The organism is Candidatus Neomarinimicrobiota bacterium (assembly GCA_022573815.1).
GTDB lineage: Bacteria > Fidelibacterota > SORT01 > SORT01 > SORT01 > JACZTG01.
Genome location: JACZTG010000013.1, coordinates 1 through 56972, shown reverse-complemented (window position 1 = coordinate 56972; position 56972 = coordinate 1). Strand labels below are relative to the sequence as shown.

General features: G+C 45.6%; 67 protein-coding genes, 5 tRNA genes and 1 pseudogene (1 of these 73 running past the window's edge). 63 read left to right on the top strand and 10 right to left on the bottom strand.

Features of this window, described 5'->3' with window-relative positions; genetic code table 11:
- Positions 1–2851, bottom strand: the 5' portion of a protein-coding gene (locus IIB39_06970; GenBank protein ID MCH8928439.1) for a PAS domain S-box protein. 26 nt of this gene lie to the left of the window's left edge; the window shows 2851 of its 2877 coding nt (coding positions 1–2851); its start codon is at positions 2849–2851; its stop codon lies beyond the left edge, outside the window.
- Between the two features lie 349 nt (positions 2852–3200).
- On the opposite strand from IIB39_06970, the gene IIB39_06965 reads away from it, so the two are divergent.
- Positions 3201–3572: a TerB family tellurite resistance protein gene (locus IIB39_06965; protein ID MCH8928438.1), complete on the top strand. Its 372-nt coding sequence runs from the start codon at positions 3201–3203 to the stop codon at positions 3570–3572.
- Between the two features lie 164 nt (positions 3573–3736).
- Here the strand turns inward: IIB39_06965 and IIB39_06960 are convergent.
- The 4 genes and pseudogenes from IIB39_06960 to IIB39_06945 all read right to left on the bottom strand — a co-directional run bounded on the left by IIB39_06960 (position 3737) and on the right by IIB39_06945 (position 7389).
- Positions 3737–5290, bottom strand: a pseudogene (locus IIB39_06960) (GMC family oxidoreductase).
- 467 nt (positions 5291–5757) lie between these two features.
- Positions 5758–6033, bottom strand: coding sequence for an HU family DNA-binding protein (locus IIB39_06955; GenBank protein MCH8928437.1), 276 nt, complete (start codon positions 6031–6033; stop codon positions 5758–5760).
- A gap of 377 nt (positions 6034–6410) precedes the next feature.
- Positions 6411–6905: a hypothetical protein gene (locus IIB39_06950; GenBank protein MCH8928436.1), complete on the bottom strand. Its 495-nt coding sequence runs from the start codon at positions 6903–6905 to the stop codon at positions 6411–6413.
- A 97-nt stretch (positions 6906–7002) separates the two neighbouring features.
- Positions 7003–7389: a hypothetical protein gene (locus IIB39_06945; GenBank protein MCH8928435.1), complete on the bottom strand. Its 387-nt coding sequence runs from the start codon at positions 7387–7389 to the stop codon at positions 7003–7005.
- 472 nt (positions 7390–7861) lie between these two features.
- On the opposite strand from IIB39_06945, the gene IIB39_06940 reads away from it, so the two are divergent.
- The 50 genes from IIB39_06940 (at position 7862) to IIB39_06695 (ending at position 41633) form a co-directional block, all read left to right on the top strand.
- Positions 7862–7937 (top strand) — tRNA-Thr (locus IIB39_06940).
- 3 nt (positions 7938–7940) lie between these two features.
- Positions 7941–8023: transfer RNA gene (locus IIB39_06935), tRNA-Tyr, on the top strand.
- 22 nt (positions 8024–8045) lie between these two features.
- Positions 8046–8119 (top strand) — tRNA-Gly (locus tag IIB39_06930).
- A gap of 496 nt (positions 8120–8615) precedes the next feature.
- Positions 8616–8688: transfer RNA gene (locus tag IIB39_06925), tRNA-Thr, on the top strand.
- A 64-nt stretch (positions 8689–8752) separates the two neighbouring features.
- Positions 8753–9943, top strand: coding sequence for an elongation factor Tu (gene tuf / locus IIB39_06920; protein ID MCH8928434.1), 1191 nt, complete (start codon positions 8753–8755; stop codon positions 9941–9943).
- A 3-nt stretch (positions 9944–9946) separates the two neighbouring features.
- The gene (gene rpmG / locus IIB39_06915) at positions 9947–10096 is read left to right on the top strand and encodes a 50S ribosomal protein L33 (GenBank protein ID MCH8928433.1); all 150 of its coding nucleotides are present in this window, start codon (positions 9947–9949) and stop codon (positions 10094–10096) included.
- Positions 10097–10112: 16 nt separating this feature from the next.
- A tRNA-Trp gene (locus IIB39_06910) sits at positions 10113–10186 on the top strand.
- Positions 10187–10211: 25 nt separating this feature from the next.
- Positions 10212–10397 (top strand): preprotein translocase subunit SecE, encoded by a 186-nt coding sequence (secE, locus tag IIB39_06905; GenBank protein ID MCH8928432.1) that lies wholly within the window; start codon positions 10212–10214, stop codon positions 10395–10397.
- A 15-nt stretch (positions 10398–10412) separates the two neighbouring features.
- Positions 10413–11324, top strand: coding sequence for a transcription termination/antitermination factor NusG (nusG, locus tag IIB39_06900; protein MCH8928431.1), 912 nt, complete (start codon positions 10413–10415; stop codon positions 11322–11324).
- A gap of 6 nt (positions 11325–11330) precedes the next feature.
- Positions 11331–11759, top strand: coding sequence for a 50S ribosomal protein L11 (gene rplK, locus IIB39_06895; protein MCH8928430.1), 429 nt, complete (start codon positions 11331–11333; stop codon positions 11757–11759).
- Position 11760: 1 nt separating this feature from the next.
- Entirely contained in the window at positions 11761–12456 is a 696-nt protein-coding gene (locus tag IIB39_06890) for a 50S ribosomal protein L1 (GenBank protein MCH8928429.1), read from the top strand.
- Positions 12457–12487: 31 nt separating this feature from the next.
- Positions 12488–13006: a 50S ribosomal protein L10 gene (gene rplJ / locus IIB39_06885; GenBank protein ID MCH8928428.1), complete on the top strand. Its 519-nt coding sequence runs from the start codon at positions 12488–12490 to the stop codon at positions 13004–13006.
- A gap of 53 nt (positions 13007–13059) precedes the next feature.
- Complete coding sequence (gene rplL, locus IIB39_06880) at positions 13060–13428, top strand: 50S ribosomal protein L7/L12 (protein MCH8928427.1); 369 nt, start codon at positions 13060–13062, stop codon at positions 13426–13428.
- A gap of 127 nt (positions 13429–13555) precedes the next feature.
- The gene (gene rpoB, locus IIB39_06875) at positions 13556–17266 is read left to right on the top strand and encodes a DNA-directed RNA polymerase subunit beta (GenBank protein ID MCH8928426.1); all 3711 of its coding nucleotides are present in this window, start codon (positions 13556–13558) and stop codon (positions 17264–17266) included.
- A gap of 48 nt (positions 17267–17314) precedes the next feature.
- Positions 17315–21547 carry a DNA-directed RNA polymerase subunit beta' gene (gene rpoC / locus IIB39_06870; GenBank protein ID MCH8928425.1) on the top strand — a complete coding sequence of 1411 codons (4233 nt, stop codon included), beginning with the start codon at positions 17315–17317 and terminating at the stop codon, positions 21545–21547.
- Positions 21548–21639: 92 nt separating this feature from the next.
- On the top strand, positions 21640–22014 hold the full coding sequence (locus IIB39_06865) for a 30S ribosomal protein S12 (GenBank protein ID MCH8928424.1): 375 nt from the start codon (positions 21640–21642) through the stop codon (positions 22012–22014).
- A gap of 3 nt (positions 22015–22017) precedes the next feature.
- On the top strand, positions 22018–22491 hold the full coding sequence (gene rpsG, locus IIB39_06860; protein ID MCH8928423.1) for a 30S ribosomal protein S7: 474 nt from the start codon (positions 22018–22020) through the stop codon (positions 22489–22491).
- Positions 22492–22509: 18 nt separating this feature from the next.
- Positions 22510–24597, top strand: a complete 2088-nt coding sequence (fusA, locus tag IIB39_06855; protein ID MCH8928422.1) for an elongation factor G — start codon at positions 22510–22512, stop codon at positions 24595–24597.
- Between the two features lie 49 nt (positions 24598–24646).
- Entirely contained in the window at positions 24647–25837 is a 1191-nt protein-coding gene (gene tuf, locus IIB39_06850; GenBank protein MCH8928421.1) for an elongation factor Tu, read from the top strand.
- Positions 25838–25846: 9 nt separating this feature from the next.
- Entirely contained in the window at positions 25847–26155 is a 309-nt protein-coding gene (rpsJ, locus tag IIB39_06845; protein MCH8928420.1) for a 30S ribosomal protein S10, read from the top strand.
- A gap of 1 nt (position 26156) precedes the next feature.
- Positions 26157–26795 (top strand): 50S ribosomal protein L3, encoded by a 639-nt coding sequence (rplC, locus tag IIB39_06840; protein MCH8928419.1) that lies wholly within the window; start codon positions 26157–26159, stop codon positions 26793–26795.
- A 1-nt stretch (position 26796) separates the two neighbouring features.
- Positions 26797–27465, top strand: coding sequence for a 50S ribosomal protein L4 (gene rplD, locus IIB39_06835; protein ID MCH8928418.1), 669 nt, complete (start codon positions 26797–26799; stop codon positions 27463–27465).
- Positions 27462–27776, top strand: a complete 315-nt coding sequence (rplW, locus tag IIB39_06830; GenBank protein ID MCH8928417.1) for a 50S ribosomal protein L23 — start codon at positions 27462–27464, stop codon at positions 27774–27776. Before rplD ends, rplW begins: the two co-directional genes overlap by 4 nt.
- 14 nt (positions 27777–27790) lie before the next feature.
- Positions 27791–28615 (top strand): 50S ribosomal protein L2, encoded by an 825-nt coding sequence (rplB, locus tag IIB39_06825; protein MCH8928416.1) that lies wholly within the window; start codon positions 27791–27793, stop codon positions 28613–28615.
- A gap of 3 nt (positions 28616–28618) precedes the next feature.
- Positions 28619–28906 carry a 30S ribosomal protein S19 gene (rpsS, locus tag IIB39_06820; GenBank protein MCH8928415.1) on the top strand — a complete coding sequence of 96 codons (288 nt, stop codon included), beginning with the start codon at positions 28619–28621 and terminating at the stop codon, positions 28904–28906.
- 2 nt (positions 28907–28908) lie between these two features.
- Positions 28909–29274 (top strand): 50S ribosomal protein L22, encoded by a 366-nt coding sequence (rplV, locus tag IIB39_06815; protein ID MCH8928414.1) that lies wholly within the window; start codon positions 28909–28911, stop codon positions 29272–29274.
- A gap of 2 nt (positions 29275–29276) precedes the next feature.
- Entirely contained in the window at positions 29277–29921 is a 645-nt protein-coding gene (gene rpsC / locus IIB39_06810) for a 30S ribosomal protein S3 (protein MCH8928413.1), read from the top strand.
- A 6-nt stretch (positions 29922–29927) separates the two neighbouring features.
- On the top strand, positions 29928–30341 hold the full coding sequence (gene rplP / locus IIB39_06805) for a 50S ribosomal protein L16 (protein MCH8928412.1): 414 nt from the start codon (positions 29928–29930) through the stop codon (positions 30339–30341).
- Between the two features lie 2 nt (positions 30342–30343).
- Positions 30344–30586, top strand: a complete 243-nt coding sequence (gene rpmC / locus IIB39_06800; protein MCH8928411.1) for a 50S ribosomal protein L29 — start codon at positions 30344–30346, stop codon at positions 30584–30586.
- Positions 30583–30840 carry a 30S ribosomal protein S17 gene (rpsQ, locus tag IIB39_06795; GenBank protein MCH8928410.1) on the top strand — a complete coding sequence of 86 codons (258 nt, stop codon included), beginning with the start codon at positions 30583–30585 and terminating at the stop codon, positions 30838–30840. Before rpmC ends, rpsQ begins: the two co-directional genes overlap by 4 nt.
- A gap of 2 nt (positions 30841–30842) precedes the next feature.
- Entirely contained in the window at positions 30843–31211 is a 369-nt protein-coding gene (gene rplN / locus IIB39_06790; protein MCH8928409.1) for a 50S ribosomal protein L14, read from the top strand.
- Between the two features lie 2 nt (positions 31212–31213).
- Positions 31214–31519: a 50S ribosomal protein L24 gene (locus tag IIB39_06785; GenBank protein MCH8928408.1), complete on the top strand. Its 306-nt coding sequence runs from the start codon at positions 31214–31216 to the stop codon at positions 31517–31519.
- A 230-nt stretch (positions 31520–31749) separates the two neighbouring features.
- Positions 31750–32313, top strand: coding sequence for a 50S ribosomal protein L5 (gene rplE / locus IIB39_06780; GenBank protein ID MCH8928407.1), 564 nt, complete (start codon positions 31750–31752; stop codon positions 32311–32313).
- A gap of 3 nt (positions 32314–32316) precedes the next feature.
- Positions 32317–32502, top strand: coding sequence for a type Z 30S ribosomal protein S14 (locus IIB39_06775; protein MCH8928406.1), 186 nt, complete (start codon positions 32317–32319; stop codon positions 32500–32502).
- Positions 32503–32511: 9 nt separating this feature from the next.
- Positions 32512–32910: a 30S ribosomal protein S8 gene (rpsH, locus tag IIB39_06770; GenBank protein ID MCH8928405.1), complete on the top strand. Its 399-nt coding sequence runs from the start codon at positions 32512–32514 to the stop codon at positions 32908–32910.
- Positions 32911–32920: 10 nt separating this feature from the next.
- Positions 32921–33505: a 50S ribosomal protein L6 gene (gene rplF / locus IIB39_06765; GenBank protein ID MCH8928404.1), complete on the top strand. Its 585-nt coding sequence runs from the start codon at positions 32921–32923 to the stop codon at positions 33503–33505.
- Between the two features lie 29 nt (positions 33506–33534).
- Entirely contained in the window at positions 33535–33894 is a 360-nt protein-coding gene (locus IIB39_06760; GenBank protein MCH8928403.1) for a 50S ribosomal protein L18, read from the top strand.
- Positions 33891–34418: a 30S ribosomal protein S5 gene (rpsE, locus tag IIB39_06755; protein MCH8928402.1), complete on the top strand. Its 528-nt coding sequence runs from the start codon at positions 33891–33893 to the stop codon at positions 34416–34418. Before IIB39_06760 ends, rpsE begins: the two co-directional genes overlap by 4 nt.
- Positions 34418–34612, top strand: coding sequence for a 50S ribosomal protein L30 (rpmD, locus tag IIB39_06750; protein MCH8928401.1), 195 nt, complete (start codon positions 34418–34420; stop codon positions 34610–34612). The genes rpsE and rpmD overlap by 1 nt, the downstream gene beginning before the upstream one ends.
- On the top strand, positions 34613–35050 hold the full coding sequence (gene rplO / locus IIB39_06745; protein ID MCH8928400.1) for a 50S ribosomal protein L15: 438 nt from the start codon (positions 34613–34615) through the stop codon (positions 35048–35050).
- Positions 35047–36387 carry a preprotein translocase subunit SecY gene (gene secY / locus IIB39_06740; protein MCH8928399.1) on the top strand — a complete coding sequence of 447 codons (1341 nt, stop codon included), beginning with the start codon at positions 35047–35049 and terminating at the stop codon, positions 36385–36387. Before rplO ends, secY begins: the two co-directional genes overlap by 4 nt.
- Before the next feature lie 2 nt (positions 36388–36389).
- Positions 36390–37160, top strand: coding sequence for a type I methionyl aminopeptidase (map, locus tag IIB39_06735; protein ID MCH8928398.1), 771 nt, complete (start codon positions 36390–36392; stop codon positions 37158–37160).
- Between the two features lie 5 nt (positions 37161–37165).
- Positions 37166–37384, top strand: coding sequence for a translation initiation factor IF-1 (gene infA / locus IIB39_06730; GenBank protein ID MCH8928397.1), 219 nt, complete (start codon positions 37166–37168; stop codon positions 37382–37384).
- Between the two features lie 12 nt (positions 37385–37396).
- On the top strand, positions 37397–37510 hold the full coding sequence (gene rpmJ / locus IIB39_06725) for a 50S ribosomal protein L36 (GenBank protein MCH8928396.1): 114 nt from the start codon (positions 37397–37399) through the stop codon (positions 37508–37510).
- Positions 37511–37576: 66 nt separating this feature from the next.
- Positions 37577–37957, top strand: coding sequence for a 30S ribosomal protein S13 (gene rpsM, locus IIB39_06720; GenBank protein ID MCH8928395.1), 381 nt, complete (start codon positions 37577–37579; stop codon positions 37955–37957).
- Between the two features lie 27 nt (positions 37958–37984).
- A complete protein-coding gene (gene rpsK, locus IIB39_06715; protein MCH8928394.1) occupies positions 37985–38374 on the top strand; it encodes a 30S ribosomal protein S11 in 390 nt (129 codons plus the stop codon).
- 8 nt (positions 38375–38382) lie between these two features.
- The gene (gene rpsD, locus IIB39_06710) at positions 38383–39015 is read left to right on the top strand and encodes a 30S ribosomal protein S4 (protein ID MCH8928393.1); all 633 of its coding nucleotides are present in this window, start codon (positions 38383–38385) and stop codon (positions 39013–39015) included.
- Between the two features lie 14 nt (positions 39016–39029).
- Positions 39030–40016 carry a DNA-directed RNA polymerase subunit alpha gene (locus IIB39_06705; protein ID MCH8928392.1) on the top strand — a complete coding sequence of 329 codons (987 nt, stop codon included), beginning with the start codon at positions 39030–39032 and terminating at the stop codon, positions 40014–40016.
- A 2-nt stretch (positions 40017–40018) separates the two neighbouring features.
- On the top strand, positions 40019–40456 hold the full coding sequence (gene rplQ, locus IIB39_06700; GenBank protein ID MCH8928391.1) for a 50S ribosomal protein L17: 438 nt from the start codon (positions 40019–40021) through the stop codon (positions 40454–40456).
- A gap of 37 nt (positions 40457–40493) precedes the next feature.
- Complete coding sequence (locus tag IIB39_06695; GenBank protein ID MCH8928390.1) at positions 40494–41633, top strand: family 10 glycosylhydrolase; 1140 nt, start codon at positions 40494–40496, stop codon at positions 41631–41633.
- 244 nt (positions 41634–41877) lie between these two features.
- Here the strand turns inward: IIB39_06695 and IIB39_06690 are convergent, their stop codons facing one another.
- The 4 genes from IIB39_06690 to IIB39_06675 form a co-directional block, all read right to left on the bottom strand.
- Positions 41878–42240 carry an endonuclease domain-containing protein gene (locus IIB39_06690; protein MCH8928389.1) on the bottom strand — a complete coding sequence of 121 codons (363 nt, stop codon included), beginning with the start codon at positions 42238–42240 and terminating at the stop codon, positions 41878–41880.
- A gap of 310 nt (positions 42241–42550) precedes the next feature.
- Entirely contained in the window at positions 42551–42910 is a 360-nt protein-coding gene (locus tag IIB39_06685) for an endonuclease domain-containing protein (protein ID MCH8928388.1), read from the bottom strand.
- Positions 42911–43136: 226 nt separating this feature from the next.
- Positions 43137–43760 (bottom strand): ImmA/IrrE family metallo-endopeptidase, encoded by a 624-nt coding sequence (locus IIB39_06680; GenBank protein MCH8928387.1) that lies wholly within the window; start codon positions 43758–43760, stop codon positions 43137–43139.
- Positions 43739–44236 (bottom strand): hypothetical protein, encoded by a 498-nt coding sequence (locus IIB39_06675; protein ID MCH8928386.1) that lies wholly within the window; start codon positions 44234–44236, stop codon positions 43739–43741. Before IIB39_06675 ends, IIB39_06680 begins: the two co-directional genes overlap by 22 nt.
- A 275-nt stretch (positions 44237–44511) precedes the next feature.
- Here IIB39_06675 and IIB39_06670 point away from each other — a divergent pair, with 275 nt between their 5' ends.
- The 12 genes from IIB39_06670 (at position 44512) to IIB39_06615 (ending at position 55484) form a co-directional block, all read left to right on the top strand.
- Positions 44512–44859 carry a hypothetical protein gene (locus IIB39_06670; GenBank protein MCH8928385.1) on the top strand — a complete coding sequence of 116 codons (348 nt, stop codon included), beginning with the start codon at positions 44512–44514 and terminating at the stop codon, positions 44857–44859.
- Positions 44860–44874: 15 nt separating this feature from the next.
- Positions 44875–45222 carry a hypothetical protein gene (locus IIB39_06665; protein ID MCH8928384.1) on the top strand — a complete coding sequence of 116 codons (348 nt, stop codon included), beginning with the start codon at positions 44875–44877 and terminating at the stop codon, positions 45220–45222.
- Positions 45223–45337: 115 nt separating this feature from the next.
- Complete coding sequence (locus IIB39_06660) at positions 45338–45673, top strand: hypothetical protein (protein MCH8928383.1); 336 nt, start codon at positions 45338–45340, stop codon at positions 45671–45673.
- Positions 45658–45864, top strand: coding sequence for a hypothetical protein (locus IIB39_06655; GenBank protein MCH8928382.1), 207 nt, complete (start codon positions 45658–45660; stop codon positions 45862–45864). The genes IIB39_06660 and IIB39_06655 overlap by 16 nt, the downstream gene beginning before the upstream one ends.
- Before the next feature lie 173 nt (positions 45865–46037).
- Positions 46038–46343 (top strand): hypothetical protein, encoded by a 306-nt coding sequence (locus tag IIB39_06650; GenBank protein MCH8928381.1) that lies wholly within the window; start codon positions 46038–46040, stop codon positions 46341–46343.
- Between the two features lie 32 nt (positions 46344–46375).
- Positions 46376–46615 (top strand): hypothetical protein, encoded by a 240-nt coding sequence (locus tag IIB39_06645; protein ID MCH8928380.1) that lies wholly within the window; start codon positions 46376–46378, stop codon positions 46613–46615.
- Positions 46616–46920: 305 nt separating this feature from the next.
- A complete protein-coding gene (locus IIB39_06640; protein ID MCH8928379.1) occupies positions 46921–48135 on the top strand; it encodes a hypothetical protein in 1215 nt (404 codons plus the stop codon).
- A gap of 760 nt (positions 48136–48895) precedes the next feature.
- Entirely contained in the window at positions 48896–50866 is a 1971-nt protein-coding gene (locus IIB39_06635; GenBank protein MCH8928378.1) for a chloride channel protein, read from the top strand.
- A gap of 802 nt (positions 50867–51668) precedes the next feature.
- Complete coding sequence (locus IIB39_06630) at positions 51669–53027, top strand: hypothetical protein (GenBank protein MCH8928377.1); 1359 nt, start codon at positions 51669–51671, stop codon at positions 53025–53027.
- A 179-nt stretch (positions 53028–53206) separates the two neighbouring features.
- Positions 53207–53998: a hypothetical protein gene (locus IIB39_06625; GenBank protein MCH8928376.1), complete on the top strand. Its 792-nt coding sequence runs from the start codon at positions 53207–53209 to the stop codon at positions 53996–53998.
- Between the two features lie 2 nt (positions 53999–54000).
- A complete protein-coding gene (locus IIB39_06620) occupies positions 54001–54936 on the top strand; it encodes a phage major capsid protein (GenBank protein ID MCH8928375.1) in 936 nt (311 codons plus the stop codon).
- 161 nt (positions 54937–55097) lie between these two features.
- Entirely contained in the window at positions 55098–55484 is a 387-nt protein-coding gene (locus tag IIB39_06615) for a hypothetical protein (protein ID MCH8928374.1), read from the top strand.
- A gap of 681 nt (positions 55485–56165) precedes the next feature.
- Here the strand turns inward: IIB39_06615 and IIB39_06610 are convergent.
- Positions 56166–56636: a DUF4149 domain-containing protein gene (locus tag IIB39_06610; GenBank protein MCH8928373.1), complete on the bottom strand. Its 471-nt coding sequence runs from the start codon at positions 56634–56636 to the stop codon at positions 56166–56168.
- Positions 56637–56972 lie beyond the last annotated feature (336 nt).

Genomic DNA, 56972 nt, shown 5'->3' with positions numbered 1-56972 from the left:
TTTTCCCGAGAGACGAGGCTGTAAACGGTTTCTGTAGGAAGGACAGACCCTTATCTATTACTCCATGCTTTGCTATCACATCGTCAGAATACCCGGAGATAAACAGTATTTTCATATCTTTTCGGGTTTTAACCAACACTTCTGAAAGTTCCCTGCCGTTTATGCCGGGTAGAATCAGATCTGTCAGAAGGAGATGAATTTGCCCCGTAAATTTCTTTGAGAGTTTTTGAGCTATGGTATCATCTGCCGCTTCGATTATAATATACCCCAAATCTTTCAGTATTTCGCCAAGCACTTCGCGGACTTCAGTGTCATCTTCAACCAGCATAATAACCTCGTCGCCGCGATAATCTTTGTAAATCGCTTCGTGTTTGATTTCTTCAACGGGTTCGTCAACGCGAGGGAGGTATATTTCAAAAGTGGTGCCGTTTCCATTGGAGCTATTGCATATTATCTCGCCTTGATGTTGTTTGACGATACCATAAACAACAGATAATCCAAGTCCCGTTCCCTGTCCTTTTGCTTTTGTGGTGAAAAACGGTTCGAAAATATGTTCCTTAATTTCTTTTTCGATTCCCGGACCGTTATCTGAAACTGTTGTGAGGACATAATCTCCGGGAGCTATCGCCGCCGGAACATTAGATTTCTTTTTATTGATAGTTATGTTCCTGGTTCGGATTATGACCTCACCTTTTTCGTTTAAGGCGTCTTTCGCATTAATCGCGAGATTTAGAAGAACCTGTTCAATTTGAATCGGGTCTGCTTTTACGTTCCAGAGATTAGAACTCGGTTTCATCTTGAGCATCACGCTATCTCCAACTGAGCGCTTCAGCAAATCTCCGATAGATATAAGGGTTGTGTTAATGTTTATTATGTGCGTTTCGAGAACCTGTTTCCTCCCGAAAGCCATCAGTCGCGCGGTAAGTTTTGTAGCCCTTTTGGCGCTTTTATTTATAGTGCTTAAAGCCCTCTTTACGGGATGGTCGTCTTCTATTTTTGCTAAGTGCATCTGGCTCAACGCCAATATAGGAGTCAGGGCGTTATTAAAATCGTGGGCGATTCCGCCGGCGAGCTTTCCTATAACCTCCATACGCTGCGCATGACGCAATTGTTCTTCGGCTTTGTATCTGTCTGTCATATCCGAACCGATACTCGCTGTTCCGAAAATATTACCTGATGTGTCGCGAAGAGCTGTGTTATTCCAGAATATGAGCCGTTCCTCACCGCTCCTGGTAATAATGTTGCTTTCGTCATGAGATGGTATTTTGCCCTCTTTAGCCGAATCGAAGAAGAGTTTTTTCATCTTATTTCGATTTTCCTCAGGCACGAAATTGTCGAACCAATCAGCGCCCAGTATCTCATCTCTCTTATAATCGGTAAGGTCAAGCAGGAAATCGTTGCAAAACAGGATTTTCCCGTCCAAATCGAGAAGTACGGCGATCATTTTCAAGTTTTCCAGTAACTCACGAAACCTTTTTTCGGTTTCGAGGAGAGCGCGTTGAGATTTTTTCTGTTGTGTGATGTCTCTGATAATTCCCTGAATATTCATCACTTTTCCATCGGCGGCCGGGCTGATAGTCGACGATATCAAACAGTCAAGGTGGTCACCATTTTTATTTTTCAGTTTCAATTCGTAATCACGGACAAATCCGTGCGTTTCAAGCTCTGCCAGGAATTTTTTTCGTTTGTCCGGATTTACATAAAGATCGCTCGATTTAATCTTTGATAATTCTTTCCATGTGTAACCGAAGAGTTCCAATCCTGAATTATTGATATCAACGAAAAAACCCTCCTTATCAGTAATATAAATAACATCACGTGAATTCTCGAAGATCGCCCTGTATCTTCTTTCGCTTTCCCTCAGCTTCTTTTCTGTTTTTTTCCTATCGGATATGTCTCTTGCGACGGCTTGAAATCCCTTAACCTTACCTTTTTTCAGGATCGGCTGGACGTTCTGACCGAGCCATATGGTGGACCCGTCACCTTTGATAGCGGGAAATTCAAGGTAAGTATTTAAAGTCTTTTCCATCAATTGTTTGGTATAGAATTTCTTTACCTCTTTGCGATAGTCCGGCCGAATCATATCCATATAGTTTTTCTTTTGCAGCTCTTTCTCAGTGTAGTTCATAATCCGGGCGGTGGTGGGATTGTAGTATGTTAAATTACCTTTCCTGTCGGTATTATAGATAATATCGCCTGCATTGTTGATAATATGTCTGAAGCGTTCTTCACTTTGATGGAGGGCTTCTTCCGCATGGAGCCTTTCTATAATATCCTTATGTAGCTCTTCGTTTGCGACTTTAAGTTCTTCGGTTCTTTTAACGACTTTTTCATCCAATGTTCGATTTAACTCTTTTATCTGCTGCTGAATCCTGTTTCGTTCCGAAACATCTCTTGCTATCCCCAACACCAGCTTTTTACCTTCGATTTTCACAGGGTATGTGCGTATTTCTAATTCTATCTTACTTCCGTCTTTCCTGATAAACGTGAAATTATCCGGGCCTGTAGCCCTGCCCATTATATTTAGGAAAAGATGTTTTGCCGCCTTAATAATATCAGGCGAAGAAAGAATTTTCAGATTCATAAAACTTCTGCCTATAAGCTCGTCACGCTGATAGCCGGATATTTCCTCAGCCATCAAGTTTCCGTCCACAAACTTACCGGACAAGTTGTACAGGTAATATGCGTCAGGAGCATATTCGAAGACCGCCTTTAAACCTTCTTCCTTAAGCTGAGAAACTGCGAAATCTTTGAGTTGTTCATCCGATGAATATTCTTCGCCAACGTATTCTTCACGCAGTTTATTGATTTCTTTTTCTATCCCAGCTCTTATTTTCTCGAAATCTGTCAATCCAGCTCCCGTTAAGTCCGAAATGATTTTTACACTTTATTCCAAAGATGAAATACTGACTTAAAATATATTAACTCTGCAACACATATAAAAGAAGAATTATGGTACCAATTTAGATTCATTGAAGAGAAAGAATCAAAAAAATAACCTATCTAATTGATAATATGGCACTTATGCTGATATTCGATTCCATTATTTTTTCGTTTAGGGAGCTATTGCTAAATTATTGAGTTAAAAGCATTTAACTCGTTTAATGCCGATTTGACGGAGAACACACTACCATATATTATTCCTGTTAAATTATTGGTACGATTGGGATGCGCCATGTTCGGGAGGTTAAGTTGTACGGATGCATAAATTTGAGCCAAAAAAAGCATTTATAGGATTGTGTATTGCTATGGCGGGTAGTGACGAGCGAATTGATATGAAGGAGATTGCGAAGCTCAGGGAACTCATGGCAAGATACGGATTCTCTCACAGCGAAGTTGTCCGAGAAATTGAAGACTTTTCTAAGATGAACATCGAAGAGGCTCTGATTTACGGCAGACAGTGCGTTAAAGCTCTTCCACATTTGGATGAAGAAATGAGAGATAACCTCCTAATTTCCCTCGCAGAAATTGCCTTTGCGGATTCAGTCTATAATGAAGCTCAAATCAGGATGCTCGACAGTGTAAAACGCCGCTTGAATTGGGGGGATGAAAACGTGTCGAGTATGAATTAGGAATCGGCTGTTTTAGCCGGAATAACGCGGCAATCTCAATATTGCGAAACCGAAAGAACTGAGATTGATTATAGATAACCACCCCTTTATCCCCTCCTTGGAAAGGAGGGGAAGACAAATTCTTCGGTCATTACTTCGCCCGCAATGACACAAAATTAAACTGCTCAGCTCCCCTTCGACGGAATCAAGCTCATAGCTCTTTCAGTAAGAGCGGTAATGGTCAGAGACGGGTTCACACCGGGATTAGCGGAAATCGTTGAGCCGTCACAGACAAGCATATTTTCATAACCGAATACTCTGTTATTTTTGTCAATAACGCCCTCGCTTTCGTCGGCTCCCATTACACTGCCGCCGAGAATATGAGCGGTGGTAGGGATGCCGAGAACAGTTTCGGTCAGCAGCACCATCGGTTTACCGTTTACTTCTTTAGCGAACTTTTCGGTTATCTCCCTGGCTTCGGGAATAAAGGCAGAGGGCGCTTTGCCGCTTTCCATAGAGGAGCTCATTCCGAACAGACCTTTCGTAAATCGCAATGTACTGTCAATGGATTGCATAAAAAGAAGTATCTGCGTCCGTTTGGCGAAGTCTGAAACGAACATCACACGCAAATTTTGGATAGGTCGGGAAACGAGATCCCATAACGCTTTGGTTAATCGGACAAAAGGGTTTCTGCCGTGAGCCATAGGGAACATAAGCAATCTCCAAAATCCCGAACCCGCTCCGTAACGAACCGGCTCCACGTGAGTATCTTCATCTGTCCGCAGGGACGAGCCGATTGCTATTCCGTCGGACATAACCTTTTCTTTATCAAAAGTTGTAACACCGATGAGACTTTCTGAATTAGTGCGAACCATCTTTCCGACAGCAGAAGAGAGATTCGGAAGTGATGAGTTTTTGAGTTTTAGAAGCAGCTTAACAGTGCCGAGAACTCCGCCGGCAAATATGATTCCGTCGGCTGTTGCGTGATCGGATTTTTTAAAAAGGGAAGTAGAAGTTCGCCAGCTGACTTTGTAGCCGTATTTTCCTGATGAACTGTCTATCGGTTCCACGTTCGTCACTTCCGATTCGGCTATTATCTCCGCGCCGTTGCGCTGGGCGAAATAGAGATAATTCTTATCCAGACTGTTTTTCGCGTTGTGCCGGCAGCCTGTCATACAACCTCCGCAGAAAATACAGCCTGTTCGGTCGGGTCCTTTTCCGTCGAAATAAGGATCGGAAGCGCTGACTCCCTCTTCACCGAAATAAACAGATACATTGGTAGGAGCAAAGGAACCTGACTTGCCCATTTTCGAGGCGAGATTTTTCAAAGCGATATCGCCGATTTCTAAGCGGGGATTGAGAGTTGCGCCCAGCATCCGCAGCGCTTCCTTATAATAGGGTTCGAGCTCGCTTTCCCAATCGTTGAGGTTTGCCCACGAACCGGAATTAAAGAACTTACTTTCCGGAACGGGGAGGACATTAGCATAAACGAGCGAGCCTCCGCCGACTCCAACACCCGACAAAATAGTGATATTCTTGAATAGAGTTATCTTGAAAAAACCGTGAAATTTGAGAAGCGGAAGCCAGAGCCACTTCTTCAGGTTCCAATTTGTCTTGGGGAAGTCTTCAGCGCCGAACCATTTCCCTTTTTCCACTACAAGGACTTTATATCCCTTTTCGGAAAGCCGCATAGCGGATACTGAGCCGCCGAATCCTGAACCTATAATAATGTAATCGTACCGGTTAATAGCATTATCCTATAAGAAGACGATCTGTAAGAATAAAATGAAACGATGAGAAAGTAAAAGGGTTTCGTGCAAAATAAATGCGAAGTTGCTAATCTGATTTATAGATTTTTTATAATTCAAATTAGTCTGTCTTCTTGTCATTGCGAATCCCGATAGATGATTTCGGAATATTCGAATTAGCTTGATTTGAATATATCCGTATCTTGGAATTGACGGGCTCAAAAGCTTGGAGTCGGCAGCTATGTCACCAAGCCCTATACCGTTGAGATATTGGGAAAGATAGTCAGGAAAGAGTTAGATAGAGTCAACAAATAAGCGCATTCGATCTGTCATCCGGAATATACTTCTACCGACTTCGGTCTGGTGCATCCGACAGACAAAGAAGATGGCTTCGTTAAGATAAGATTTTTTAGAATGAATCCCGGAAGGAGATTCGGGAGAGTTTAATCCAAACTCGGTCAGTCTTCCAAAGTAGACAACAATTTGGACGCCGGATGAAACTCAGGGACATGAGTGACGTAGTACTTTATCGCCTCTCCGGCGGTCAAACTTTTATTGTTTTTCCTTGATTGAACAGAACTGTAAAAAGTTCCCAACCCGGATAGGGTCACGCTTCCTTGATTTCGTAACATTTCCCGTATATTTGATGCTAACGAATTGAGAATTTCGTACGTCTGGTATTGTGGTAACCCGCATTCTTTTGATACCGCGCGAATCAGGTCTAACTCGTCCATTTTAAACTCTCCCCCTCCAAAATTGTGTTGCAATTCAACTACTGTGTTTATTTAGAGCAAATCTCGTACCAAATATATGAAACGCCGGATTTGCGGCTATTTGCGGCGGGGAAGTATAAATCAGATGATAAAAAGAGGTAATATCGGCAATATATTGCCGATATTACCTCTATAGTGTCAATTCGTTGCATATTTTGACTTTGGTATTCACCCATCCTTTGAAAGGAAGGGATAGGGGCTAAGTCCCGCAGAATGCGGGGAGCGGTTAATACAGATAAGATAATGCCCCGCCAAAGGGTAGCACCATGAGCAATTTACCTTTAAATGGCGGAGCATTGTGGTTGTTAGGAATTCTAATAAAATTTACATTGAATGCCTCATCTTTTAATCCTGTCTAAAGGAGGCATTTTTACCGGTTTCCATGAGACCAATCCATCTTTATTTATGATGGCGGAAAATTCTAATCCTGTATATCTGCCTTTGGCGACAACTGTGAAATGGTCGTCCGATATACTGGCGATTTCGTAAGTACCCCACTCGAAAGTGGAGTCGGTAGCGAATGCGGTTATCTGCTTCGCACCGATAAATTTCGGACGCTGAATCCCTCTCGAAACAGGCATATCCCAAAATGATTTGGCTGTCTGAGAAATTTCCTGCACTCCCTGCATAAGACTGTTAAATTCCATAAGTAATACTCTGCGTTCTATATCAAAGTCGGCAAGAAGATATTCGTATTGACCGTAAACTTTGCTGTGGAAAAGTTCATTTTGAGTCTTCACATCGTCAATTACATACCAGCCGATAGCGGTCATTATCAGAATTCCGAAGATGGCGATTCCGACTACTAACGTTGATGATCTTTCCTGGTTCATAAAACGGCTCCTATTGTATATCTTTCTATTTAATACTTTTTTAGTGTTTATTAGCGGCAGCTGTTAAGCTGCCGCTAACAGATTATTGTTATCTCTCTTATGGCAGCGTTATTGTGGGAGTACCCGAAACGCCCTGCTGCGTAATGCTTGCTACAATTATGACGCCTTCATTGGCTCCTGTCGCGGTTACCGTGAAACTTGTTGCCGTAACCGCTGACATAATGATGTTACCGTTAGCATTTGACGAATCAGCCCCGAATGTAGTCACGTCTGTGACGCCGACGAACGTTCTGTTTCCGCCTCCCAAAGCAGAGGGTTTACGCCAGTAAGATGCGGCTGAGGCTGCCACCGCATTAACGTCCTGTAATAGAGCGTCCCGTTCCGCGTTCACGGCGCCCGTGGTAAACATATTTATGCCTACGATCACCGCCACACCGACGATGATGGTTCCCAGGACAATGAGTAGTAATTGTTGTTGTCCCATTAGTTTACTCCTTTCAGATTTATTTCAATAATTTTCATCGAAGGCAAAACGCTATCTGTGGAAAATTCAGTTCCCATCAGTATCCGTATCCTGCTCTTTCCCGCCTGACTGTATTATTCATATTTTTCATTTTCCTTCTCATTTTTCAGTTGCTGCAAATATGATAGTTATTCAGATAACGAGGTATGACGCAAAGCACATTTTACACGATTTAAGCGTTTTACACTGTTTTGTGTGATTATCGTCAACTTATTAGCACTATTAATGTTAGCCAAGTCACATTTTGCCACCACAGATTGGAGGAAAGAGTCTCCCGCTGCTTGAAGGTTTTGTTCCAATATCCCTATTATCACTGATGTCGCCATAAGAATTACTATCGGATCAAAGTGAATTATTATGAGATATCTCTCTATTATTGGTGAATTAAATCTTGACTATGACTAAATTATATTTGAGATTACTTGGCTGTAGCGCCACCATAGCTCAGATGGAAGAGCAGCTGATTTGTAATCAGCAGGTCGCGGGTTCGATTCCTGCTGGTGGCTCCACATGGAGGTGTGGCCGAGTGGTTAAAGGCGACAGACTGTAAATCTGTTGGCGTATGCCTACGGTGGTTCGAATCCATCCGCCTCCACAGTAATTTGCTCGAAGTAAATGCGGGAGTAGCTCAATGGTAGAGCCCTGGCCTTCCAAGCCAGCCATGCGAGTTCGATTCTCGTCTCCCGCTCCATTTTTTCTCTCCCCTTGAGGGGAGTACCTCGCAGAGGGGAGGGGTGTGACCGTTTAGTAACTCAAAATATTAAAATATTTTCAGAATCACACCCTCTCCCGATAGATCGGGATAAACTCACCTCCCTCCAGGGAGGAGATACTTCGCTTCCCGCCCGACATCAGTCGGGCAGACGCTCAGAATGACGAGCTACTTGATTGAAACCACCCCTTCTTTCGGCTCCGCCGAAATTCACCCCTCCTTTAAAAGAAGGGGATATTGAGCTGTTTTCAAAACCCGCACCGCATTTATCAGAAAATCGCACTCAAAAGTGCGAAGATTTACCCGAATTTATCAATTCATTTCAGTATGATGGAAAAATAATCAAATTTATTTTAATTTCGGTACTTTTTTACTTGACTGATAACGTTACCCTTTATACCTTTTGCAGCTGTCTTATATGGGTGGTTTTTTGGATTATTTTAAGGCAGTTGAAATGCGAATTTTTGGGCAATTTGCCCACGTAGCTCAGTCGGTAGAGCACGTCCTTGGTAAGGACGGGGTCACCGGTTCAAATCCGGTCGTGGGCTCTTACCTTGGACTGAGAAATACAACAGCAGCCTGCGCGATACGGGTCAGGCGAGGAGGAGATAGATGGCTAAGGAAAAGTATGAGAGGACCAAGCCACACGTAAACATCGGAACGATCGGTCATGTGGATCACGGTAAGACCACACTGACCAGCGCCATTACAATGTATTTGAGTAAGAAAGGTTTAGCGGACGAACGTTCGTTTGATTCCATAGATAACGCGCCTGAAGAGAAAGAGCGCGGCATCACTATCGCCACGGCGCACGTTGAGTATGAGACGGAAGAGCGTCATTACGCTCACGTAGATTGCCCCGGTCATGCCGACTATATCAAGAATATGATAACGGGAGCCGCCCAGATGGACGGCGCTATCTTGGTAGTATCCGCGGCTGACGGTCCTATGCCTCAGACGAGAGAGCATGTGCTTTTAGCCCGTCAGGTCAACGTCCCCTCCATAGTTGTATTTTTAAATAAAACCGATATGGTTGACGACCCGGAGCTTATCGAGCTCGTAGAGCTTGAACTGCGGGAGCTTCTCAACAAGTACGAGTTCCCGGGCGATGATATACCGATAATACAGGGCAGCGCGCTTGACGCTCTTAACAATCCTGATGACGCTGAGAAGACCAAATGCCTGCAGGAGTTGCTTGACGCAGTTGATTCCTATATACCCATACCCGAGCGGGAGATAGATAAACCGTTCCTGTTGCCTATAGAAGATGTATTCTCAATAACGGGGCGCGGAACGGTAGGCACAGGCAGGATAGAGCGCGGTGTTGTAACGGTAGGCGACGAGATGGAGCTTGTGGGTCTTGACGCGGATAAGAAGATGACAATCACAGGTGTTGAGATGTTCAGGAAACTTCTTGACCGTGGAGAGGCAGGCGATAACGTCGGTCTCCTGATGCGCGGAGTTGACAAGGAATACCTGAAGCGGGGAATGGTAGTAGCCAAACCGGGTTCGATCAAGCCTCATACGAAGTTCAGGGGCGAGATATATATCCTGTCGAAAGACGAGGGCGGTCGTCACACGCCGTTCTTCAAAGGTTACAGACCGCAGTTTTACTTCCGCACAACGGACGTAACGGGTCTTGTGAAGCTTCCCGATGGGAGCGAGATGGTAATGCCGGGCGATAACGTGAACCTTGAAGTTGAATTGATATCGCCAATCGCAATGGAGAAGGAACTCAGGTTCGCAATCCGCGAGGGCGGACATACAGTCGGCGCAGGCGTAGTAACAGAGATAATAGAATAGTTTATGAGGGATAAAATAACTCTTGAATGTACCGTATGCAATCATCGGAACTACGATACTACGAAAAATAAAAGTCTTCATCCTGACAGGGTAGAGCATAAAAAGTATTGCAGATTTTGCTTGAAGCATACGCAGCACAAAGAGACCAAGTAAGCTTATGAGTGTTTATAGGCCTGTAGCTCCAATTGGTAGAGCGCCGGTCTCCAAAACCGGATGTTGTGGGTTCGAATCCCCCCAGGCCTGCACAGAAGAGATGGCGAAATAGAAAGTGATTGAAAGAATAAAAAATTTCTTTATCGGCGTAGTGTTTGAAATGAGAAAAGTCTCATGGCCCAGCTGGGAAGAGCTGAAAGGTTCTACTATTGTAGTGCTTGTTCTTTCCGGAGTGCTGGCCGTTTTTTTATTGACAGTCGACACAATTTTAGTTGGGATCGTCGGAGCATTGCTTCGATAAAAGGTAATTAAGGAGATGGCTGCGAAAAAGAATATTGAAAATGAAACCCCCGAATCCGAAGTGATTCAGGATGAGGCGGTTGAAGTTGAGGAAAAGGTAGAGGATGAGACTCAAGCCGAAACTGAAACTGAGGCGGAACCCGAGGAAGTAACAGAAGCTGAAGTTGAAGAAGAATCTGAAACTGAGGAAGTAGCAGAAGCTGAAGTTAAAGAAGAATCTGAAACTGAGGAAGTAGCAGAAGCTGAAGTTGAAGAAGAATCTGAAACTGAGGAAGTAGCAGAAGCTGAATCTGTTCCTTATATATCACCGGATGAGCCTGTAGCGCCAGTACCGCACGCTGCCGAAGAAGCAGATGCCGACGGCGAAGAAGACGATGAAGAAAAAATTGATGTTGATAGGGCAAAATGGTATACCATCCGGACGTTCAGCGGGCAGGAGCGAAAGATATTGGAATCTCTTCTTGCGACTATAAAGCGCGAGGGAATGGAAGACAGGATTTTTCAGGTACTCGTTCCAACCGAGAATGTTGTTGAGATGCGAGACGGGAAAAAACGCCACAGAGTAAAAGTGAATTTTCCCGGTTATGTACTCATTCAGATGGACCTTGATAAGGAAACTCAATTCCTGGTGGAAGACGCTTACGGCGTTTTAAATTTTATCGGGCCGGGAAATAAACCGCAGGCTCTCGGGCAAAATGAAGTAAGAAGAATACTTGGAGACGCAAAAGATAAGGGTAAGGGAGCCGGTATGGCAGCGCCGTACGCGGTGGGAGATACCATCAAGGTGGTTGACGGACCGTTCAACGACTTTTCCGGTTACGTTCAAGAGATAAATCAAGAGAAACAGAAAGTTAAAGTTATGGTTTCCATATTCGGCAGGGCAACACCTGTCGAGCTTGACTTTCTTCAAGTACAAATAGAGAAGTAGAGGACTATGGCTAAAACAGTAGAAGCAAAAATTACGTTGCATATTCAAGGTGGGGCGGCGTCGCCGGCTCCTCCTGTGGGACCTGCTCTCGGAGCGCACGGCGTAAATATAATGGAATTTTGCAAGGCATATAATTCGCGGACAGAAAAGATGCGCGGCTATATCGTGCCCGCAAAATTGACGATATATACAGACCGGACATTTACATTTATAACGAAAACTCCTCCCGCATCCGACCTTCTGCTGAAGGCGGCGAAGATACAGAAAGGTTCGGGTGAACCGAACAAAGAGAAAGTTGCGGATATAAAAAAGGAAGATGTCCGAAAGATCGCCGAGATGAAAATGGTTGACCTTAACGCAAACAGTATAGATCAGGCGATGAAGATAATCGCCGGTACCGCGAGAAGTATGGGCATCCTTATAGAGGGCGAATAAGATGACACGTTCGAGACGATATAAAGAGAACTTCGAAAAGATAGACAGGATGGAAAAATATTCGCTGACGGACGCGATAAAACTACTGAAGGGATTCAGCACTTCAAAATTTGACGAGACGGTGGAATTATCCATAAATCTCGGCGTAGATCCGAAGCACGCCGAACAGCAGATAAGAGGGACGGTATCTCTGCCGCACGGAATCGGTAAAGACATAAAAGTTGTCGCTATCGCCAAAGGCGAAAAGCAAAAAGAGGCCACCGAAGCCGGCGCCGATATGGTCGGATTTGAAGATATTCTTGAAAAGATAAACGGCGGTTGGACTGATGCCGACGTTATTGTCGCCACTCCGGATACTATGGCAGAGCTTGGAAAGCTGGGAAGGATACTTGGGCCGCGCGGACTAATGCCTAATCCCAAGAGCGGAACGGTGACAATGGATATAGGAAAAGCCGTAAAAGAATTGAAAGCGGGAAGATTGGAACTGAGAACGGACAAATTCGGAGTTGTTCATACTCCCGTAGGAAAAATGTCGTTCGATGAAGATAAACTTGCGGATAACATTAAAAGTCTTGTAGGCGCAATCGTACGTTTGAAACCGGTAGCCTCCAAAGGAATATATTTCCAGTCGATGACTTTATCGTCATCAATGGGACCCGGTATCAAAGTAGATAAATTGTCGGCGGGAGCTAAATAAATTTAATATTCACTGATGGAGAGTATGATAGATGCCTAATCCTCAAAAAGAAGAAATCGTCAAGGAACTTACGGAAAAATTAAGTAAGGCGACGGGGATATATATAACGGACTTCACGGGATTGACAGTGGAAGAAGCTGTGGAATTCCGAAGGAAACTCGGCGCTGTTGGGGTTGAATATCGCGTGGCTAAGAACACATTGATAGATTTAGCGGCCAAGGGAGCGAAAATTGAGGGACTGTCAGAATATTTGGTAGGGCCTACCGGGATAGCTTTAAGCTATGAAGACCCTGCCACTCCGGCGAAGGTAATCAGCGATTTCACTAAAGAGCATGATAAGATGGAAGTAAAAGCCTGCTGGTTTGACGGTGAGATATTCGGCGCTGATAAATTTAGTGAGATAGCGAAATTACCGTCACGAGACGAGCTCTTTAGCCGTCTCCTGGGTGATCTGCAAAGTCCGATGAGGACGCTTGCGGCAACGCTTCAAGCTTCGATGACGAACCTTGTCGGTGTATTAGACGCTTTTAAGAGTAGTAAGCAGGAATAAAATTTGAAATTTATAAACATGATAATTAGGAGGAAATTCTAATAATGGCAACCATCAAAAAGGATGATGTGCTCACATATCTTGAAAAGGCAAATATGCTCGAAGTTTCCGAGCTGATTGCGGACATTGAAGAAAAATTCGGCGTAACGGCAGCAGCACCGGTAGCAGTAGAGGCAGCAAGCGGCGGCGGAGAAGAGGCAGTTGCGGAAAAGACCGAATTCAATGTTGTTTTGACAGAGATAGGAGGCCAGAAGATACAGGTAATTAAAGCTGTTAGAGCGATGACGGACTTAGGATTGACCGAGGCGAAAGATGTCGTTGATAAAGCCCCGGGCAACGTTCTTGAGGGAGTAACAAAAGAGGAAGCAGAGAAAGCAAAAGCAACTTTAGAAGAGGCAGGCGCCACAGTAGAGCTGAAATAAAAAGCCGTCTCTTGCATAATAAACTTAATTTTCAAGTGACATACCGCAAGGAGGAACCTTCTTGAAGAGAGTAAAAGGTCAATACCTTGCCAGGCAGTCCTTTTCGAAGTTTGAATCATCTGTAGAGATGCCCAATCTTCTTGACATTCAGTTGGAATCGTACGAAGAATTCCTGCAAATGAAGGTCACGCCAGAAAATCGCGAAAGTAAAGGACTCCAGGCAGTATTCGAAACAATTTTTCCGATTGAGGATTCTCGAGGCAATTATAAGCTCGAGTACGTCAATTATTTTTTAGGATTACCAAAATATACAATAGAGGAATGTCAGGACAGGGGAATGTCTTACGCCGTGCCCCTCAAGGCGAACCTACGTCTTTCCGTATCGAGTGAAGAAGAGACCGGTAAGATAGAAGAGGTCATCGAGCAGGGCGTATTTTTCGGAAACGTTCCCTATATGACAGAAAGCGGAACTTTTATCATCAACGGCGCCGAGAGAGTAATTGTAAGTCAGCTTCACCGTTCACCGGGCGTATTCTTCGATGAGAGTATCCATCCGAACGGAACAAGACTGTATTCCGCGCGGATTATACCTTTCCGCGGCTCGTGGGTAGATTTTACCACCGACATAAATGACGCTCTGTTCGCACTTATAGACAGACGAAAGAAGTTCCCCGTTACGACACTTCTGAGGGCAATCGGATATTCGACAAATGTGGATATACTTGAGCTCTTCGGGATGGTGCAGGAAGTTAAATTATCCAGCAAAACGATATCCAAAGAGTATGACAGGCGCTTAGCCGAGGATATCGTAAATAAGGATACGGGCGAAATATTAGCGGAAACAGGGGCGACATTAGATAAGGATTTAGTCGCTATCCTGAAAAAGGAAAAGATCAAGTCAGTAAATCTTGTATCGCCTTCGGATGAAAAAGACGCCGAAGTCATAATGAACACGCTGGCTAAAGATACTTCTAATGACGAAGAATCGGCATTACGTCTCATCTACAAACAGCTGCGTTCAGGCGAGCCGCCGAATCTTGAGACGGCGAGGAAATTCGTTGACAGATTATTCTTCAGCCCGGCGAAATATGATTTAGGAAGTGTGGGACGTTATCGTATCAACAAACGATTCGATCTTGATATTCCATACGACACAACGGTTCTCACAAGAGAAGATATTGTCGCTATTCTCAAGCATCTGCTGAAGGTGAAGAAAGGCGACGAAGCGACAGATGATATTGATCATCTTGGAAACAGAAGAATTAAAACCGTTGGCGAGCAGCTCGGCAATCAGTTCAGCATTGCGTTTGCCCGCACGGCAAGGACTATCAGAGAACGGATGAACGTCACCGATGCGGAGTCGCTTACTCCCAGCGAATTGATAAATTCGAGGATAATTACTTCTGTTATCAACACGTTTTTCGGCACGAGCCAACTCTCGCAATTTATGGATCAGACAAATCCATTGTCGGAGCTGACGCATAAAAGGAGACTCAGCGCGCTTGGACCGGGTGGATTGACGAGAGAGCGAGCGGGATTTGAAGTTCGCGATATTCATTATACCCATTACGGAAGACTCTGTCCTATTGAAACACCTGAAGGTCCGAACATCGGACTTATCTCCTCTCTTTGTACGTTCGCGAGGATAAATACTTTAGGTTTCATCGAGACGCCTTATAGAGTCATATCTCATAACGGGAAATCGAAAGTAACCGATAAGATAAATTATCTTACGGCTGATGACGAAGATAAAAACTTGATCGCTCAGGCGAGTGCGCCGTTGGACAAGAATAACCATTTCGTGGATAATACCACGCGGGTGAGGCTTAAATCGGATTATCCGGTTGTTCCCGTAAAGGACGTTAGTTTTATGGACGTTTCGCCGTATCAGATTGTCAGCGCGGCGGCGGCGCTCATTCCATTCCTTGAGCATGATGATGCCAATAGAGCTCTGATGGGTTCAAATATGCAGCGTCAGGCTGTACCGCTCCTAAGACCGAGTACTCCAATTGTAGGAACCGGAATGGAGCGAATAGTCGCGATGGACTCGAGGGCCATAGTTCTTTCTGATGTAAACGGAACAGTGGAGCGGGTTACCGCACAGAAAATCACTATTCGCACTCCGATAAGTAAATCGGAAGATCTCCACAAGTTGGATGATGATGGAATGAAGGAATTTAATCTTACCAAGTTCCTGAGAACAAATCAGGATACTTGTATCAATCAGAAACCGTTGGTAAAGGTAGGCGACAAAATCAAAAAAGGCGATATTATCGCAGACGGCGCGGCTACCGATAGAGGCGAACTCGCTCTCGGACAGAATATTCTTGTAGCGTTCATGCCCTGGCACGGATACAACTATGAAGATGCTATTGTAGTGAGCGAACGGCTCGCGAGAGACGATGTATTCAGCTCATTGCATATAGAGGAATATGAACTTCAGGTCAGGGATACTAAACGAGGCGAAGAAGAGCTGACACGGGAAATCCCCAATGTCAGTGAAGAAGCAACGAGAAATCTTGATGAAAGCGGAGTAATCCGTGTCGGAGCGGAAGTCGAACCGGGTGATATTCTTGTCGGTAAGGTTACGCCGAAGGGCGAGACAGACCCGACTCCGGAAGAGAAGCTTCTCAAAGCCATCTTCGGTGAAAAAGCGGGAGATGTTAAAGACGCATCGCTTAAGGCTTCGCCCGGAGTTTACGGTGTAGTGGTCGATACGAAGGTCTTTACCCGTAGAAGCAAAGACTTCAGGAAAGAGGAGAAACAGAAATCTATCAAATTGAAAGCGAGCTACAAACGACGTTTGAAATGGCTCGAACAATTACGTAACGAAAAGTTGGTTTTAATCCTCGAGGGATTGAAATGCTCCGGCTTAAAAGACAAGGAAACAGGTAAGAGCATTCTGAAGACAGGGTTAGAATATACTAAGGATAGGATTGAGACTACTGACTTCAGTCTCGCCAGCAGAGAAAACCCGTGGACAAGCGATGATAAAGCGAACGAGACGACTTTCCTATTAATGGATAATTATGAGGGTCGGGTGGCTGAGATAAATGGCGATCTGGAAAGGGAGCTTTTCAAACTGAAAGCAGGCGATGACCTGCCTCCCGGAATTATCCAGCTGGTTAAGGTATATATAACTTCCAAACGGAAAATATCCGTCGGCGATAAGATGGCGGGACGACACGGAAACAAGGGCGTAGTTGCAGAGATAGTCCCTATCGAAGATATGCCTTTCCTTGCGGACGGAACGCCTGTGGATATGATATTGAATCCGCTTGGAGTGCCGTCGCGTATGAACCTGGGACAGATTTACGAGACTCTTCTCGGTTACGCCGGATATAAATTGGGCGTGCATTACGAGACGCCGGTGTTCGACGGCGCGACGGTAGAGGAAGTATTGGAAGAACTTACGAAAGCGGGTATCGCCGAGGATGGAAAGACCGTCCTCTACGACGGTATCACGGGAGATAAATTCGATCAGAGAGTAACTGTCGGAAAAATCTATATGTTGAAACTCTCCCATCTTGTGGACGATAAGATGCACTCTCGTTCTACGGGACCTTACTCGCTCATAACACAGCAGCCGTTAGGCGGAAAAGCGCAATTCGGCGGACAGCGATTCGGAGAAATGGAAGTTTGGGCTTTGCAGGCATACGGAGCGGCATACACGCTTCAGGAGATGTTAACGGTTAAGTCAGATGACGTAGAAGGAAGATCAAAAGCATACGAAGCGCTCGTTAAAGGACAAAACCTGCCAAAACCCGGCATACCGGAATCTTTCAATGTGCTATTGCGCGAATTGATGGGATTAGGCATTGATGTGGAGCTTAAATAAAATTGAAAACGATTCTGATTTACCCCATAGGAGGTTAGATTGGCATATATAAAACCGAGACAGGCGAAATTTAAAGAAAATTTTACAGAGATAGTAATATCCCTGGCTTCTCCTGACTCTATATTATCACGGTCGTACGGGGAAGTATTAAAACCTGAAACGATTAACTACAGGACATACAAGCCGGAGAAAGACGGACTCTTCTGCGAAAAAATCTTCGGACCGGTGAAAGATTGGGAATGCCATTGCGGGAAGTACAAGAGACCGCGTTACAAAGGAATCATTTGCGACCGGTGCGGAGTGGAAATCACCCGTAAGAAAGTTCGCCGTGAGCGGATGGGACATATCACCCTTGCGGTACCCATAGTTCATATCTGGTATCTCAGATCTATTCCGAGCAAGATAAGCTATGTTCTCGGAATGTCTGTAAAAGAGCTTGAGAAGATAGTTTACTACGAAAATTATGTAGTATTAGAACCGGGTATCTCTTCGTTCGAGAAGAATGAATTGATCACCGAAGAACAATACAACGAAGCGGTGGAAGAGTTAGGCGAAGAGGCTGCCTCCGGAGATAACGCAATAATTATCGACACCGGCGGAGAAGCAATTCGCAAGATGCTTGCCGCTATTGTGATACCGGAACTCGCTACCGAACTTGCCGATAAAGTCGCGAACGAAACTTCGGTGCAGCGGAAGACCGATGCCTTGAAGCGACTCCGCGTCGTGAAAGCATTTGAAGAAAAAGAAGAGAAGAAGCTGAACAAGCCGGAGTGGATGGTGATGAATATCATTCCTGTTATTCCGCCCGAGCTCAGACCTCTTGTCCCGCTTGACGGCGGAAGGTTTGCGACAAGCGACCTTAACGATCTATACCGACGCGTAATAATCCGTAACAACAGATTGAAACAGCTTATGGAAATACGCGCGCCGGAAGTAATTTTGAGAAACGAGAAACGGATGCTCCAGGAATCTGTAGATTCGTTATTCGATAACAGTCGCCGCAGAACAGCGGTGAGAAGCGGTACCCGCAGACTGCTGAAGAGCCTTTCAGATATGCTCAAAGGAAAACAGGGCAGGTTCCGTCAGAATCTTCTCGGTAAGAGAGTGGATTATTCCGGCAGGTCGGTAATTGTCGTCGGTCCGGATCTCCAACTCCATCAATGCGGATTACCAAAAGAGATGGCGATAGAATTATTCAAGCCGTTTATCATCCACAAGCTTATTGAAAAAGGCTATCAACGCACCGTAAAGGGCGCCAAGAAGATGGTGGAAAATAAGGAACCGCAAGTCTGGGATGTCCTTGAAGAAGTAGTAGAAGATCATCCGATAATGCTCAACAGAGCTCCTACCTTACATAGGTTGGGAATTCAGGCGTTTCAGCCCGTATTGGTTGACGGAAGAGCAATTCGGATTCACCCTCTTGTCTGTGCGGCGTTCAACGCCGACTTTGACGGAGATCAAATGGCGGTTCATGTGCCGCTTTCGCTCGAAGCACAAATGGAAGTACGCGTGCTGATGTTAGCAAGTCATAATATCCTTTCACCGGCGCACGGAATGCCGATTGCGCTTCCTTCGCAGGATATGGTATTAGGATGTTATTATCTTACAAAAACATTGCCCGGCGCGAAAGGCGAGGGAATGAATTTCAGCTCACCCGAAGAAGCGTTGATCGCATATGATCATGAGCACGTGAGTCTGCACGCAATCATAAATGTTCGTAAAGACGGCGCGATGTTAGAGACCACACCCGGTCGTTTGATATTCAACACTGTCGTTCCGAAAGAATTGGATTACGTCAACAGAGTCGTCACCAAGAAACATTTAGAAAAGATTGTGGGCGAAGCGTTCAGAATTTCCGGTAACTATGAAACAGTAACGTTCCTTGACGGTTTAAAGAAACTCGGATTCAAGTTTGCCACTTCGGGCGGTATCTCGTTCGGTCTCGGTGATGTGGTAATTCCGCCGGAGAAAGACGAGCTTATTGAAGCTGCCCGGAAGCAGGTAAAGCAGATTATGGCTCAGTATGAGGCGGAAATTATTACCGACGGCGAACGGTATAATAAAGTTATCGATATTTGGACTTCCACGAGTCTCAAGATCGGCGACGCTATGATGAAACATTTAGAGGAATCGGACCATGGATTCAACCCTGTCTATATGATGTCGGATTCCGGCGCGAGAGGTAACAGGGAACAGATTCGTCAGCTCGCGGGTATGCGTGGTCTTATGGCGAAGCCGCAGAAGAGTCTTGTCGGTGGAACCGGTGAGATCATCGAAAACCCGATTACATCCAATTTCAAAGAAGGTCTGACCGTTCTTGAGTATTTCATTTCCACTCACGGAGCGCGAAAAGGTCTTGCGGATACGGCGCTTAAAACAGCTGATGCCGGTTACCTGACACGCCGACTTGTGGACGTGGCTCAGGATATGGTTATCAACATAGAAGATTGCAGAACTATCCGCGGAATTGCCATCTCCGCTCTCAAAGAGGGAGAGGAAGTCAAAGAGCTCCTGAAAGACAGAATATTGGGAAGAGTAGCGCTTGACGATGTTTATGATCCGATTACGGATGAATTTTTAATCAAAGCAGGCGTTGAAATTACCGAAGAAATAGCCGAATCTATCGAAGGCAGGTCTGTGGAAACGGTGGCAATCCGTTCCGCTCTCACTTGCGAAGCGAAACGCGGTCTCTGCGCGAAATGCTACGGAAGAAATCTTACAACAGGTAAGATGGTCGTTGTTGGAGAGGCGGTAGGTGTTATGGCTGCCCAAAGCATCGGCGAACCGGGAACTCAGCTTACATTGAGAACTTTCCACGTGGGTGGCGCGGCGAGCGTTATTGCCTCTAAGACGGAGATGCACTCCAAAGTCCAGGGAATTGTACAATATGACAAGAACTTCAAAGCTACCAAAATGCGGAAAGAGGGTAAAATCGCCCTTTTGCGTAATTCGCAAATCCATATTGTAAATGACAACGGACAAAATCTTGTTAACTATAACGTGCCTTACGGCGCGAGCGTACTTAAAGAAGATGGAGATACAATCGAAAAGGATGAGGTCCTTTTCAAATGGGATCCGGATATGGATGTCATCATCGCTCAGGAAGACGGTAAAATCAGGTTTGTGGATATCGAAGAAGGTCTTACACTGCGGGAAGAAGCGGATGAAGCGGGTAGAAAACAACGGTTCATCATTGAGTCCCGCGACAAGAAACTGATTCCGAAAATCGAGATTATCGGAAAAGGAAAGACAGATGATACAAGCGCGCGGCTTCCCGTTCGTTCGCAATTGATGGTAATCGAAGGAGAGAATGTCAAGCAGGGCGACATCCTTATTAAGAAACGCCGTGAGAGTCGAAAAGCAGGCGATATTACAGGCGGTCTTCCACGCGTGGCAGAACTCTTTGAGGCGAGACAGCCGAAAGAGCCGGCAGTTGTTACCGAAATTGACGGATTCGTCAGCTACGGTAAGATCAGACGAGGAGTTCAGGAGATAATTATCAAGGGTTCGGAGGAAGAAGAGAAGAAATATAACGTTCCTTATGGTAAGCACGTACTCGTGCATCCGGGCGATACCGTTTATGCCGGTGATGCACTCTCGGAAGGGTCTATCGCGCCGCAGGATATTCTGCATATCAAAGGCCCGAGAGAGGTACAGGAATATTTAGTTAATGAGATCCAGGCTGTTTACCGTTTTCAGGATGTACGAATCAACGATAAGCATATAGAAATCATAGTCAGGCAGATGATGCAGAAGGTAGAAGTTGAAGAACCCGGCGACACCGATTATCTCGAAGGCGACAAAATAAATAAGATATTATTCAACGAAGAAAATGCCCTGATAGAAGAAATGGTCGTGGTAACCGATTCAGGCGATTCCAAGATTCAGCCGGGAGAGATTATGGATAAGGACAGGTTCAAACAGACAAACGATCGTCTGAAAAAAGTTGATAAAGCTCCTATGAAATCCACTCCCGCAAAACAGGCAACCTCCAGACCATTGCTGCTGGGTATTACAAGAGCGTCTTTGAACACGGAGAGCTTCATTTCCGCCGCGTCTTTCCAGGAAACGACGAGGATTCTCACAGACGCCGCCGTTGCGAGTAAAGTTGACCCGCTCAGAGGACTGAAAGAAAACGTCATAATGGGTCGCCTTATTCCCGCCGGAACAGGCAGTATCAACGTCAAAGATATTAATTTGCTTGTGGAAGAGGATGAGGATACGGGAGTCAGCGATCAGATATCCGAAATGGAAAAAAAGGAATCGGAGGCGGTTGAGTAGAAAGTGAATAATAGTGCCGAAAAAGTATTGACAATAACGTCAATTCTATTACCTTTATTTGGCTTTACAAGAAATGAATAAAAAAGGATGAAATGCCGACAATAAGTCAACTTATAAGGAAGGGTCGCTCAGCGCAGAAGAAGAAAACTTCGGCTCCGGCGCTCGGCGGTTCGCCTCAGAAAAGAGGGGTTTGCACGCGGGTATATACAACCACTCCGAAAAAGCCGAATTCCGCTTTACGGAAGGTGGCTCGTGTGCGTCTTACCAACGGGTTTGAAGTGACAGCCTACATTCCGGGCGAAGGACATAATCTTCAGGAGCATTCAATCGTACTGATTGAGGGCGGAAGAGTCAAAGACCTACCGGGAGTCAGGTATCATATTATCCGCGGAACGCTGGACGCAAGCGGTGTTGATGACAGAAGAACAAGCCGCTCACGTTACGGCACTAAAAAACCGAAAGCATAAGATATGTCGAGACGAAGAAGACCCGAAAAGAGAACGATACTTCCCGACCCGAAGTTCGACGATCTTGTAGTAAGCAAGTTCATCAATAACATTATGCTGAAGGGAAAGAAAAGCATAGCCGAAACAATTTTTTATGACTCCCTGGATTTGATCGGTAAAAAGCTCAAATCCAATGAGCCTTTGGAAGTGTTCAAAAAAGCGCTGGAAAATGCCACACCGATGTTGGAAGTACGCTCAAGGAGGATCGGCGGCTCCACATATCAGGTTCCTATAGAGATAAACCCTAAGCGGAAACAGGCTTTGGCGATGAGATGGCTTATAGTATTTGCCCGATCAGGCGGCGGCAAAAGTATGGCAGAGCGATTGGCAAACGAATTGATGGCGGCTTTTAAGAATGAAGGCGCCACCATAGAGAAGAAGAAAAACACACATAAGATGGCAGAAGCTAACAAGGCTTTCGCTCACTTCAGAATATAAGGAAATCAGCAGTAGATAATGGCGGTTAAAGATTTAAGTAAAGTTCGCAATATAGGCATTATGGCGCACATAGACGCCGGGAAGACCACAACTACAGAGCGAATTCTGTTTTATACGGGGAAACTTCATCGGATGGGCGAAGTTCATGACGGAGCCGCCACGATGGATTGGATGGAGCAGGAAAAAGAGAGAGGCATAACCATAACGAGCGCCGCAACTTCGTGCGAGTGGGAGGGTCACAAGATAAATATTATCGATACTCCCGGTCATGTAGATTTCACTATGGAAGTAGAGCGGTCATTGCGGGTGCTTGACGGCGCTGTCGCATTGTTCTGCGCAGTGGGCGGCGTGGAGCCGCAGTCCGAGACGGTCTGGAATCAGGCGAATAAATATGAAATTCCGAGAATAGCTTTTGTTAACAAGATGGACAGAGTAGGAGCCGATTTCAATTATGTAGTTGATATGATGAAGGAAAGACTCGACGCGAATCCGCTTCCTATAGTTCTTCCTCTTGGCGAGGGAGAAATGTTTAACGGGATCATCGACCTGTTAGAAATGAGAACCGTTATTTATAATCTCGGTTCACAGGGGATGAACTACGATTACGGTGAAATCCCCAACGACCTGATAGAAAATGCTCAAACCGCGCGGAAGCATCTTATAGAAGAGGCTGCGACTTACGACGATCATCTGTTGGAAGATTATTTAGAAGAGAAAGAGATAAGCACGGAGCGGGTATTAGCAGCGCTCAGGAAAGCAACTATCGCAAATCAGGTCATACCTGTTATCTGCGGCTCGGCATTCAAAAATCAGGGTGTGCAACGACTTTTAGACGCAGTAAATCATTTTCTCCCTTCTCCGTTGGATCTGCCTCCCACCAAAGGAATAGACCCGGACACGGGCGATGAAATCGAGCGAAAGGCGGATGACAGCGAACCGTTTAGCGCATTAGCCTTTAAGATAGTAACAGACCCGTTCGTGGGAAGATTGACTTATGTGAGAGTTTACTCCGGCACTTTTAAAAAGGGCAACACAGTTTATAATGTGAATACGACCAAAAAAGAAAGAGTCAGCAGGATTCTTCTGATGCATTCCAACAAGCGTGAAGATTTGGATGAAGTCGGCACGGGAGATATTTGTGCCATGGTAGGATTGAACAAAACGAAAACGGGCGATACCATCACAATGAAAGATAATCCTATCCTTCTCGAATCGATGCATTTCCCTGAACCGGTCATCGCTGTCGCAGTTGAGCCGGTATCAAAAGCAGACCAGGATTCACTCTCTTTAGGATTAACGAAACTGTCCGAGGAAGATCCCACATTCCGGGTCAAGACCAACGAAGAAACCGGTCAAACGATTTTATCTGGAATGGGCGAGCTTCATCTTGAGATATTAGTTGACAGGCTTTTAAGAGAGTTCAATGTTCAGGCGAAAGTCGGTCGTCCGCAGGTCGCTTATAAAGAGACTATTACCAAAAAGGTTGAGGCGGAAGGCAAATTCATCCGTCAGAGCGGTGGTCGTGGACAATACGGGCATTGCAATATTATTATCGAGCCCAGCGAACCCGGAAAAGAATATGTATTTCACGATAAGATAGTCGGCGGCGCGATTCCAAAAGAATATATCTCAGCGGTCTCGCAAGGTATTCAGGAGGCATTGACCAACGGAGTTATCGCGGGATACCCGATGATAGACGTAGAGGTCACTTTAGTTGACGGCTCTTACCATGATGTGGATTCATCTGAAATAGCGTTCAAGATAGCAGGTTCAATGGCATTGAAAGCCGGAGCTAAGAAAGCCGCTCCCGTTTTGCTTGAGCCGATTATGGCAGTTGAAGTAGTCACTCCTGACGAATATCTCGGCGACTTAGTGGGGGACATTACGTCAAGACGCGGCAAAATCGAGAGTATGACGCCGCGTGGGAGCGCACAGGTCATCAAGGCGCAAGTTCCGTTAGCGCGAATGTTCGGTTACGCGACGGATTCAAGGTCTATGACACAGGGAAGAGCGGTATTCTCAATGCAGTTCTCAAAATATGAAAAGTTACCGAAACAGGTTGAAGAAAAAATACTTGAAAATGCAGGCGCAATAGATGCCGCCTGAGAAATACAACAGCAGCCTGCGCGATACGGGTCAGGTGAGGAGGAGATAGATGGCTAAGGAAAAGTATGAGAGGACCAAGCCACACGTAAACATCGGAACGATCGGTCATGTGGATCACGGTAAGACCACACTGACCAGCGCCATTACAATGTATTTGAGTAAGAAAGGTTTAGCGGACGAACGTTCGTTTGATTCCATAGATAACGCGCCTGAAGAGAAAGAGCGCGGCATCACTATCGCCACGGCGCACGTTGAGTATGAGACGGAAGAGCGTCATTACGCTCACGTAGATTGCCCCGGTCATGCCGACTATATCAAGAATATGATAACGGGAGCCGCCCAGATGGACGGCGCTATCTTGGTAGTATCCGCGGCTGACGGTCCTATGCCTCAGACGAGAGAGCATGTTCTTTTAGCCCGTCAGGTCAACGTCCCCTCCATAGTTGTATTTTTAAATAAAACCGATATGGTTGACGACCCGGAGCTTATCGAGCTCGTAGAGCTTGAACTGCGGGAGCTTCTCAACAAGTACGAGTTCCCGGGCGATGATATACCGATAATACAGGGCAGCGCGCTTGACGCTCTTAACAATCCTGATGACGCTGAGAAGACCAAATGCTTACAGGAGTTGCTTGACGCAGTTGATTCCTATATACCCATACCCGAGCGGGAGATAGATAAACCGTTCCTGTTGCCTATAGAAGATGTATTCTCAATAACGGGGCGCGGAACGGTAGGCACAGGCAGGATAGAGCGCGGTGTTGTAACGGTAGGCGACGAGATGGAGCTTGTGGGTCTTGACGCGGATAAGAAGATGACAATCACAGGTGTTGAGATGTTCAGGAAACTTCTTGACCGTGGAGAGGCAGGCGATAACGTCGGTCTCCTGATGCGCGGAGTTGACAAGGAATACCTGAAGCGGGGAATGGTAGTAGCCAAACCGGGTTCGATCAAGCCTCATACGAAGTTCAGGGGCGAGATATACATCCTGTCGAAAGACGAGGGCGGTCGTCACACGCCGTTCTTCAAAGGTTACAGGCCGCAGTTTTACTTCCGCACAACGGACGTAACGGGTCTTGTGAAGCTTCCCGATGGGAGCGAGATGGTAATGCCGGGCGATAACGTGAACCTTGAAGTTGAATTGATATCGCCAATCGCAATGGAGAAGGAACTCAGGTTCGCAATCCGCGAGGGCGGACATACAGTCGGCGCAGGCGTAGTAACAGAGATAATAGAATAGGGATATTAAATGGCGGGACAGACAATAAGAATCAGGCTCAAAGCCTATGATCATAAGCTTGTGGATAAATCCACAGCGTTGATTATGAAGACGGCAAGATCAACCGGAGCAGTTGTGTCCGGTCCAATCCCTCTCCCGACGCGCAGAACGATAATTACGGTTCTTCGCTCTCCGCATGTAAATAAAAAATCGAGAGAGCAGTTTCAGACGAAAATCCATAAGCGGCTGTTGGACATCTTGAATTCCACTCCTAAAACCGTTGACGCACTGATGAAGCTCGACCTTCCGTCGGGTGTAGATATTGAGATAAAGGTCTGAAATGGCTGGTCTGATAGGCAAAAAATTAGGTATGACACGTTTCTTTATGGAGGACGGAAAAAGTATTCCCGCTACTCTTATAGAAGTAGAAACGTGTGTTGTCACACAGATTAAAACCGATGAAATAGACGGCTACAACGCTGTTCAGATTGCCTATGATATTGTGAAGGAAAATAAATCCAAGAAACCGCAGCTGGCTATCTATAAGAAATTAGGAATAGAGCCGAGAAAGCATATGGCTGAATTTGAAGGTCCCATAACGGTTACGGATGGTGAAGAGGAAAAACCCGTTGAAGTCGGCGCGGAGCTGAATGTTGATCAGTTCAAGGAAGGCGAATTGGTAAAAATCTCGTCCAAATCCATAGGTAAGGGATTTGCCGGTGTTGTGAAAAGATATAATTTCGCAGGCGGTCCGAAAACTCACGGGCAAACCGATATGCACAGGTCACGCGGTTCGATAGGAGCAAGTTCTTATCCATCGAGAGTGTTCAAGGGGATGCGGATGGCAGGAAGAATGGGCGGGGATAAAGTAACGCTGAAGAAAATCCGCATATTGAAAATTGATTTAGAGAAAAATTTATTGTTAGTCAAGGGACCGGTTCCCGGAGCTATCAACGCTACAGTGAGAATTTGGAATTAGAATGAGGATAAACGTTTTAACAGCAAGCGGAGAAGACAGCGGGAAGAAAGTAAACCTGAACCCGCAAATCTTCGAAATAGAGCCAAACGACGACGCAATTTATTCTTCCGTAGTTGCCGAATTTGCTCATCTCAGACAGGGAAGCCGCGCTACGAAAAGCAAGGCTGAAGTTCAGGGAAGCGGAAGGAAACCGTGGCGTCAGAAAGGGACCGGGCGGGCGAGAGTCGGAACGATTCGAACTCCGATTTGGAGAGGCGGTGGTCATACATTCGCTATCAAACCGGGAGTCAGCCGTCATAAAGTAAACAAGAAAATCAGGCAATTAGCGCGGAAGAGCGCATTCTCACTGCACGCAAAGGCGGGAAGCATACGGATAGTCGAGGAGTTGAACTTTCAGGATACCAAAACCAAGCAGATGCGCAATTTACTTGCCGGACTCGATTTGACAGGAAGAAACAACCTTCTGCTGGTGAAGGAACTCAATGATAACGTTCTTTATGCGTCGAGAAACATACCGAATTTGATGGTTGTGAAAGCGGAATTCAGCTCCACATTAGACCTACTAAGCAGCAAATATCTCATTATAGAGACCGGAGCGGTAGAAACGTTGAACAAAGCATTTGATAAGCCGAGTAAGCCTGCTCCCGCCGAAGAGGTAGAATCCGAATGAAGAACAATATGCTTATCAGGCCGATAGTGACCGAAAAAATGCACAATCTTCAGGAAGCGAACAACAGTTACGCTTTTCAGGTTTCGGTGGAATCGAATAAATTGGAAATCAAAAAAGCGGTTGAAGAAAAATTCGGCGTAAGAGTCAAGAAAGTCAGGACTATGAATATAAAGGGGAAGACAAGAAACCTTTCCGTGAAAAGCGGAGGACGGACTATCAGAACGTCAGGTAAAAAACCGAATTGGAAGAAAGCGATAGTCACGCTGCTTGAAAATGAAACTATTGATATTTACGGTAACGAATCGCCGTAACAGAGTAAAAACAGATGCCTATAAAAAAATATAAACCGTCAACGCCTGCGCAAAGGTTTAAGACCACCTCCACATTTGAGGAGATTACTACCGATAAGCCTGAGAAGAGCCTTCTGAAAGTTCAGAAGAGAACAGGCGGAAGAAATAATCTCGGCAGAATGACAGCGCGTAGAAGAGGCGGCGGTCATAAAAAGAAGTACCGGATAATTGATTTCAGAAGAAATAAAACCGGAATTCCGGCTAAAGTTGCCACTATCGAATACGATCCGAACAGGTCGGCGAGAATCGCACTGCTGCATTACGTTGACGGAGAAAAACGATACATTCTTTGTCCTGTTGGATTAAAAGTGGGTGACGAAATTCAATCAGGCGCCGGCTCACCGTTGAAATCGGGCAATGCAATGCCTTTGAGCGATATTCCGAACGGTTCAATGGTTCATAATATTGAAATGACTTTAGGTAAAGGCGGACAGGCAGTCCGCAGCGCCGGAACTTCAGCTCAGGTGATGGCTAAAGAAGGGGATTACGTTCTCTTGAAATTGCCGTCAAGTGAAATCAGAATGGTGCGGAAAGAATGTTCGGCGACTATCGGTCAGGTAGGAAACAGGGATCACGAACTTATAGTTATCGGAAAAGCGGGACGTTCCCGTTGGCTCGGAAGACGCCCGAAAGTTCGAGGCGTCGCTATGAATCCCGTTGACCATCCAATGGGCGGTGGAGAAGGAAAATCTTCGGGCGGAAGGCATCCTGTTTCGCCGTGGGGAAAGCCGGCAAAAGGCGGCAAGACCCGCAGAAAGAAACATTCGGATAAATATATTGTTAAGCGGAGGTCGAAGTAGGATATGCCGAGGTCATTAAAAAAAGGTCCTTATATTGATGAGCGTCTCCTGAAGAAAATTCAGGAACTCAACAAAACGCGCGGGAAAAAAGTTATTCAGACGTGGTCCCGAAGGACAACGATTCCTCCGGATTTCGTTGGTCACACAATCGCGGTGCATAACGGAATTAAATTTATTCCGGTATATATATCGGAAAATATGGTAGGACATAAACTTGGCGAATTTTCACCAACGCGTACTTTCCGAGCTCACGCAGGAACTAAAAAAGACGCATCATCAAAGGTCAGATAGGGATGAACGCTAAAGCGATAAAAAAATATTCAAGGCAGGGAGCGCGGAAGGTAAGGCTTTTAGCCGACCTGATTAGAGGCAGAGATGTGGAAGACGCAATAAACATTTTGCATTTTTCAAAGAAAAAGGCTTCAACCGATTTAGAAAAGACGGTTCGCAGCGCGATAGCGAATCTTGTGAATTTGGAAGGCGGAAACGTGGACCCCGAAAATCTATTTGTGAAGGAAGTTTATATAGACGGCGGTCCGTCAATAAAAAGGTTTCGGCCGAGAGCAATGGGAAGAGCAACACCCATATTAAAGAGGACAGCTCATATGACCGTTATAGTAGCCACACCGGATGAGAGAACAAAGAAGGTAAGAGGTTAGGTATGGGACAGAAAGTACATCCTGTCGGTTTTAGACTCGGGTATGTGAAGACCTGGGATTCTAACTGGTTCGACGAAAAGAATTTCGCAGCGAAACTTAACGAAGATATTATGCTGCGGAAATATGTTTACAAACGACTGGTTAAAGCGGCAGTATCGAAGATACAAATCGAGCGTACCAACAAAAGGATTACGATAACGATTCATACCGCCAGACCCGGAATAGTTATCGGAAGTAAAGGATCGGAAGTTAATAAACTGCGCGAAGAGCTCAAAAAAATCACCGGCAGAGATGTGGCGGTCAATGTGAGCGAAATCAAACGACCGGAACTCGATGCTCTGCTTGTGGCACAAAATATCGCGCGTCAGTTGGAAGAAAAAGTTTCTCACAGACGAGCCATAAAGAAATCCATTATGTCCACGATGAGGATGGGAGCAGGCGGAATAAAGGTCGGAGCAGGGGGAAGACTGGGCGGTTCCGAAATGGGCAGAAGAGAACGTTTTCAAGAAGGCAGAGTACCGCTTCAAACACTCCGCGCTGAAATAGATTACGCAACGGCAACAGCGTTCACTACTTATGGAACCGTAGGCGTTAAAGTTTGGATTTACACAGGTGAAGTACAATTCAAGAAATCGGATGAGAATTAAAGAAAGATGTTAGAACCGAGGAAAGTAAAGCACAGAAAAGAGCAGCGCGGAAGAAATAAAGGTATGGCGCATCGAGGTTCGAAGGTCTCTTTCGGGACTTACGGCTTGAAAGCGTTGGAACCCGCCTGGATAACAGGAAGACAAATTGAAGCGGCGCGAGTCGCTATAACGCGTAAAGTAAAAAAACACGGCAAGCTCTGGATACGGATTTTCCCCAGCAAACCCGTCACGCTTAAACCTGCTGAAACCCGGATGGGTAAAGGAAAAGGTTCGCCCGAATATTTTGTCGCAGTAGTGAAGCCGGGACGAATATTATTTGAGATAGACGGTGTGGATGACGAGACCGCTCAGGAAGCGTTCAGACTCGGTTCGCACAAACTACCTATCAAGACAAAAGTGGTAAAGAGGTTAGAAGTATAGAAATGAAAAGTACCGAACTTAGAGAACTGACAAAAAAAGAAACCGAGATCAAGCTTATTGATTCTATTGAAGAACAGGATAATCTGCGATTTCAGCATTCGCTCAGGCAGCTTGAAAATGAGCAGCGGATAAAAGTAGTGCGCAGAGAGATAGCGCAACTTAAAACTTTATTGCAGGAAGAAAAATTAGGGAGTTATAAATTTCCCGGCACCGTCGAGGATGAAGGCAAGGAGAGCAAGAAGTGAGCGATAGCGGAAGAAGAAAAACGCTAACAGGTATCGTAGTGAGTGACGCTGCCGATAAAACCGTCATAGTTAAAGTTGAAAGAAGAATTCAACATCCCGTATATAAAAAGATGGTGCGGAAGTCAAAACGATTTATGGCGCACGATCGGGATAACAGCAGTGGAATCGGCGATACCGTGAAAATTATCGAATCGAGACCTATAAGCAAAAATAAGAAATGGCGATTAGCGGAAATTATTGAGAAGGCAAAATAGCGATGATTCAGGTCGAAACAAGAATGCCCGTTGCGGATAACACGGGAGCAAAAAAAATTATGTGCATCAAAGTGCTTGGCGGAAGTAAACGACGTTACGGCACTATCGGCGATGTCATCGTTGTAACTGTCAAGAGCGCAATTCCCAACGGAATGGTGAAAAAAGGGCAGGTACTGAAAGCTGTTATCGTGAGAGTGAAAAAAGAGCGGGCAAGGAAAGACGGCTCGTATATAAGATTTGACGAGAACGCAGCCGTATTGGTGGATGATTCTCTGGAACCGATAGGAACCCGTATATTCGGTCCCGTGGGACGTGAACTCAGAGAAAAACGCCATATGAAGATAATATCCATGGCTCCGGAGGTAGTCTAAGAATGATAAGAACCGGCGATGAGGTATTAGTTATCTCAGGGACAAGCGCTACCAAAAAAGGTAAAGTGCTGAAGACTCTTCCGAAGAAAAATCGGATTATTGTGGAAGGGCTTAACCTGGTAAAGCGACACACAAAACCGTCCCAAAAGCTGCAACAGGGTGGGATAATGGAATTTTCCGCACCAATACATATTTCTAACGTGATGCTGATATGCAAAAAATGCAACACGCCTACGAGACAGAAACATAAGATAATTGATGACGGCTCCAATGTAAGAGTTTGTCAGCATTGTGGAGAGATAACTTAAAGTTGGCTGAAGAGAAAGATAAAAAGACAAAAAAAGCAGCGGCGAAGAAACCCGCAGCTAAAGCCGCAGCAAAACCGAAGGCAGCGGCGAAAGCTAAAGCTCCGGCTAAAAAGACGAGTCCCAAGCGAAAAGCTGAGGCGAAGCCCAAAATTGAAGCAAAGGCAGCGGCAAAGAAGCCTGAGGTAAAAGCAGCGGCGAAGCCGAAGAAAGCTGCGAGTTCCGAAGAATATGTGCCGAGAATGAAAACCTTGTACGCAGAAAAGGTCATTCCGTATATGATTGAGAAATTTAAATATAGAAATCCGAATATGGTTCCGAAGCTGGAGAAAATTTCTATTAACACCCGCCTGAGTAAAGCAAGAGACGACGAGAAAGACCTTGAAAACGCTGTTGACGATATTACTATTATCGCGGGTCAAAAAGCTGTGGTGACCAGAGCAAAAAAAGCCATTGCGAACTTTAAAATTCGAGAAGGCGACGCCGTCGGCGGAAGGGTGACCATCAGGGGAAAACGGATGTACGAATTTCTCGACAGGATGATTTCAATCGCCATTCCGCGAGTACGCGATTTCACCGGACTGAGGCAAAAATCATTTGACGGATTCGGAAATTATTCCTTTGGAGTTAAAGAGCAGATTATTTTCCCCGAAATTGATTATGATAAAGTTAATAAAATTCGGGGGATGGACATTACCATTGTAACGACCGCAAACACAGATGAAGAGGGATTCGAATTGCTCAGCGCTTTCGGGATGCCCTTTAGAATACACACGACGGAAAATCAGGGAACGTAGCGTATGGCAAAGAAATCATGGATAGCTAAGCAGAAGAAAACGCCGAAATTTACGGTAAGAGGCTATAACCGTTGTCAAAAATGCGGCAGGGCGCGTTCTTATTTAAGGAAGTTCGGACTGTGCAGAATTTGTTTTAGGGAATTAGCCTTAAAAGGTGAAATTCCCGGCATAACCAAAGCAAGCTGGTAGGGAGAGCAGATGTCACATACTTATCCGGTAGCGGATTATCTGACAAGAGTAAGGAATGCCCAGAAAGCGGGGAAACGCTGGGTGGACATACCTTCATCAAATTTTAAGAAGTCGTTGTCGCTGATACTTCGGAGAGAAGGATATATAAAGGATATCATCGCGGTTGACGACGGCGTTCAGGGCATATTGAGACTTTACCTTAAATATATGAGCGACGGCAGAGGCGTCATTGACGGAATCGAATGCGTATCCACTCCGGGCCGAAGAATTTATTGCTCGGCAAAAAAAGTTCCGCGAGTGAGAAACGGTCTGGGTATCGCAATTATCAGTACTTCATCCGGCGTTAAAACGGACAAAGAAGCGAGAAAACAAAACCTGGGCGGCGAAATTATTTGCCGTGTCTGGTAGAGGAATTTAGATGTCAAGAGTCGGCAAGATACCGATAGATGTCCCTGACGGCATTGAAGTCAAGCTAAACGGGAACACAGTAAGCGTTAAAGGTCCCAAAGGTGAATTGGAAGAAACGTATGACGGCAGGATAAACATCGCCGTTGAAAAGGGGAGTATCACAGTAACACGCGAAAGCGACGAGAAAGAAGTGCGGGCATTGCACGGATTGACGAGAGCCTTGATCGCCAATATGGTTATCGGAGTTAAAGAAGGTTACGAAAAAATCCTGCAGCTCATAGGCGTGGGATTTTCCGCCGAGCTCAAAGGTAAGAATATCATATTCAGTCTTGGATTTTCTCACCAGATTCTTTTTGAAGCTCCCGATGGAATAGAATTTGAAATTCAGAAACCCGAACAGCAGGAGAAAGCGCAATTCAGAGCTATCCAATCGCGGATATTCATACGCGGAATAAGCAAACAGCTGGTGGGGCAGGTGACGGCGAATATCAGACATTTGAAACCGCCGGAACCGTATAAAGGTAAAGGACTCAGAATTCAGGGCGAATACGTCCGTAAGAAAGCAGGCAAGCAGGTTGCCACATCTGCCGCTTAATATTTGAGGAAGAATTGAAAGATAAGAATATAGAAAAAAACAAATTGAGACTGAGAAGGATCAGGAGAATCAAACGTCGCTTATCCGGCACATCCGAGAGACCGCGATTGGTTGTCTATCGTTCGCATAAACATATTTACGCCCAGTTAGTTGACGATGCTTCAGGCGTTACTCTTGTGGCTTCATCCACACAGAAAAAGGAATTGAAAGCTAAAATATCATCGGCAGAATCAAAAGTTGATGCGGGTAAAACTGTGGGTACGGATCTCGCTGAAGAGGCGAAGAAAATGAAAATTAAATCTGCCATATTCGACAGAAACGGCTATCTCTATCACGGGAGAGTTAAAGCTGTGGCAGAAGGCGCTCGTGAGAACGGATTAAAAATTTGAGGAAATCAGTGCGTCCCATTAACCCTTCAGAATTAGACCTTCTCGAAGAGAAGGTAGTCAAGATAAAACGAGTATCTAAGGTCGTGAAAGGCGGTCATCGTTTCGGGTTCAACGCCCTTGTGGTTGTTGGCGACGGAAAGGGTCACGTCGGCGTGGGTCTGGGAAAAGCGAACGAAGTTATCTCTGCGGTCACTAAAGGGAAGGAAGTGGCGAAGAAGAATATAGTTAAGATTCCACTTCTGAACAATACGATTCCTCACAAGATAACGGGAACGTTCGGAGCCGCGAAGGTCATACTTAAACCGGCGTCGCCCGGTACCGGAATCATAGCCGGTGGAGCGGTAAGAGCCGTTATGGAGCAGGTTGGAATTCACGATATTCTCGCAAAATCGCTCGGCTCGCCGAATCCGCATAATGTGGTTAAAGCCACGATGAACGGGCTTTTAGGATTGTTGGACGCTACCACTGCAGCACGAAAGAGAGGTCTGTCAATCAAACAACTTTTTGGAATTGAGAACGACTAATGGCAAATAAAACATCAGGCAAGCTGAAGATAACTCAGGTGAAAAGCGGTATCGGATATCACCACACAGCAAAAAAAACCTTAAAAGCGTTAGGGCTTCGTAAAATGCATCAGACGGTAATTCAACCTGATAACGCTGCGATTCGCGGAATGGTCTTTAAAATCAATTACCTTGTAAAGGTCGAAGAGGTATAAATGGGTCTTGAGAAATTAAAACGCCCGAAAGGGAATAAGAAAAAAGGTAAAATAATCGGCAGAGGACAGGGTTCCGGAAAGGGCGGCACTTCTGGCGCAGGTCATAAAGGAGCCCAAGCACGAAGCGGATTTAAGCGGAAGGGCGGATTTGAAGGCGGACAGATGCCGCTGCAACGCCGTGTGCCGAAAGTAGGGTTTACCAATATATTCAGAACGGTATATCAGGTTGTGAACGTAAGCGAACTGGGCAGAGCCGGAGGGAAAGACGTATCCATCGAAGCGCTGCTGGCAAGCGGATTGGTTAGAAATGTCAACAAACCTATAAAGATTTTGGGCAACGGAGAAATTTCCGAGGCTTATGAAGTAACGGCAAACGCTTTCAGCAAATCAGCCGTTGAGAAGATCGAAGCAGCGGGAGGCACCACCAAAGTAGTATGATAGATAAAATAAGAGCGATATCAAAGATACCCGAGCTGCGTAAAAGAATCACATTTACGCTGCTTATTCTGATTGCGTACCGTATCGGCGGACATATTCCGACGCCCGGTATAGACACTCAGGCATTGGCTATAGCTATCGGGAGTCTGCAAAATACGCTTTTCGGTTTATACGATATGTTCGCGGGCGGCGCATTCGCAAAAGCGACAATATTCGCTCTGGGCATTATGCCGTATATTACGGCTTCAATTATCATTCAGCTGCTTGGAGCGGTCATACCGTATTTCCAGAAGCTGCAGAAGGAAGGCGAAGAAGGCAGGAAAAAGATTACGCAGCTCACGCGTTACGGAACGGTGGCAATCGCTACGGTTCAGTCATACGGTATTGCGATTTTTCTTATGAGCCTCAAGTCCAACAGCGGCGCGGGCGCAATTCCTGTAGTTCCGGGAGAACCGGGAATGAGTTTTATTTTGATGACGATGCTTACGCTTATTACCGGAACAATTGTGATAATGTGGCTCGGCGAACTTATCACGGAGCGGGGAATCGGAAATGGAATCAGTCTCATCATCATGGTTGGTATTTTGGCGCGTTTTCCGAATGTGATAATGATAGAAATTGGGCTTGTTGCCGAGGATGTTCGAGGTATTCTTGATGAAGTGCTTTTGGCGGGACTTATGTTTATGATAGTTGCGTTTGTGGTTCTGCTCACGCAAGGCACCCGGAGAATTCCTGTCCAATACGCCAAGAGGGTCGTAGGACGAAAACTATACGGCGGACAGTCAACTCATATTCCGCTAAAGGTGAACACGGCAGGCGTTATGCCGATTATATTCGCTCAATCCATAATGTTTGTGCCGAGTACAATTGCTACGCTATTTCCAAATGCCGAATGGCTTCAGGAAAATTTTATACGATACTTTTCCACCGACCATCCGTTCTACTGGTCTATGTTCGGACTTATGATAGTATTTTTCACTTATTTTTATACGGCGATAGCTTTCAATCCGATTGAAGTGGCGGATAATATGAAGAAATCGGGAGGCTTCATTCCGGGAATCAGACCGGGCAAGAGGACTTCCGAGTTCATAGATAATATACTTACACGGGTAACGCTTCCGGGTTCGATATTTTTAGCGATGGTAGCGGTCTTTCCATATATACTTATGAGAATGACCGATGTCAGATACGATTTAGCGTCATTCTTCGGCGGTACAAGCCTTCTAATTATAGTGGGTGTGGCGTTGGACACTCTTCAGCAGATCGAGTCGCATCTCATCAGCCGTCATTACGACGGTTTCCTTAAGAGCGGCAGGATAAAGTCGAGGCGGAGATAATTTTGATAAACCTGAAGACAAAAGAAGAGATACTTACTATCCGTAAAGCGGGAAAGATTCTTCACGCGGCGATGGAATTGGTGGAACGCGAATTGCGTCCCGGCATCCGGACGGACGAGATTGATGCTATGGTAGAGGAATTTATTACGAGCAGAGGCGGAACACCTTCGTTCAAAGGGTTTCAGGGATTCCCAAAAAGCATTTGTTCATCAATAGATTCCCAGGTTGTACACGGAATTCCGAGTGAGAGGGAATTGAAGGAAGGCGAAATTGTCAGCATAGATATCGGCGTCAACGTTGACGGATATAATACTGATTCGGCGAAAACGTTCGCAATCGGTAAAGTGGACGATCGTATCAATAAACTGATCAACGTGACCGAGAAGGCTTTACAATTGGGTATTGAGAAGGCGACCATCGGAAACAGTATCGGCGATATATCACGGGCGATTCAGGAATATGCCGAATCGAACGGATTTTCCGTCATTCGACAGTTAGTGGGACACGGCATCGGCAAATCGCTCCACGAAGAGCCGAAAGTGCCGAATTTCGTTGACGGCAATTCGGGTGAAAAACTTGAAGAGGGAATGGTTCTCGCGATTGAACCGATGTTCACTATGGAATCGCCTGATGTAATAACGGATTCGGATGGTTGGACGGTCCTGGCAAAAGACGGAAAACCTGCCGCTCATTTCGAACATACGATAGCGATAACGAACAGCGGACCGGAAATACTTACCAACGGCAAAGCATTAGAATTGGAGGGTAATTAGGGATTATGGCTAAAGAACCGGGCATAGAAGTTGAAGGCAAAATACTTGAAACGCTGCCGAACGCAACGTTTAAGGTGGAGTTGGAAAATGGCCATGGAGTGCTTGCTCATATTTCGGGGAAAATGAGAATGCACTACATAAAAATACTGCCCGGTGATAAGGTGACGGTGGAACTTTCGCCATACGACCTGACAAGAGGGAGAATAACCTATCGCCATAAATAGGCGGAGAGAATTATGAAAGTAAGAGCATCGGTTAAAAAGATTTGTGACAATTGCAAAATTATTAAGCGTAAAGGCGTTGTGCGTGTCATTTGCACTAATCCGAAACATAAACAGCGTCAGGGATAGGCGGACCAGCCAGCGGCGTTGGTCTGACAAGCCAGCCCGATATTGGTCTGACAAGGAGGAAAAGAAGTGGCACGAATAGCAGGCGTAGATATACCGCGTGAGAAGAAGATAAAAATATCTCTCACCTATCTTTACGGCATCGGTCCGGCAAGGGCGTTGGACGTTCTGACAGCCGCCAATATTGATCCGGAAGTGAGAACCAACACCCTCACTGACAAAGAGGTATCACAGATTCGCGAGATAATCTCAGATAATTACGCCATCGAAGGTACTCTGAGAACTGATGTTACTATGAACATCAAAAGGCTTATGGATATCGGTTCGTATAAAGGAATAAGACATCGTCGCGGTCTGCCGGTGCACGGTCAACGAACGAGCACTAACGCGCGAACCCGTAAAGGAAAGAGAAGGTCTATCGTAGGTAAGAAAAAGGTAGTGCTCAAGTAAATTTAAAACAGTGAAGCAGGAGGCAATTTGGCAGCACCGAAAAAAGGTCGTAAGAAGAAAAAAGCAAAAGTAGATGCTAACGGCATCGCGCACATTAAAGCGACTTATAATAACACTATGGTCACATTGACGGATATTTACGGAAACGTAATATCATGGTCTACCGCAGGAAGAGCGGGCTACAAAGGTTCGCGTAAAAACACTCCGTTCGCAGCGCAGCTTGCCGGCGAAATGGCAGCCAAAGAAGCGATTGATCTCGGACTCGCAAGAGTTGAAGTCCGGGTGAAAGGTCCCGGCGGCGGAAGAGAATCCGCCATCAGATCGTTAGAAGCTGCGGGATTAGAAATTATCTCGATCAAGGACGTTACTCCGATTCCTCATAACGGATGCCGACCTCCGAAAAGACGAAGGGTGTAGGGGGCTTTATGGGTAGATATACAGGTCCCGTTTGTAAGCTGTGCCGCAGAGAAGGCGAAAAACTTTTTCTCAAAGGCTCAAAATGTATGACGACCAAATGTCCGTTTGAAAACCGTGGATTTATTCCCGGTCAGCACGGACAGAGCAGAAGAAGAACCAGACTCTCCGATTACGGAGTGCAGCTTCGCGAGAAACAAAAGATAAAACGGATTTACGGATTATTTGAAAAACAGTTCAGGAAATATTACAAGAAAGCCGACAGGATGAAAGGCGTTACAGGAACCAACCTTCTTCTTCTGTTGGAGAGCAGACTCGATAACGTGGTTTACAGGCTCGGATTCGCTCCGTCACGAAGCGCCGCAAGACAGCTTATCAGTCATCGCCACTTCAGCGTTAACGGAAAAACGGTTAACATTCCCTCTTATCTGACACGCCGGGGAGACAGCGTGGAAGTTCGTGAAAAAGCGAAAAAGATGGAGGTAATTCACGCATCTATGAGGCGCGTGAAGACAGAAAACGCCACTCCGTGGCTTGAATTAGACAAAGCGGGAATGTTCGGAAGGGTAATTGAAATTCCTGAAAGAGAACAAATTCCGCTTAACGTAAAAGAACAATTAGTAGTTGAACTTTACTCAAAGTAGCATAGGAACATATAATGAATAATATGACAGTAAAATTGCCCGAGGGCGTGCAGATAGACGAAAGTACATACTCCACAACAAAAGGGACTTTATTTCTCGGACCGCTGGAAAAAGGGTACGGCAAAACACTCGGCAATTCGCTCAGACGCGCATTGCTGAACTCTATTCCGGGATCAGCGATAATCTCCATAAAAATTGACGGTGTAAATCATGAATTTTCCACCATCACCGGCGTAGTTGAAGATGTGTCCGATTTCATTCTCAACCTGAAAGAGGTACGGCTGAAAATGCTCGAAGGAAACGTTGAAAAAGTCAGCATCGACGTAAAAGGGAAAGGAACTCTAACAGCGGGCGATATTATGAAAGGCTCCGCTAATATAGAAATTCTGAATCCCGATCTTCACCTTGCCACTCTAAATGAGGACGCGAACTTCACTCTCGAACTACGGATCGAAAGAGGCAGAGGATACGTTCCGGCAGACAAAAATAAGAAAGCTGAATCTCCAATCGGCACAATTTATATCGACTCGATTTTCACACCCGTTAAATTCGTGAAATATGAAGTCGAATCCGCAAGAGTCGAAGGTAAATCAGATTTCGAGAATCTCACGATTGACGTGGAAACGGACGGAAGTATAACTCCCGACGATGCGGTGAGCCATGCAGCAAAAGTTCTTCGCAATCATCTGAATCTGTTCATCACCTCGGAAATCGAAGATAAATTCGATGAACCGCGTGAAGAGGAAGAAGATATGGCTCGCACCAGGAAACAACTCCTGCGAAGCATAGACGAGCTGGAACTTTCTGTCAGATCGCACAATTGCCTTAAAGTGGCAGAGATAAATATTCTCGGAGATCTGGTTTCCAAGAGCGAACATGAAATGCTTAAATTTAAAAACTTCGGAAGAAAATCTCTCTTAGAACTCCAGCAAAAGCTGGGCGAGTTGGGACTTAATTTCGACATGGACGTTAATCGATACCTCGGAGATGACGACTTTTAATCATGAGACATCGGAATAAAAAGAAGAAACTCGGAAGGACACCCAGCCATCGGAGAGCGATGCTCAATAATATGGTCGCCTCTCTCTTTCTGCATAAAAAGATAAAGACGACACATCCGAAAGCGAAAGAAGCGAGAAGGCTGGCCGAACGACTTATCACTTTTGGGAAAAAGGGAACTCTCGCAGCGAGAAGGCACGTGCTGAGTTTTATTCCGAATAAGGATATAGTCAAAATGCTTTTTGACGAGATAGCGCCGCATTTTGCCGAACGACAGGGCGGATATACGCGCGTAATCAAACTCGGATTCCGTCAGGGTGACGGTGCGCCGTTGTCGATTCTTGAACTCGTTGATATGGAAAAGCCGGAACAGGAAGAGAAGAAATCGGAGAAGAAAGAAGGTATTAAAGATAAACTTAGAAAAGTCACAGCCGGAAAATAAGATTAAGTTCCGCCGTTTTCAAAAAGGCAGCATAGCTATGCTGCCTTTTCTATTTATCGCCATTCTAACGACAAACGCAGCCGCTCAACTACCGGATAACAACCATATCAAAGCGTTTTGGGTCATACGCGACAGGCTTGTCAGCAAAAAGAGCGTTACCGAGATAGTGGATACAGCGAGCAAATTCGGCTTCAATCACATCTTCGCGCAGGTGCGGGGGAGAGGTGACGCATATTACAACAGTCGCATCGTCGTCAAAGCTCCTCAGGTTCGCGGAAGGAATTTTGACCCGCTGAAAGAACTCATCACTCAGGCGCATAAGCAGAATATCAAAGTGCACGCATGGGTAAACGTATATCTGCTCTGGTCTTCCGACAAAAAACCGAAATCGAGAAAACATCTGCTGAACGTTCATCCCGAATGGACGGCTAAGGCGTACGGTGAAGTCATTGACGCGAAGAAGAGCCGGCGGCAGTTCCGACTGCAAGGTTCGGAGGGAGTATTTCTTGCTCCCGGTAATCCCGAAGTGGAAAAATATCTGCTGACCGTGTTCGATGAACTATTGGATAATTATCCTCTGGACGGTCTTCATCTCGATTATGTGCGGTATCCCGGCCCGGAATACGGCTATAATGAGGGAACGCTGAATAATTTCAGGATGGAGACAGGCGTTGACCCGGAGATTTTTATCGAAAACGGAAAAGAAATCAGCGAAATCATAGGCCCGGAAAGCGTTAAGGCGTTTCACAGGCAGTGGACCAGCTATAGACTCCGCAGCATCAGCTCACTCGTTGAGGGGATTCGGTCGCTCATAAATTCGTCGGGAAAAAACGTTCTTCTCACAGCCGCCGTGAAACCGAATCCGGTATCGGCAATAGACAGGAACTATCAGAATTGGGTCAAATGGATTCGGGAAGGCTCGCTGGATTACGCCGTTCCGATGAACTACAACGCCGACCTCACACAGTTTATGTCCAATGTGGAAGAGATTCTTAAAGTCGTCCCGCCGGATAAGCTCATCATGGGAATCGGAGCGTTTAATCAGAATCATTTCGATGTGGAAAGCAAAATCTATAAAACGAAATCGCGCGGTATAAACGATTTCATCTTCTTCTCTTATAACGAAATAGTCAAAGAACCCGAGTATATCAAAGCGATAGGCAGAGCGCTGGACTGATTCTTGTGCGGGTTAGGGCTTGCCCCGACCGCCGTGATTAAATGGTAAATTTCAATCTCCTCCCTGGAGGGAGGTATCACGAAGTGACAGAGGGTGTAATTCTGATTTTCTCTCCAAAATTATCATCACCGAGCGGTCACACACCCCGCTTGACATAGCTCAGGCATGGAAGGTGTGATCAGTCAGCAATCTCAATATATTTTCTGTTAGGATAGGTCACACTCCACCCTCAATGGAGGAGAATTTATAATTTATTCTCCTTAATCCAATTTTCAAGATAGATTATTACCCCATTAAGATTGTTTTTTACGTCTGAATCCATAAATAGCACTACTCTCAAAGATAATGACTCAATATAATTTTGTCTTATATTGTCTTCACTAATTTTATAGTTATGTGTGGCACCATCGACTTCAATCACTAGTTTCAGTTTTGCAGAATAAAAATCAACTATAAACTCGCCTATAGGTTTTTGTTGTGTAAAATGAAAATTCTTAAAATATTTATTTTTTCTAAGCTGATTCCATAGCATAGATTCACCGCGAGTTGGATTTTTTCTCATCTTTCTAGCAAGAGGAATTAGTTTGGGATTATATTTGATTATCATGTTATTTTTGAAAGGAGGATCAATCACACCCCTCGTCCGGCTAGCCGGACACTCCCCTCAAGGGGAGAGGATATAAATTTATTCACGCATCCTACCTCCTCCCTTGAGGGAGGTGTCACGAAGTGACGGAGGGTGTAATTCTGATTTTCTCTCAAAAATTATCATCACCGAACGGTCACACCCCCCGCTTGACATAGCTCAGGCAGGGAAGGTGTGATCAGTCAGCAATCTCAATATATTTTCTGTTAGGATAGGTCACACCCCCCGACTCCTACGGAGCCACCCCCCTCGAAGGGGGAGAAGGAGGATTTTATCCATGGTTCTTATCAATCCATTGTTTGATGGATGAGATAACACTATCTAAATTGTTTTTAACATCAGATTCTCTGAATCTTAATACAGTCAATGATATGGATTGAAGAAATTCTTGCCTAATTTTATCATCTTCAATTTTAAAGTCATGGGTAATACCATCAATTTCTATAACCAAATTCAATTTTGGGGCAAAAAAATCAACTATATAATTCCCTATAGGCTTCTGTCTTTTAAAAGCGTATCCCATTAGTTTTTTATTTTTAAGTACGTCCCACAAGTAAATTTCCGCTCTGGTTGAATTCTTCCTAAGTTTGTGGGAAATTGCTTTTAGTTTTGGATTATATTTGATTATCATGTTATTTTTGACGAGAGGATCAGTCACACCCCTCGTCCGGCTAGCCGGACACTCCCCTCAAGGGGAGAGGATATAAATTTATTCACGCATCCTATCTCCTCCCTTGAGGGAGGTGTCACGAAGTGACGGAGGGTGTGATCGGTCAGCAATCTCAATATATTTTCTGTTAGGATAGGTCATTCCTCTCAAGGAGAGAGGATATAAATTCTCCTTTTTCGGATAATCTTTACTCATCCCGGCTTTCTGTGCGGGCTTCGGTGAAGAGGATAACGCGGCGGAACTTCGTTCCGGGCGGGTCTTCTATATAATTCGCCCAGCATTCCATCTCGCTGTTGCGGCGGTGGAGCCGAGCGCGTTTCTTCAGGCAAATTTTCACGCTGTCGAATTCGTAATCATGTAGCGGAATAGAGCCTTGCCGGTTCATCAGAGGGGAGTTGACCCGTGTGGTCATATGGAAATTATCGAAGATGGTCATCACCGCTTCTCGATGTTTCAGGCATTGCCGGGCGATAACCTCGTGCGAGCAGTGGGGAAAGGATATTTTAAGTTCGGCTATAGGATCATACGCTTTTCCGCGAAGCTCAGCCGGATCAAGGAGAAGGTCTGCGGCGAAAAGGTTCGCTTCTTCTTCCTGCTCCCAGGTCTGCTTTTCGGTCTCGAAGTGATTCAAAGCGAAATGACCTATCTCATGGGCTACGGTAAAGTTCTGCCGTTCAGGTCGGTCGTTACTGTTGATGATGATGAGTTTGATTCCGCTTGAGACTGAGACACAACCGCGTAAGCCTTTGTCGAGATCAACCGCTAAGAGAGTAAAGCCGTACTCTTCGGCTATTTTGACCCCGAAATCCACTGCTCTTTGGCGTTTTCCCGGAATGAAAGGAGGATGTTGCGAATACTGCTTTCGGGTACATTGTCAAGTTTGCTACCGCGACTATATATACTGCGCAGAAACGCTTCGTCGTGCTCATCGAGGTTATCTAACTTCATATTTTTCTGAATATATTCCTCAACGGAGAGGGGAGCGCGGGCGTATGAAGGGTCGTGCACAATTCCGGTGCTATTAAAGCTTGAGATAAGCGTCTCTGAAAACCCTTGCGACAGAATATCATCGGATTTTATCTGAACTCCGAGCCAGCGACTCAATACCTGAGTTAGTTCAGTCAGAGATTGTGATTTCATTCGACTTCCGGTGACCCATGCACTCACCGCCTGCCGTGATTTTCCCATTTCGTCGGCGAGATTCTGCTGAGTTTTTTTCGCGAACCTTAGTATAAGTGACAGGTTTAAGCCTATAATATTCAATTGTTTAGAAGTATATTTAGTCATAAATGATTACATTATTATTGTAAAACAAGAATAATACTTGACATTATGTAAGGTTAACGTTACAATTGTGTATGATAACATTACATATACCTTTATTTAGTTACATATTAACGAACAGATGTAAAGTAATACATTTTCCCTCTATTTGCAAGCAATTTGGCGTAAGAGGTCCCGATGAACGGAATTGAACGGTTCGCATTAGACTTCTGGACTATCGCGGCTCCGCTGATTCTCGGCGTGTTCATCGGCATCAGGTTTCACTCGAAAAGGGAAGAATGAACCTCCCGCTCTCATACGAACGGTGGTTAGAAGAAATCCTGAGCGGAGATGCCGAACCGCCTGTTTCTCTGCTGAACTATCAACGGATGGGAGTCAGCAGAAGGATCGAATTTCTATCCGGATTGGGTTTTTCGGAACATTTCGCCGAGTCTATCAAAGATCTGATATTCGAAAGCGATGAGTTCGACCGCGCTATCTATAATTATGCCGATGGCTCTGAAGAGAGCGGAAATGCGAGAGCGCTGAAAGCGATGAACAGCGCGTGTGACAGCGTAATGTCCAATGCGGCCAACAAATTGGAGACGGTATTGGACAATATGCCTTCAGGCAGAAATAGATATTGAACATTCAGAAGACAGATGGGTAAACGGCCCGCTTCAATGTTCTACTGGATGGACTTCGACAGGGACACGAGAGCGTTATCCCTCAGAGCTGTGGGAGCGTGGATGCGGATTATGGGGCAATTGCATTTCTCAAATGATAGAGGTCGGAAACGACAATCGGTCAGGTCATGGGCAAACGTAACCGGATGCACTCCTTCGGAATTAGAGAAAATCATCTCGGAATTAAGAGAACATAATGTGGGAAAGTTTCGGTTTTACCACGGTCAACTCACCATTATTTCGCGCAGAATGATCAGGGAAGAAGAACAGCGAGAGAATGAGAACGAGCGGGTCAGGCGATTCAGACTCAGAGGTAAGCAATGAAATATCAACACCTTACAAGATATTATGGTAACGGCCGCGTAACGCAGATGAAACGCCGATGTAACAGTCTCTTTCAGCTTCAAGTTCAGCTTCTAAAAAGAGAGAGCTCGTGAGTATGGAAATAAAGGTAGCGCGGCAGGTGCGCGATCTGTTCTACACGTATGGGGTGACTTTTAAATTCGGAGCAGCTCACATTCTCGCTGAGAACAGAGAACGGGCAAGAGTTTACACTGACTTATTGGACAAGTTTAAAAGCGATATAGTCGCGGAGGCGATAACCGACGCGTGTCTTGAATCGCCGCGAAAGATGCCGGCCGCTTACGCAATCGTGAGCCATTGCCGGCGGCTGCGGGCGAAACGAAACAGCATACTATTAGCCGCCGGAGAACAGAGAGGAATGGACGAGACGCACAAATTTAATTTTGAATTGGGGGAATGGCTGCCGAAATGACCGCTATCGAGCAAATCCACTTTGAGAACGTGAAACGGCTCTGGAAAGAGGACGGCGAACACTCGAATTGGACTTTAGATAACGAAGATTACCATTGCAAAGTTCGAAAGGGGATATTCCAATGGTTCGAGTTTCGGCTGCGCCACGGCTGGCTTTTTATCCCAAAGGAAGATATTATAAAACAGATATAACTAACTACCACTCACGGTGTTACGCTATATAGATAAAGCTAAATAATAAATGAATAATGCGGTCAGGGCCACCGCCATTGGCGGGGCAGGCAAGCCCTAACCCGCACTCAGAGAAGTGACCACTCACGGAACTTCGTTCAACGTCCCGGCACAGCCGGAAAGGAGGAAGTCCGATGTCACTACATTTCATAACCGAAAAACAGAATTATACCACAGCGTTAGCCGAATCGGAATCGGCAAACCGATTTTACAAATTAATGACGAAACATCTGTGCGAATTCATCAATAACGCACGAAAACTCACCGAACGGCAGGTAGAGATATTTCTGCTGCGCGCCAAAGGATTCACATTCGAGGAGATAGGCGAAATGCTCGGCGTCAGAAAGCAGACCGTCCACGAGTCATTTCAAAAAACGATAGAGACTTTGAAGGTAGGCGAAACCGGGATGTTCGAGCCTGACAGCGAAGAAGAATTATAGGCGGGGGACTCATCTAACAGAAGGAATTTAGTATGATTACAATTATCGGATATCTGCTCTCCGCGGGATTGATAGCGGCGGGTGTTTTCAAATGGAAACAGATCAGGAACGTAATCAAAGAGGCGAAAGAGCTTTTCGGCAAGGTTAAGATCGCCAAGGCAGGCGAGTCGGAAGGCGGGAGAACTATAACTGCCAACGAGTGGCGGGAGATAGCGGAAGAATCACTCGATCTTTTGAAAGCGGTTCTCGAATGGTGGAAGTTTAAGAAATAAAAAATAATATTAGTCATCGCGAGGAGTCTAAGACGACGCGGCAATCTCGGAAATATTCTATCAGGATAAATCCTTATTCGCTCTTAAATGGAAAACCACCCCTCAGTCCCCTCCTTAGAAAGGAGGGGAAGAATAACTTACGTTCAGGCTAAATCCTGACCCGCACGATTTAACTCTCCCCTTGAGGGGAGTACCTCGCAGAGGGGAGGGGTGTAATCCTGAAAAATCGAAATATTGGAATATGTTTCGATATCACACGCTCCGACTCCTGAGGAGCCACCCCCCTCAATTGGGGAGATTTGTTTATGCTATATTACAAACCTCATAAAGGACAGAAGCGTCTCCGGAAATCGTTAGCCCGGTTCCGCGTTGCCGTAATGGGGAGGCGTTGGGGGAAGACAACATTCGCCGTCCACGAGCTGTTCGAAGCTGCCCAACGAGTACCGGGAGTTTACTGGTGGGTGGGTCCCGATTACGAGGCGGTAGAAAAAGGCTGGTGGATTCTCACGAGCAGCGTTCCTGAAGAACTGATATTCAAACAGCGGCTAACAACACCCAAATTTCTTACTTTGGAAAACGGGAGCAGGATTTATTTTCGCACAGGAAGTAATCCAAACAGTCTGCGGGGCGAAGGGCTGACAGGGCTGGTCATGGACGAGGCGGCTCTCATTGACAAGAACGCCTGGGATTACGTGCTGCGACCATCTTTAGCGGATCACGAGGGATGGGCGCTCTTCATCGGAACGCCACTGGGGAATCAGAGCTGGTTCAATGACCTCTATCTTCACGGGAAGTCCGAAGACGAGGAATGGTCAGATTGGGAAAGTTTTAACGCTCCCACATCCGAAAATCCGTATGTCAAAAAGGAGGAGCTGGAGCGGATTAAGAAGCAGATGTCGGAAGAGACTTTCCGGCAGGAATTCCTCGCAGAGTTTCTTGATGATTCGGGGAGTGTGTTCCGCAACATCCGCGAGTGCGTTATGGGAGATTTTGAGCCGCCGGAGTTCGGAAAAAAGTACGTCATGGGAGTTGACCTGGCCAAACATGAGGATTACACGGTCATCACGGTTCTGAATCACGCGGGGCATCTCGTTCATTTCGACAGATTCAACAGGCTGGACTACACATTCCAAAAGGCGAGGATAGTAAACATCGCCCGGCGTTACAGCGCGCAGGTGCTTATGGATGTAACAGGCGTGGGCGACCCGATCTATGACGACCTTGTGCATAAGATCCGCGTTCTTCCGTATCTGTTTACAAATGAGAGCAAACGGAAACTTATAATCAATCTGTCAATAGGTATTGATAAGAAGAGCGTCACTTTTCCCGTGCAAGCGGAACTTCAGAACGAACTTGAAAAGTTCGGGTATCAGATCTCGCCACACGGGAATATCAGATACGGAGCGTCGTCGGGTTTCCACGACGACTGTGTGATCTCGCTTGCGCTGGCTTTCTGGCAGCTCTCGCACCGGTGGAGTATAAAGCACAGAGGGAGCGAAGCGGCGAGTAAGATTTATTAGGGGGATATTTCAATCGTGCATTTCAATATTGAAATTACTTCGCTCGCATAAATGTTCATTCGCATAGACCTGCTGTCGGGGCAAGCCCCAACCAGCACGTCTTTGCCAGAAGGGTAACGACGAGGCGATCTACTAACCTTTAATAGTGATCGTGTGATGTCCTTTATACACCCCAGCCTTTTGTTATAAGATTTCCAAAGGATCGGCTACCCCTCTTGATAGAGGGGGAATATAATCTCTCCCCTTGAGGGGAGTACCTCGCAGAGGGGAGGGGTGTGACCGACACCGGCAGGAAAGAAACTGAGATAGAAGTAAGATCACACCCTCCGTCACTACGTGACACCTCCCTCGAGGGAGGAGGTTATCTTCCACCTGAAAAATCTTGTTTATTAGGAGAGAAGCGATCAAGAACGGTCAGGATCGCCTCCTTTGGTGGGACAAGCGAGTTGTTAAATAATTGATCGTTTTATGAAGCACAGATATTGTGTTTTGAAACTCATATGTTTCTTGGACATTGAGCAAAGTTGATACGGAAGATCTGAGAATAATAGGAGTTGAAACCCAGAAAAGTATCTCTTAACTTAAAATAAATATATGTGTAGAGCCATTGAAAACGTACGGGGACGAGTTACCTATTATTCATTTTTCTAAGATGAAAGAAAACATTTACAAGGTTCGCCGTTATGTTGATTGGTAGAATTTGATTTACTCTTATATTCAAAACACCCTCCATCGAATAAAGTCTTTCGATCAACTATTTTTGATCCTAGCTGCGGTCATTATTGGCGTGGCAACCGGCTATATTTCTATTGGATTCAGGATTCTTATTGATTTATTCAGAACAATACTTTGGGGTCAAGGTCCGTTTATAGACGTAATACGTTCATCACCTCTTTATTTAAAGATTGCTATTCCGGCTATTGTTGGAATTATTGTGGCATTCATTGTTTCTCGCTCAGCCAAAGAAGCAAAGGGACACGGCGTTCCGGAAGTTATAGATGCCGTGGCAACGAAAAATGGCTTTATCAGGATGAGAATAGTTATGGTAAAAGCCGTAGTATCCGCTCTCTCAATAGGATCCGGAGCGGCTGTTGGTCGAGAAGGACCAATAATTCAAATCGGAGCAGCATTTGGATCATCATTCGGTCAGCTGTTCCAGGTGTCAACTCGAAAAATGAAGATCTTCATAGGTTGTGGCGCAGCAGCGGGAATAGCCGCAACCTTTAATGCTCCTATCGCCGGAGCTATCTTTGCGAGTGAAGTCATTCTTGGAGATTTCAGTGTCGCAGCAATTGGCCCGATCATCATCGCTTCCGTATTCGGAACAATAGTATCAAGAAGTTATTACGGTGATTTCCCCGCATTTGTTCCACCAGATTATTTATTGAATTCTCCCTTTGAAATACTGTTTTACATTTTACTTGGTATCACAGCGGGGTTAATCGGCTGGCTGTTCGTTCGGAGCTTGTATATTTCTGAGGATTTATTTGATAAGTGGAATATCCCGATTGCTATCAAGGCTCTTATCGGTGGCGGCATTTTAGGACTCACGGCATTATTCATGCCGGAGGTCTTAGGTGTGGGGTATGAGTCCATGGAACTTGTGTTGAATGGCAATATCACATATTTTCTCGCCGGCGCGTTGTTATTCGGTAAGATATTCGCCACCAGCCTTTCCTTGGGATTCGGGGCTTCCGGTGGCATTTTTGCACCCTCACTTTTCATTGGATCTATGCTTGGAGGATTCTTAGGTAGTATTTTCCATTCATATTACCCTGATATCGCCGCATCTTCAGGGGCATACGCTTTGGTTGGAATGGCGGCTTTGGTTGCTGCTACAACACAAGCGCCCATCACAGCGATTCTTATAATTTTTGAAATGACATCCGATTATGAGATTATACTTCCGCTCATGATTTCAAGTATTATTGCTACTATCATCACTACCCGGATGCTTGATGGTAATATATATACTATCAAATTAAAACGACGCGGTGTTGATATTCATGGCGGGACAGCAATTAATGTTTTGGATAAGTTGCGAGTAGAAAATATAAAGCAACAACTTTTGGAAATCGTTCGGGAAGATGCGCCTTTCGAAGAGCTACTTAAGAGGATGTCACGAAGTAATCACTTTGTATTTTATGTGTGTGATGAGAATAAGAAACTGACCGGGATTATCACGCAAGGCATGGTAAGGCGTTTTTTGAATCGATTGGAGGAAATCCCGGACACAACAGTAGCCAAGGACGTTTATAACGCAAACTTCCCAAAAATCAATGACCACGTCCCTATTCATGAGGTCTTACGGCTCATGTTAGATTCCGATTTAATGGCAATCCCCGTGGTGAATAATGAGGGGAAATTAACAGGACAAGTATTGCGTCAAGATATTTTGCGGGAATACCAGGAAATGCTTATTCAATCACAGAGTACAAGCCATTTGGCTTCCTCAATGAAATATGTGCATCAATATGCTCATGAAAAAACGGAGGTTATTCCCGGTTTTCTAATGGCAAGAATCAATACGCCAACAGAATTTGTTAATAAATCTATTCAGGATTTAAGAATTCGCAGTAAATATAATGTTCAGGTACTGCTGATAAGGAAGGCGAATAACGACGGATTTATCGACGAAATGCCGACACCTTCAACTATTATGAATCTCAATGATCAGTTGCTCCTTTTCGGAAGAAGAAGGGATGTTGAAACAATCTGTAACCTAACCTAATTATATTAAGGGTTATGAAATGCGAACAAAACATTTATCAATTACAATTAGAATTCAGAAGCGGCTAACCCCCAAGTGCTGTCAGAACCACCGTCTTTGGCGGGACAGGTAAATCCTGACTCGCATATAATAGACCCCCCCCCCGCATACTGCGGGACTGCGCCTTTATCCCCTCCTTAGAAAGGAGGGGAATATAATCTCTCCCCTTGAGGGGAGTACCTCGCAGAGGGGAGGGGTGTGATAGTCCGATGCAGGAGAATATTGAGTGAATTTCAGAATCACACCTCGGGCTATTTAACAACACCTCCCTCGAGGGAGGAGGTTATCTGCCACCTGAAAAATCTCGTTTATTAGGAGAGAATATTCTTAGAGCAGTCAGATAAATCCTGACTCGTACTTAATGAAAACCACCCCTTTATCCCCTCCTTAGAAAGGAGGGGAATATAATCTCTCCCCTTGAGGGGAGTACCTCGCAGAGGGGAGGGGTGTGATCATCCGATGCAGGAGAATATTGAGTGAATTTCAGAATCACACCTCGGGCTATTTAACAACACCTCCCTCGAGGGAGGAGGTTATCTGCCATCTGATAATTCTCGTTTATTAGGAAAGAATATTCTTAGAACAGTCAGATAAATCCTGACTCGTACTTAATGTGAACCACCCCTTTATCCCCTCCTTAGAAAGGAGGGGAACTTATGTATCACACTTTCCACCTGACAAATTCGGCATATAGGAGAGGAATAATCAAGTGCAGTCAGGGCAAGCCCTAACCCGCACAATAATTGAAATATGAGGAAATAATATGGCTATAAACAATGCGACACTCAAAAAGACACACAGCGATTACGACGCTAACAGCAGGTTCTGGGATTTTTTCTGGCAATCGTACGAGGGCGGAGCGGACTACATAACAGGGGGCAACCTGATTCAGCATCCGCGGGAAGACACGGCTGTCTATCAGCGGCGGCAGGAGCGGGCGTTTTATGTTAATTATTGCGGCGCCATAATCGATACGTATATCGCTCATCTGAACAAGCAGGCGCCTATCGTGGATGTACCGAAACCGGCGGGCGCGTGGGCGGAATTCACGGCTGATGTGAACAATCGGAACGATTCTCTGTCCGAATTCAGGCGTGAGGTGCAGGCGGCGGCGATGGCTCTCGGGCAAACATTTATAGTCGTGGACAAGCCGAACAGCGATACGATTTCATTAGCGGACGAGATAGAATCCGGTTCGCCTTTCTTCATTCATTATTATCCGTGGGACGTTGTGGATTGGGAATTGGATGAATACGGTATGCCTTATTGGGTGAAGCTGAAAGAGATTGACAGAAGTGTTTCTTCCGACCCGTTCGAGGAAAGCGGTGGCGATAAAATTCGTTATAAAATCTGGTTCCGCGACAGGTGGACACTTATTAATTCGGACGGAAAAAGTATCGCCTCAGGGGATAATCCGTTAGGTGAAGTTCCTATCGTGCCTGTTCTGAACAGGAAGAAGAAAAACAGTCCGTTCTCAGGAATCAGCGCGCTGAACGACATTGCGTACTTGAACAAACGGATTTTCAATCTCGGTTCGCTCATTGACCAATTCGCATTTAACGCCGCGTTTCCCATGCTGCGGAATCCGCAGGTGCCGGGCGGAGAGAGCGGAGACATTTCCGTTTCGGAGCGGACGATCTTCGAATATCCCGACAGCGCGAGTCATCCGCCCGAATGGATGAGCCCGCCCACGGAGCCGTTGAAATTTCTCTCGGAAGAGATAGGTTCAACCATCAAAGAGATACAGCGGTTGGCGCGGTTGGAGGCGGGTTTCGATCTGAAACCGTCCCAACAGCAAAGCGGCGTGAGCAAAGCGTTCGACTGGCTTTCTACCTCAACCGTATTAGCGGAAAAAGCGGATAATTTTGAGGAAGCGGAACGGAACGCCGTTCGGCTCTGGCTCAAATGGCAGGGGATGGAAGACGCTCCGTTCACGGTGGATTATCCCGATGAGTTCGATGTTAAGACTTTAGGTCAGGAGATAGAGGAAGCGGCGCAGCTGAAGTCGCTGATGGTTTCGCCTACATTCGAGGCAGAGCTGATGAAACGGCTTGCGAAGAAAGCGCTCCCGAAAGTTAGCGCGGAAAAGGCTAAAGATATTGAGGATGAAATAGCGGGGTGAGATAATTAAGGAACCCCCAGCATACTGCGGGACTTCGCCTCAATCCCCTCCTTAAAAAGGAGGGGAAGAATCGAGATTGCCGCGTTTCGCTCGCAATGACGATATTGTATTTTAAACTCTCTATTATTGATACCTGACAGCATCGGATTATTTAGGGAAACAGAGGAGAAATACGTTAATTGAACATTCTTAGAATGAGCCCGGAAAGCGAATCGGCGGGAAGCAGCGGGGGAGAAACAGCCGGGGAGAATAATTCGGAATTAGCCGAGTCCAATAAAACGGAAGAGAAAATCACGATGACGCAGGAGCAGTTTGACGAAAAAATCGCTTCACGATTAAACCGTCAAGCGAAAAAACTGAAAGAAGAATACACCGTTCAGAAATCGGAATTAGAAGCAAAAATAACCGAGCTGAACGAAGAACTCGCTTCATTTCCGACGGAAGAAAACGAAGTTGTGGATAAACTGAAAGTCGAATATGAAAGCGCTATCAAGAAGCAATCTGAAGAGACAAAAAACGCCAAGCTGGAACTTGAGCGGCTCCGGAATTCCAACCGGGAGTCAAAGAAGCGGAACGAAGTCGTGAGCAAGTTAGCGGAGGCAAACGCTATCTCGCCCAACGATATCTGGCTCATATTGCAGTCAAGCGGGATGATAGGGCTGAGTGAAGATGGAGATGTGATACCTCTGAATTCTACATCCGGAGAACCGCTGCTCTCAGGCGACGGGAAGCCGATGGACTTAAAAACTTTTATCGAGGGCTATCTTTCCGAGCGTCCTCATTACGTCAGCAGTTCCGGGAACCGCGGTTCCGGCGGGAAAGGCGGACGGGCTACGCCGGCAAAAGGCGGAAGCATCGCAAAGGATATCAGCGGTGTTTATTCCGATGGCGGTTTCCAGCAGATCGAAGCCGACATGCAGAGCAAGGGGAAACTCTGGCACGGGGGTAAAATTCCAGAATGGGATAAATAATTATGGCATCATTGACAATGGCGCAGGCTGCGCTATTAACTCAGAACCAGCTAATACAGGGAGTAGCGAAGCACATCCTCACGGTTGACCTCTTCGCAAACACTCTTCCGTTCGTCCCCACGAACGCAAAAACGCTGGTCATCAACAGGGAGCTGACCGAATCGGGAAGCGCATTCGTTGATATAAACAGCAATACAAATTCCACCGGGGCAACAGTGACTCAGGATACCTACCCGTTAGGCAGGATCGTGGGAGATGTTGAAGTGGATGATTTCGAACAGGTGGCGATGTCCAGCATAAACGATCAGATGGGACTTCAAACCGAACTGAAATCAAAAGCAATCGGCAGGAAGTGGAAAGACGCTATCATCACAGGGACGGGAACATTTCCGCAGTTTTCGGGAATCTCCAGCCTTGTTGACGCATCGCAGGTTATTGAAGCGAGCTCCACGACCTCCGGCGGTTCGCTGACGCTTGCGTTGCTCGATCAACTGATAGATCAGGTGACGGCAAGAGACGGCGAGGTTGATTTCATCCTGATGAACGCAACTATGAGACGGAAGTTCAGAGCTCTCGTTCGCGCTCAGGGATTCAGCAACGAAGAAGTGGAACTCGGATTCCTCGACCCGATAACGGGCGCAAGGGGAACTCAGAAAATTCACTCTTACGACGGGATTCCGATTTTCAGGAACGACTTCATCGGTACTGAAACGGTGAACAACGGTTCGGGCAAACATCGCATTTATGCGGGAGTTTACGGCGAAGGAGAAGGACTCGTGGGTCTTTCGCCTTCCGACCACGACCCGGGAATTCGGGTGAGCGTTCCGTTCCTTTCGGAGACGAAAGACGCTACGCTTCGGCGAGTTAAGATGTACACAGGGCTTGCGCTCTATTCTAAGAAAGCGCTTGCGAAACTGAGTAATCTCTCGGCGGCGTAATCCGGATAGGCAGATAGTGAGTAGAGGAAGCCCCGTCTTAATTGATGGGGCTTTTTTTATGATAAAACAAAAATACTTAAAATACCTCTTGACATTACGTAAATCACATAGTATTCTTAGGCATAATTAGCAAGTATAGCTATTATAAGGAGCATAAACGAATGATACCAATTGAAATATCTCAAGAAGTTTGGGATGAAATGGTTAAAGTAGGTAAATTTGGAGATACTGCAGATGATGTGCTCAGAAAAGTATTTAATTTGAGTCCTGCAACTAAACCTGAGGTTAAACAAATGTCGAATGAAAGAAAACTTCCCCCTGATGGTACAAAATGTAAGATGATGTACAAAAGAATCAGATATGATGGATATATTAGGGGGGATTCAGTAATTGTTGAGAATAAGGGAACCGGTACCTCATTGTCTAGTGCTTCATATTTAATTACTCAAAACTATAGAAATGGATGGAGGGATTGGTATTTTCAACTACCTGGAGAAACAGAATGGATATTCGCAAATGACTGGCGGAAAAAACATTCCACTCAGTAATCTCTCGGCGGCGTAAACCGGATTGATAGATAAGAAGTACATGAAGCCCCCAAAGGGGGCTTCTTTCGTTTTGCGTAGTCAGTATTCGCCGCCATTGGCGGGATCGAAAAATCCTAATTATAGCACGAGCTATTCGTCATTCTGAGCGCCTGCCCGACAGATGTCAGGCGGGTAGCGAAAGAATCTCAGACTTTCCTCATAAAGTAATATTTGGATACCTAAATTAGGACACACCCCGTCTTTTGTCCCGAATAATCGGGAGAGGGTATGATTCTGCAATAGTGGATATTTATTTTTATTAGGTTAAGTCACACCCCTCGTCCATCAGATGACGGACACTCCCCTCAAGGGGAGAGGGATATTATGTGCGGTCAGGGCCACCGCCATTGGCGGGACAGGCAAGCCCTAACCCGCACTTCGTGAACCACCCCCCGCATACTGTGGGACTGCGCCTTAATCCCATCCTTAAAACAGTAGGGGAAAATAGAGATTGCCGCGTCGTCTGCGACTCCTCGCAATGACGGACGATTTATTTTGCGGTCAGGGCCACCGCCATTGGCGGGACAGGCAAGCCCTAACCCGCACTTCGTGAACCACCCCTTCTTTCGGCTTCGCCAAAATTCACCCCTCCTTAAAAAGGAGGGGAAAACCCTAACCCGCACATAATTTCTATCAACAGTTTCAGATAATCAGCGCTACAAAAAACAGAACTAATATTCCTAATGACATATTGATCTTCGCAAGAAGCGGTAACCGTTTCTGCAATTTCATAAACTCAGGCGTAGGAGCAGCTCCTTCGGACGGGGCTAATTTCTTGAATTTCGGATATAACAAAAAAGTTATGTAAAGCCCGATAGTTATCATCAATGCGATGGTGATCAATTTCAGAGTGAGAAAAGTCCCGTAATCTGTTGAAAAATCGAAAACCGCATCGGTGTTTAGTTGCATCACGCCCGTGATAATAAGCAATCCCACACTTGTCCAACCAAGTATCGGGAATCGTTTTCCGTTTTCCCGCATCAAATGTCCTGCCGCGGGAGGTTCAACTGTTTTAAGCATTGGCATAAATACTAAATTGATGTAAATCATTCCTCCTAACCACGCGCTTGCGGCGAGAAGATGTACAAAAGTTGCTATTGATAAAAGATCCATATTTTATCCTTCTGATTTTAATTGATAAAAGTAATACACATTATCTGTGTAAGATTGAAATTACCGCTACAATGAGCATTTCAGTTATTCTATGTACTCCACTATTGCATTAAATACAAAGCGTTTTTTCCATTTACTTGACTTTTCATATTGAGGGCTATAGCTTACCAAATAATCTTATAATTACCTGAAAAGTTTTATATGAGAATGAAACGCAGCCATATAGCTTCTGTCATAATCGCACTGCTTTTTTCATATTCATCTGCGCAGAGCCAAATGACTACAGCGGAGAAAGCGCTTGAATTTGAGCAGAGCGTTATTCCGCATCTGAAAATT

Excerpts from the sequence above, each read along its gene's own strand:
- rplD (MCH8928418.1), top strand. The coding sequence starts at position 26,797 with ATGAGGATAAACGTTTTAACAGCAAGCGGAGAAGACAGCGGGAAGAAA.
- rplJ (MCH8928428.1), top strand. The coding sequence starts at position 12,488 with ATGCCTAATCCTCAAAAAGAAGAAATCGTCAAGGAACTTACGGAAAAA.
- rplP (MCH8928412.1), top strand. The coding sequence starts at position 29,928 with ATGTTAGAACCGAGGAAAGTAAAGCACAGAAAAGAGCAGCGCGGAAGA.
- IIB39_06775 (MCH8928406.1), top strand. The coding sequence starts at position 32,317 with ATGGCAAAGAAATCATGGATAGCTAAGCAGAAGAAAACGCCGAAATTT.
- rpmD (MCH8928401.1), top strand. The coding sequence starts at position 34,418 with ATGGCAAATAAAACATCAGGCAAGCTGAAGATAACTCAGGTGAAAAGC.
- fusA (MCH8928422.1), top strand. The coding sequence starts at position 22,510 with ATGGCGGTTAAAGATTTAAGTAAAGTTCGCAATATAGGCATTATGGCG.
- IIB39_06615 (MCH8928374.1), top strand. The coding sequence starts at position 55,098 with ATGATACCAATTGAAATATCTCAAGAAGTTTGGGATGAAATGGTTAAA.
- IIB39_06620 (MCH8928375.1), top strand. The coding sequence starts at position 54,001 with ATGGCATCATTGACAATGGCGCAGGCTGCGCTATTAACTCAGAACCAG.
- rpmG (MCH8928433.1), top strand. The coding sequence starts at position 9,947 with ATGAGGGATAAAATAACTCTTGAATGTACCGTATGCAATCATCGGAAC.
- tuf (MCH8928421.1), top strand. The coding sequence starts at position 24,647 with ATGGCTAAGGAAAAGTATGAGAGGACCAAGCCACACGTAAACATCGGA.
- IIB39_06865 (MCH8928424.1), top strand. The coding sequence starts at position 21,640 with ATGCCGACAATAAGTCAACTTATAAGGAAGGGTCGCTCAGCGCAGAAG.
- IIB39_06945 (MCH8928435.1), bottom strand. The coding sequence starts at position 7,389 with ATGGGACAACAACAATTACTACTCATTGTCCTGGGAACCATCATCGTC.
- IIB39_06650 (MCH8928381.1), top strand. The coding sequence starts at position 46,038 with ATGTCACTACATTTCATAACCGAAAAACAGAATTATACCACAGCGTTA.
- IIB39_06640 (MCH8928379.1), top strand. The coding sequence starts at position 46,921 with ATGCTATATTACAAACCTCATAAAGGACAGAAGCGTCTCCGGAAATCG.
- rplN (MCH8928409.1), top strand. The coding sequence starts at position 30,843 with ATGATTCAGGTCGAAACAAGAATGCCCGTTGCGGATAACACGGGAGCA.
- infA (MCH8928397.1), top strand. The coding sequence starts at position 37,166 with ATGGCTAAAGAACCGGGCATAGAAGTTGAAGGCAAAATACTTGAAACG.
- IIB39_06660 (MCH8928383.1), top strand. The coding sequence starts at position 45,338 with ATGGAAATAAAGGTAGCGCGGCAGGTGCGCGATCTGTTCTACACGTAT.
- nusG (MCH8928431.1), top strand. The coding sequence starts at position 10,413 with ATGGCTGCGAAAAAGAATATTGAAAATGAAACCCCCGAATCCGAAGTG.
- rpsH (MCH8928405.1), top strand. The coding sequence starts at position 32,512 with ATGTCACATACTTATCCGGTAGCGGATTATCTGACAAGAGTAAGGAAT.
- rpsC (MCH8928413.1), top strand. The coding sequence starts at position 29,277 with ATGGGACAGAAAGTACATCCTGTCGGTTTTAGACTCGGGTATGTGAAG.
- rpsG (MCH8928423.1), top strand. The coding sequence starts at position 22,018 with ATGTCGAGACGAAGAAGACCCGAAAAGAGAACGATACTTCCCGACCCG.
- secY (MCH8928399.1), top strand. The coding sequence starts at position 35,047 with ATGATAGATAAAATAAGAGCGATATCAAAGATACCCGAGCTGCGTAAA.
- IIB39_06630 (MCH8928377.1), top strand. The coding sequence starts at position 51,669 with ATGGCTATAAACAATGCGACACTCAAAAAGACACACAGCGATTACGAC.
- rpsJ (MCH8928420.1), top strand. The coding sequence starts at position 25,847 with ATGGCGGGACAGACAATAAGAATCAGGCTCAAAGCCTATGATCATAAG.
- rplF (MCH8928404.1), top strand. The coding sequence starts at position 32,921 with ATGTCAAGAGTCGGCAAGATACCGATAGATGTCCCTGACGGCATTGAA.
- rpmC (MCH8928411.1), top strand. The coding sequence starts at position 30,344 with ATGAAAAGTACCGAACTTAGAGAACTGACAAAAAAAGAAACCGAGATC.
- IIB39_06675 (MCH8928386.1), bottom strand. The coding sequence starts at position 44,236 with ATGACTAAATATACTTCTAAACAATTGAATATTATAGGCTTAAACCTG.
- IIB39_06670 (MCH8928385.1), top strand. The coding sequence starts at position 44,512 with ATGAACCTCCCGCTCTCATACGAACGGTGGTTAGAAGAAATCCTGAGC.
- IIB39_06965 (MCH8928438.1), top strand. The coding sequence starts at position 3,201 with ATGCATAAATTTGAGCCAAAAAAAGCATTTATAGGATTGTGTATTGCT.
- rplW (MCH8928417.1), top strand. The coding sequence starts at position 27,462 with ATGAAGAACAATATGCTTATCAGGCCGATAGTGACCGAAAAAATGCAC.
- IIB39_06695 (MCH8928390.1), top strand. The coding sequence starts at position 40,494 with ATGCTGCCTTTTCTATTTATCGCCATTCTAACGACAAACGCAGCCGCT.
- IIB39_06955 (MCH8928437.1), bottom strand. The coding sequence starts at position 6,033 with ATGGACGAGTTAGACCTGATTCGCGCGGTATCAAAAGAATGCGGGTTA.
- rplQ (MCH8928391.1), top strand. The coding sequence starts at position 40,019 with ATGAGACATCGGAATAAAAAGAAGAAACTCGGAAGGACACCCAGCCAT.
- rpsD (MCH8928393.1), top strand. The coding sequence starts at position 38,383 with ATGGGTAGATATACAGGTCCCGTTTGTAAGCTGTGCCGCAGAGAAGGC.
- IIB39_06890 (MCH8928429.1), top strand. The coding sequence starts at position 11,761 with ATGACACGTTCGAGACGATATAAAGAGAACTTCGAAAAGATAGACAGG.
- IIB39_06655 (MCH8928382.1), top strand. The coding sequence starts at position 45,658 with ATGGCTGCCGAAATGACCGCTATCGAGCAAATCCACTTTGAGAACGTG.
- IIB39_06705 (MCH8928392.1), top strand. The coding sequence starts at position 39,030 with ATGAATAATATGACAGTAAAATTGCCCGAGGGCGTGCAGATAGACGAA.
- rplV (MCH8928414.1), top strand. The coding sequence starts at position 28,909 with ATGAACGCTAAAGCGATAAAAAAATATTCAAGGCAGGGAGCGCGGAAG.
- rplB (MCH8928416.1), top strand. The coding sequence starts at position 27,791 with ATGCCTATAAAAAAATATAAACCGTCAACGCCTGCGCAAAGGTTTAAG.
- rpoB (MCH8928426.1), top strand. The coding sequence starts at position 13,556 with ATGCCCAATCTTCTTGACATTCAGTTGGAATCGTACGAAGAATTCCTG.
- IIB39_06950 (MCH8928436.1), bottom strand. The coding sequence starts at position 6,905 with ATGAACCAGGAAAGATCATCAACGTTAGTAGTCGGAATCGCCATCTTC.
- IIB39_06690 (MCH8928389.1), bottom strand. The coding sequence starts at position 42,240 with ATGATAATCAAATATAATCCCAAACTAATTCCTCTTGCTAGAAAGATG.
- IIB39_06645 (MCH8928380.1), top strand. The coding sequence starts at position 46,376 with ATGATTACAATTATCGGATATCTGCTCTCCGCGGGATTGATAGCGGCG.
- rpmJ (MCH8928396.1), top strand. The coding sequence starts at position 37,397 with ATGAAAGTAAGAGCATCGGTTAAAAAGATTTGTGACAATTGCAAAATT.
- IIB39_06685 (MCH8928388.1), bottom strand. The coding sequence starts at position 42,910 with ATGATAATCAAATATAATCCAAAACTAAAAGCAATTTCCCACAAACTT.
- tuf (MCH8928434.1), top strand. The coding sequence starts at position 8,753 with ATGGCTAAGGAAAAGTATGAGAGGACCAAGCCACACGTAAACATCGGA.
- rplC (MCH8928419.1), top strand. The coding sequence starts at position 26,157 with ATGGCTGGTCTGATAGGCAAAAAATTAGGTATGACACGTTTCTTTATG.
- rpsS (MCH8928415.1), top strand. The coding sequence starts at position 28,619 with ATGCCGAGGTCATTAAAAAAAGGTCCTTATATTGATGAGCGTCTCCTG.
- IIB39_06610 (MCH8928373.1), bottom strand. The coding sequence starts at position 56,636 with ATGGATCTTTTATCAATAGCAACTTTTGTACATCTTCTCGCCGCAAGC.
- rplO (MCH8928400.1), top strand. The coding sequence starts at position 34,613 with ATGGGTCTTGAGAAATTAAAACGCCCGAAAGGGAATAAGAAAAAAGGT.
- IIB39_06665 (MCH8928384.1), top strand. The coding sequence starts at position 44,875 with ATGGGTAAACGGCCCGCTTCAATGTTCTACTGGATGGACTTCGACAGG.
- IIB39_06785 (MCH8928408.1), top strand. The coding sequence starts at position 31,214 with ATGATAAGAACCGGCGATGAGGTATTAGTTATCTCAGGGACAAGCGCT.
- rplK (MCH8928430.1), top strand. The coding sequence starts at position 11,331 with ATGGCTAAAACAGTAGAAGCAAAAATTACGTTGCATATTCAAGGTGGG.